47 protein-coding genes, 2 tRNA genes and 1 CRISPR repeat array (1 of these 50 cut by a window edge) are annotated in these 57,142 nt (G+C 66.3%); of the genes, 25 read left to right on the top strand and 24 right to left on the bottom strand.

Annotated features, from left to right (window positions below; genetic code table 11):
- From ACN0WF_RS18510 to ACN0WF_RS18490, 5 genes are all read left to right on the top strand, one after another.
- Positions 1-350, top strand: partial view of a CRISPR-associated endonuclease Cas3'' gene (locus ACN0WF_RS18510; RefSeq protein WP_417774242.1) — the 3' end only. It extends 574 nt beyond the left edge of the window; the window shows 350 of its 924 coding nt (coding positions 575-924); its start codon lies beyond the left edge, outside the window; the stop codon is at positions 348-350.
- Between the two features lie 3 nt (positions 351-353).
- Positions 354-1,406, top strand: a complete 1,053-nt coding sequence (mdtN, locus tag ACN0WF_RS18505) for a multidrug transporter subunit MdtN (RefSeq protein ID WP_417774241.1) — start codon at positions 354-356, stop codon at positions 1,404-1,406.
- Entirely contained in the window at positions 1,393-3,186 is a 1,794-nt protein-coding gene (locus tag ACN0WF_RS18500) for an FUSC family protein (RefSeq protein ID WP_417774240.1), read from the top strand. Before mdtN ends, ACN0WF_RS18500 begins: the two co-directional genes overlap by 14 nt.
- Before the next feature lie 84 nt (positions 3,187-3,270).
- Entirely contained in the window at positions 3,271-4,386 is a 1,116-nt protein-coding gene (locus tag ACN0WF_RS18495; RefSeq protein ID WP_417774239.1) for a linear amide C-N hydrolase, read from the top strand.
- A 113-nt stretch (positions 4,387-4,499) separates the two neighbouring features.
- Positions 4,500-5,315: a hypothetical protein gene (locus ACN0WF_RS18490; protein WP_417774238.1), complete on the top strand. Its 816-nt coding sequence runs from the start codon at positions 4,500-4,502 to the stop codon at positions 5,313-5,315.
- 24 nt (positions 5,316-5,339) lie between these two features.
- On the opposite strand, the gene ACN0WF_RS18485 is transcribed toward ACN0WF_RS18490, so the two are convergent.
- From ACN0WF_RS18485 to ACN0WF_RS18440, 10 genes are all read right to left on the bottom strand, one after another.
- On the bottom strand, positions 5,340-6,788 hold the full coding sequence (locus ACN0WF_RS18485) for a TolC family protein (RefSeq protein WP_417774237.1): 1,449 nt from the start codon (positions 6,786-6,788) through the stop codon (positions 5,340-5,342).
- 415 nt (positions 6,789-7,203) lie between these two features.
- Positions 7,204-7,631: direct repeats of the CRISPR family, unit length 32 nt; unit sequence GTCGCTCCCTTCGCGGGAGCGTGGATCGAAAC.
- Positions 7,632-7,791: 160 nt separating this feature from the next.
- A tRNA-Val gene (locus tag ACN0WF_RS18480) sits at positions 7,792-7,867 on the bottom strand.
- Positions 7,868-8,220: 353 nt separating this feature from the next.
- Complete coding sequence (locus ACN0WF_RS18475) at positions 8,221-8,496, bottom strand: HU family DNA-binding protein (RefSeq protein WP_417774236.1); 276 nt, start codon at positions 8,494-8,496, stop codon at positions 8,221-8,223.
- A 183-nt stretch (positions 8,497-8,679) separates the two neighbouring features.
- Positions 8,680-11,103, bottom strand: a complete 2,424-nt coding sequence (gene lon / locus ACN0WF_RS18470) for an endopeptidase La (RefSeq protein ID WP_417774235.1) — start codon at positions 11,101-11,103, stop codon at positions 8,680-8,682.
- Between the two features lie 485 nt (positions 11,104-11,588).
- Positions 11,589-12,854, bottom strand: a complete 1,266-nt coding sequence (gene clpX / locus ACN0WF_RS18465) for an ATP-dependent Clp protease ATP-binding subunit ClpX (protein WP_417774234.1) — start codon at positions 12,852-12,854, stop codon at positions 11,589-11,591.
- A gap of 235 nt (positions 12,855-13,089) precedes the next feature.
- Positions 13,090-13,728: an ATP-dependent Clp endopeptidase proteolytic subunit ClpP gene (gene clpP, locus ACN0WF_RS18460; RefSeq protein WP_417774233.1), complete on the bottom strand. Its 639-nt coding sequence runs from the start codon at positions 13,726-13,728 to the stop codon at positions 13,090-13,092.
- A gap of 255 nt (positions 13,729-13,983) precedes the next feature.
- Positions 13,984-15,333, bottom strand: coding sequence for a trigger factor (gene tig, locus ACN0WF_RS18455; RefSeq protein WP_417774232.1), 1,350 nt, complete (start codon positions 15,331-15,333; stop codon positions 13,984-13,986).
- Between the two features lie 109 nt (positions 15,334-15,442).
- Positions 15,443-15,527 (bottom strand) — tRNA-Leu (locus ACN0WF_RS18450).
- 126 nt (positions 15,528-15,653) lie between these two features.
- Positions 15,654-17,228 (bottom strand): NAD(P)H-hydrate dehydratase, encoded by a 1,575-nt coding sequence (locus tag ACN0WF_RS18445; RefSeq protein ID WP_417774231.1) that lies wholly within the window; start codon positions 17,226-17,228, stop codon positions 15,654-15,656.
- The gene (locus ACN0WF_RS18440; RefSeq protein WP_417774230.1) at positions 17,225-17,638 is read right to left on the bottom strand and encodes a VOC family protein; all 414 of its coding nucleotides are present in this window, start codon (positions 17,636-17,638) and stop codon (positions 17,225-17,227) included. The genes ACN0WF_RS18445 and ACN0WF_RS18440 overlap by 4 nt, the downstream gene beginning before the upstream one ends.
- A gap of 398 nt (positions 17,639-18,036) precedes the next feature.
- Between ACN0WF_RS18440 and ACN0WF_RS18435 the strand changes: the two genes are divergently transcribed.
- Entirely contained in the window at positions 18,037-18,375 is a 339-nt protein-coding gene (locus ACN0WF_RS18435; protein WP_417774251.1) for a P-II family nitrogen regulator, read from the top strand.
- Positions 18,376-18,463: 88 nt separating this feature from the next.
- The gene (gene glnA, locus ACN0WF_RS18430) at positions 18,464-19,873 is read left to right on the top strand and encodes a type I glutamate--ammonia ligase (protein WP_417774229.1); all 1,410 of its coding nucleotides are present in this window, start codon (positions 18,464-18,466) and stop codon (positions 19,871-19,873) included.
- A gap of 175 nt (positions 19,874-20,048) precedes the next feature.
- Here glnA and ACN0WF_RS18425 read toward each other — a convergent pair whose 3' ends face one another.
- On the bottom strand, positions 20,049-20,576 hold the full coding sequence (locus ACN0WF_RS18425) for an NADPH-dependent FMN reductase (RefSeq protein ID WP_417774228.1): 528 nt from the start codon (positions 20,574-20,576) through the stop codon (positions 20,049-20,051).
- Positions 20,577-20,874: 298 nt separating this feature from the next.
- On the opposite strand from ACN0WF_RS18425, the gene ACN0WF_RS18420 reads away from it, so the two are divergent.
- A complete protein-coding gene (locus ACN0WF_RS18420; protein ID WP_417774227.1) occupies positions 20,875-22,806 on the top strand; it encodes an ABC-F family ATP-binding cassette domain-containing protein in 1,932 nt (643 codons plus the stop codon).
- 89 nt (positions 22,807-22,895) lie between these two features.
- Here the strand turns inward: ACN0WF_RS18420 and ACN0WF_RS18415 are convergent, their stop codons facing one another.
- The 4 genes from ACN0WF_RS18415 to ACN0WF_RS18400 all read right to left on the bottom strand — a co-directional run bounded on the left by ACN0WF_RS18415 (position 22,896) and on the right by ACN0WF_RS18400 (position 26,857).
- Entirely contained in the window at positions 22,896-23,609 is a 714-nt protein-coding gene (locus ACN0WF_RS18415; protein ID WP_417774226.1) for a VIT1/CCC1 transporter family protein, read from the bottom strand.
- 24 nt (positions 23,610-23,633) lie between these two features.
- Entirely contained in the window at positions 23,634-24,338 is a 705-nt protein-coding gene (locus ACN0WF_RS18410) for a class I SAM-dependent methyltransferase (protein WP_417774225.1), read from the bottom strand.
- The gene (locus tag ACN0WF_RS18405; RefSeq protein WP_417774224.1) at positions 24,335-24,784 is read right to left on the bottom strand and encodes a DNA polymerase III subunit chi; all 450 of its coding nucleotides are present in this window, start codon (positions 24,782-24,784) and stop codon (positions 24,335-24,337) included. The genes ACN0WF_RS18410 and ACN0WF_RS18405 overlap by 4 nt, the downstream gene beginning before the upstream one ends.
- 579 nt (positions 24,785-25,363) lie before the next feature.
- The gene (locus tag ACN0WF_RS18400) at positions 25,364-26,857 is read right to left on the bottom strand and encodes a leucyl aminopeptidase (RefSeq protein ID WP_417774223.1); all 1,494 of its coding nucleotides are present in this window, start codon (positions 26,855-26,857) and stop codon (positions 25,364-25,366) included.
- 376 nt (positions 26,858-27,233) lie between these two features.
- Between ACN0WF_RS18400 and lptF the strand changes: the two genes are divergently transcribed.
- The 6 genes from lptF to rsmA all read left to right on the top strand — a co-directional run bounded on the left by lptF (position 27,234) and on the right by rsmA (position 35,092).
- Positions 27,234-28,421 (top strand): LPS export ABC transporter permease LptF, encoded by a 1,188-nt coding sequence (lptF, locus tag ACN0WF_RS18395; protein ID WP_417774222.1) that lies wholly within the window; start codon positions 27,234-27,236, stop codon positions 28,419-28,421.
- A 1-nt stretch (position 28,422) separates the two neighbouring features.
- Positions 28,423-29,532 (top strand): LPS export ABC transporter permease LptG, encoded by a 1,110-nt coding sequence (gene lptG / locus ACN0WF_RS18390; RefSeq protein WP_417774221.1) that lies wholly within the window; start codon positions 28,423-28,425, stop codon positions 29,530-29,532.
- Positions 29,532-31,991 (top strand): LPS-assembly protein LptD, encoded by a 2,460-nt coding sequence (locus tag ACN0WF_RS18385; RefSeq protein WP_417774220.1) that lies wholly within the window; start codon positions 29,532-29,534, stop codon positions 31,989-31,991. Before lptG ends, ACN0WF_RS18385 begins: the two co-directional genes overlap by 1 nt.
- A 307-nt stretch (positions 31,992-32,298) precedes the next feature.
- Positions 32,299-33,225, top strand: coding sequence for a SurA N-terminal domain-containing protein (locus ACN0WF_RS18380; RefSeq protein ID WP_417774219.1), 927 nt, complete (start codon positions 32,299-32,301; stop codon positions 33,223-33,225).
- A gap of 5 nt (positions 33,226-33,230) precedes the next feature.
- Complete coding sequence (gene pdxA / locus ACN0WF_RS18375; RefSeq protein WP_417774218.1) at positions 33,231-34,253, top strand: 4-hydroxythreonine-4-phosphate dehydrogenase PdxA; 1,023 nt, start codon at positions 33,231-33,233, stop codon at positions 34,251-34,253.
- Positions 34,250-35,092: a 16S rRNA (adenine(1518)-N(6)/adenine(1519)-N(6))-dimethyltransferase RsmA gene (gene rsmA / locus ACN0WF_RS18370; protein ID WP_417774217.1), complete on the top strand. Its 843-nt coding sequence runs from the start codon at positions 34,250-34,252 to the stop codon at positions 35,090-35,092. The genes pdxA and rsmA overlap by 4 nt, the downstream gene beginning before the upstream one ends.
- Before the next feature lie 81 nt (positions 35,093-35,173).
- On the opposite strand, the gene gmk is transcribed toward rsmA, so the two are convergent.
- The 7 genes from gmk to fabD all read right to left on the bottom strand — a co-directional run bounded on the left by gmk (position 35,174) and on the right by fabD (position 41,821).
- Complete coding sequence (gene gmk / locus ACN0WF_RS18365) at positions 35,174-35,800, bottom strand: guanylate kinase (protein ID WP_417774250.1); 627 nt, start codon at positions 35,798-35,800, stop codon at positions 35,174-35,176.
- A gap of 84 nt (positions 35,801-35,884) precedes the next feature.
- On the bottom strand, positions 35,885-36,760 hold the full coding sequence (locus ACN0WF_RS18360) for a YicC/YloC family endoribonuclease (protein ID WP_417774216.1): 876 nt from the start codon (positions 36,758-36,760) through the stop codon (positions 35,885-35,887).
- 185 nt (positions 36,761-36,945) lie between these two features.
- The gene (mltG, locus tag ACN0WF_RS18355; protein WP_417774215.1) at positions 36,946-38,130 is read right to left on the bottom strand and encodes an endolytic transglycosylase MltG; all 1,185 of its coding nucleotides are present in this window, start codon (positions 38,128-38,130) and stop codon (positions 36,946-36,948) included.
- Between the two features lie 124 nt (positions 38,131-38,254).
- Positions 38,255-39,520 carry a beta-ketoacyl-ACP synthase II gene (gene fabF, locus ACN0WF_RS18350; RefSeq protein ID WP_417774214.1) on the bottom strand — a complete coding sequence of 422 codons (1,266 nt, stop codon included), beginning with the start codon at positions 39,518-39,520 and terminating at the stop codon, positions 38,255-38,257.
- Positions 39,521-39,583: 63 nt separating this feature from the next.
- Positions 39,584-39,820 carry an acyl carrier protein gene (locus tag ACN0WF_RS18345; protein WP_417774213.1) on the bottom strand — a complete coding sequence of 79 codons (237 nt, stop codon included), beginning with the start codon at positions 39,818-39,820 and terminating at the stop codon, positions 39,584-39,586.
- Positions 39,821-40,099: 279 nt separating this feature from the next.
- Positions 40,100-40,837 carry a 3-oxoacyl-[acyl-carrier-protein] reductase gene (gene fabG / locus ACN0WF_RS18340; protein ID WP_417774212.1) on the bottom strand — a complete coding sequence of 246 codons (738 nt, stop codon included), beginning with the start codon at positions 40,835-40,837 and terminating at the stop codon, positions 40,100-40,102.
- Between the two features lie 36 nt (positions 40,838-40,873).
- Positions 40,874-41,821 (bottom strand): ACP S-malonyltransferase, encoded by a 948-nt coding sequence (fabD, locus tag ACN0WF_RS18335; RefSeq protein ID WP_417774211.1) that lies wholly within the window; start codon positions 41,819-41,821, stop codon positions 40,874-40,876.
- Between the two features lie 379 nt (positions 41,822-42,200).
- Here fabD and rpsF point away from each other — a divergent pair, with 379 nt between their 5' ends.
- From rpsF to rplI, 3 genes are all read left to right on the top strand, one after another.
- Positions 42,201-42,650 (top strand): 30S ribosomal protein S6, encoded by a 450-nt coding sequence (gene rpsF / locus ACN0WF_RS18330; protein ID WP_417774210.1) that lies wholly within the window; start codon positions 42,201-42,203, stop codon positions 42,648-42,650.
- A 15-nt stretch (positions 42,651-42,665) separates the two neighbouring features.
- Positions 42,666-42,914, top strand: a complete 249-nt coding sequence (rpsR, locus tag ACN0WF_RS18325; RefSeq protein ID WP_029057383.1) for a 30S ribosomal protein S18 — start codon at positions 42,666-42,668, stop codon at positions 42,912-42,914.
- Between the two features lie 93 nt (positions 42,915-43,007).
- Positions 43,008-43,610, top strand: coding sequence for a 50S ribosomal protein L9 (gene rplI, locus ACN0WF_RS18320; RefSeq protein WP_417774209.1), 603 nt, complete (start codon positions 43,008-43,010; stop codon positions 43,608-43,610).
- A gap of 108 nt (positions 43,611-43,718) precedes the next feature.
- Here the strand turns inward: rplI and ACN0WF_RS18315 are convergent, their stop codons facing one another.
- Positions 43,719-44,759, bottom strand: coding sequence for a zinc-dependent alcohol dehydrogenase family protein (locus tag ACN0WF_RS18315; protein ID WP_417774208.1), 1,041 nt, complete (start codon positions 44,757-44,759; stop codon positions 43,719-43,721).
- Positions 44,760-44,908: 149 nt separating this feature from the next.
- Here ACN0WF_RS18315 and ACN0WF_RS18310 point away from each other — a divergent pair, with 149 nt between their 5' ends.
- Together ACN0WF_RS18310 and tyrS are read left to right on the top strand one after the other, a co-directional pair.
- Positions 44,909-45,382 carry an Lrp/AsnC family transcriptional regulator gene (locus ACN0WF_RS18310; RefSeq protein WP_417774207.1) on the top strand — a complete coding sequence of 158 codons (474 nt, stop codon included), beginning with the start codon at positions 44,909-44,911 and terminating at the stop codon, positions 45,380-45,382.
- A 300-nt stretch (positions 45,383-45,682) separates the two neighbouring features.
- Positions 45,683-46,936 (top strand): tyrosine--tRNA ligase, encoded by a 1,254-nt coding sequence (tyrS, locus tag ACN0WF_RS18305; protein ID WP_417774206.1) that lies wholly within the window; start codon positions 45,683-45,685, stop codon positions 46,934-46,936.
- 122 nt (positions 46,937-47,058) lie between these two features.
- Here the strand turns inward: tyrS and ACN0WF_RS18300 are convergent, their stop codons facing one another.
- Positions 47,059-50,322: an AsmA-like C-terminal domain-containing protein gene (locus tag ACN0WF_RS18300; protein ID WP_417774205.1), complete on the bottom strand. Its 3,264-nt coding sequence runs from the start codon at positions 50,320-50,322 to the stop codon at positions 47,059-47,061.
- A 192-nt stretch (positions 50,323-50,514) separates the two neighbouring features.
- Here ACN0WF_RS18300 and bcp point away from each other — a divergent pair, with 192 nt between their 5' ends.
- The 6 genes from bcp (at position 50,515) to phnE (ending at position 56,405) form a co-directional block, all read left to right on the top strand.
- Positions 50,515-50,985 (top strand): thioredoxin-dependent thiol peroxidase, encoded by a 471-nt coding sequence (bcp, locus tag ACN0WF_RS18295; RefSeq protein WP_417774204.1) that lies wholly within the window; start codon positions 50,515-50,517, stop codon positions 50,983-50,985.
- Between the two features lie 59 nt (positions 50,986-51,044).
- Positions 51,045-51,896 carry a ferritin-like domain-containing protein gene (locus ACN0WF_RS18290; protein ID WP_417774203.1) on the top strand — a complete coding sequence of 284 codons (852 nt, stop codon included), beginning with the start codon at positions 51,045-51,047 and terminating at the stop codon, positions 51,894-51,896.
- Positions 51,897-52,002: 106 nt separating this feature from the next.
- Positions 52,003-53,394 (top strand): M23 family metallopeptidase, encoded by a 1,392-nt coding sequence (locus ACN0WF_RS18285; protein ID WP_417774202.1) that lies wholly within the window; start codon positions 52,003-52,005, stop codon positions 53,392-53,394.
- A 149-nt stretch (positions 53,395-53,543) separates the two neighbouring features.
- Complete coding sequence (phnC, locus tag ACN0WF_RS18280; RefSeq protein ID WP_417774201.1) at positions 53,544-54,413, top strand: phosphonate ABC transporter ATP-binding protein; 870 nt, start codon at positions 53,544-53,546, stop codon at positions 54,411-54,413.
- Between the two features lie 37 nt (positions 54,414-54,450).
- Positions 54,451-55,458: a phosphonate ABC transporter substrate-binding protein gene (gene phnD, locus ACN0WF_RS18275; protein WP_417774200.1), complete on the top strand. Its 1,008-nt coding sequence runs from the start codon at positions 54,451-54,453 to the stop codon at positions 55,456-55,458.
- Between the two features lie 104 nt (positions 55,459-55,562).
- Positions 55,563-56,405, top strand: a complete 843-nt coding sequence (phnE, locus tag ACN0WF_RS18270; RefSeq protein ID WP_417774199.1) for a phosphonate ABC transporter, permease protein PhnE — start codon at positions 55,563-55,565, stop codon at positions 56,403-56,405.
- The last annotated feature ends 737 nt before the right edge of the window (positions 56,406-57,142 follow it).

Below are 57,142 nucleotides of genomic sequence, written 5' to 3'. Positions count from 1 at the left end.
CACCTTTCCCGCTTTTCGCCTCCTGCCGCTTTGCACCGCGCGCCCGCCTCGTCTACCCTGCAAGGAGTCGGGGCGACGGGTTCGCGCAAAAGGGGAACAGACCGAACATGACGATGTTTCCCATCCTGTCCTTGTCGATGCAGGCGATGGCCCCTTCCGTCCCACTTTTTGGAAGTTTCTTTCCGTCCTGGCTGATCTGCCTCCTCATCGCGGTGATCCTGACGGTCGCAACACGCGTGGTCTTCGTCATAACCGGCGTCGACGACATTCTCCGCTGGCGCGTGCCGACCTACATGAGCATGACGCTCGCGCTGACGTTCCTGATGTCCCTCATGTTCTTCGGTCGCTGACGAATGAGCCCAACAAAGAGAACACGCCTGGCCATCCTCGCGGGCACCGCGATCAGTCTGGCCATCATCGCAACCGCCGCCACGCTGGCCTATCGGGCGCATGTCTTTGCCGAAGCCAACCCGATGTCGGACGATGCCTCGGTGCTGGCCGAGGTGATCAAGGTCGCGACAGGCGTCGCCGGGCGGATCAAGGCGGTGCGCGTCGCCGAGAATGCCTTCGTCCGCAAGGGCGATGTGCTGATCGAGCTGGACGACACCGCGTATCGGCTGGCTGTCGGGCAGACGCGGGCGGATCTCGAGATCGCCCAGGCGGCGGCGAGCGACAAATCGCGCAACATTCGCGCGGAACTGGCCAACGCGGAGGTTGCCGCCGGACAGGTCGAGCGGGCGCGCTCCAACCTGGAACTGGCGTCGCAATCGCTCGAGCGGCTTCTTCCCATGGCCTCCAAGGGATATGTCTCCGCCCAGCAGGTCGACGACGCGCGCACGCTGAAACGCGATGCCGAGGTAAGTCTCAAGGAGGCCTTGCGCCAGCAAGAAGCCGCGGAAGCGCTCGTCGGCGACGAGGTTGGCGCGGAAGCACTCATCGTCGCCCGCCGCGCCGCGCTGGCGATCGCCGAACATGAGCTCGCCGGCACCGTGCTGCGCGCCGCCCATGACGGTCGGGTGGTCGGACTGACGGCCTCGGAAGGGGACTATGTGCTCCCGGCGCAATCGATGTTCACGCTCATCAAGACCGGCGCATGGTACGTCAACGCCAACTACACCGAAACCGTTCTGCCCGGCATCTCCGCCGGCGATTGCGCCACGATCCATGTGCTGGCCGACAGCAGGAGAAAGATAAAGGGCGTCGTGGAAGGCGTCGGCTGGGGGGTAAGCTCCAAGGACCTGGTGAACCTGCCGATCGCGCTTCCGATCGTGCCAAAGTCGCTCGACTGGGTCCGGGTGCAGCAGAGGTTTCCTGTTCGCATCCGCCTCATCGATCCGCCCGCCGACCTGATGAGGGTTGGCGCCTCCGCGGTCTCCACCATCCATCGCAACAATGACGCCTGCTAGTCCTTCGGTTGCGACGCCGCTCGCCCGGATCTGGCGCGACCTTCAGCCGTTTGACGGGAGACTTGCCCTCACCTGGCGCATCGCGCTGCTCTGCGCCCTGGTGACAGGGGTGGCGATGACCTACCGGATCCCGGAAGCCGCGATCAGCTGCTACCTCGTCATCTTCCTGATGAAACCGGATGCGGCCATGAACTGCCTGCTCGGCGTCGGCCTGATCGCCCTCGCCTCGCTGGTCGTGCTGGCGATGATACCGGTGATCAACCTCAGCATCGACAGCCCGCCCGCCCGTCTGGCGATCATCTTCTTCGCCACCTACATCTTCCTGTTCCTCGCCTCGGCGACCCCGCTGGGCGAGCAGGCCGCCATCGTCGGCCTCATCATCGCCTTCATCATGACCCTGGTCACAGACGTGCCCGTCGGCCAGATCGGCGATCAGGGGCTGCTTGCCGCCTGGAAAATGGCCTGCATGCCGATGGCGCTCATGGTGCTTCTCAACCTGGTCGTCGGCACCCCGCCACATGTGCATGTGCGCCGGCGGATCGTGAACCGGCTGCGCACCGCTGCCGACGCGCTCGAGACGCCCGGGCATCGCGCCGACCTCGACGACCTTCTCGCCGCCGGCAACGACGCCTCACTGCAGCAGGTGCTCCTGGCAAGGCTTCTGCACCTCACGCCCCGGCAGCGGACGACCTGGCTCAATGGCGCGGTGGAGACGAGCTACAAGATCCTGCTCGTTGCCGATGCTTCACCGCAGGCGCTGCCGCCGGAGCGGCGGAGTGCGCTCGCCCGCTTGCTTCGCGGTGCAGCCGAACGGATCAGCGCCGGCGAACGGCCCGAGCCCCCGCCCACCGCAGCCGTGCACGACGATACGGCGGAAGGGGCGCTCATGGAGGCGCTGTCGCGCCTGAGCCGGCCCGACGGCGGCGCCTCGCCCGTTCCAGAGAGCCCCCCTCTCCTTGCGGCCGACGCGTTTTCCTCGCCCCGCCATCAGCGTTACGCCCTGAAGACGTCGGTGGCTGCCGTCATCTGCTATCTCGTCTACACGGCGGCAGGCTGGGACGGCATCCACACCGCGCTCATCACCTGCTATGTCGCTGCGCTCGGCACCACCGGCGAGACCCTTTACAAGCTCACGCTGCGTCTGGTCGGATGTCTCATCGGCGCCGCCATGGGGTGCGCCGCCCTGATCTTCGTGATGCCGAGCCTGACGAGCATCGGCGGGCTCATGGTCCTCGTGTTCGCGGCCGTCATGGTCGCCGCCTGGGTCTCGACCGGCAGCGAGCGCATTTCCTACGCCGGCGTGCAGATCGCCCTGGCGTTCCTGCTGACGACGCTCAACGGCTTCGGTCCCAGCTTCGACTTCTCCCAGGCCGGCGACCGGATCATGGGCATCCTGCTCGGGATCTTCGTGATCTACGTGATCTTCACCCAGTTCTGGCCGGCAAGTGTCGTCGACGGGATCCGCACGCGCCTGCAACAGGCGGCCGCGGCTCTCGCCTCGCTTGCCGCAGCCACACCGGGCGAGCGCCAGGCCGACATCCGCACGGCGGCCGAGATCCAGAAGACCTTCGGCGAAACGGGAGACCTTCTCGCCATGGCCTTCTTCGAGCCCCGGCGGCAACGCGCCAGCGACGCGGACCTTCGCCACCTCGCCGCCCTGCGCGCGGAACTGAAGAGCCTTTGTCCGCAAGTCCGCTTCGCCCCCGCCCTCGACGACAGGCTTCACGCCCGGCTGCACCGCCTCGCCGGGGACCAGTCGGGCGGGACGAGAACACCCTGACGAGCGGGCCCGCCGTGGCCCGACAAGCCCCACCGCCTGCTCCGGCCAGGACCGCCGGTCAGTTCGAGAAAGGACATCGAGACAATGTGTACCTCCCTCACCTATCGCGACGCTTCCGGCAAAGTCTATTTCGGCCGGACACTCGAACTGACCATGGACCTCCCCTACCAGGTGGTCTACTTCCCCGCCGGGGTCGCCTATTCCTCCCATATCGAGGGGCACCCGGCGCTGGAATATACCGGCAGCCACGGCGTGCTGGCGGTGACAATGCCGGGCCGGCTACCGAGCGCCGAGGCTCCCCTCGGCTTCGCCGACTTCAAGGTCCTGGAAGGAATGAATGACAAGGGCCTGACCTTCAGCCTGCTTTCCTATCCGGCTGCAGGCGGGCAGCACCAGGCCGTGGCGGCGACACAGGCCGTGCTTTCGGCCTCCGACCTCGGGACCTGGGCGCTGGGCCAGTTCGCAACCGTCGGCGAGGTCAGGGACGCCATGGCGGCTCAACCCGTTCTGCTCGAGGCGCTGGCGCTGCTCGGCGGGGTCGAGTCCCCGTTCCACTACGTCGTCCATGACGCCGGCGGCGCGTCTCTGGTGATCGAGTTCAACAATGGCGCGATGTCGGTGCACGACAACCCGGTCGGCGTGATGACCAACGGTCCGGAATTCCCCTGGCACCTGAGGAACCTGGACAACTACACGTTCCTCAGCAACGTGGACGCCTCGAGCGCGGTCTTCGGCTCCTACAAGGCGGTCCAGCCGGACTCGGGGATCGCCACCGCAGGCCTGCCCTCCTCCAACACCTCCGTCGGGCGTTTTGTCCGCGCGGCCTATTACGCGCAGTTCACGGAGAACGCGAAGACGGCGGACATGGCGGTCCTGACGCTGGCCCATGTCATGAACAATTTCGACCGGCCGCGCGGCGCCACGATCGACTACCCGGGCAAGGAGGGCGGGCACCTGGAAGTGGCGGGGCTTTCCCATCCTAGCGACGAGGCCTACGCAACGGAATACACCTGCTGGACGAACCTCTCCGACCTCGACCGCAAGCGGTTCTACCTGCGCACGTACAAAAGCCTGAACTACGCGAGCTTCAACCTCGACGATCTTGCGGGCGGGACCGGCGTCTGCGTCCTTCCCGTCAGCCATCTTGACGGCTTGAGCGGCGACGCGACCGAAACGCTGAAGCAGGCCGCCGCATCGTAAGGCAGCGGACGCGGGAGACGTCCCGCGTCCATCCTTGAGCCCGGCGCTCCGTCCGGGCATCCGCGGGGACCTGGCGGCGGCCAGGTCCCCGCAGCAGTTGCGGGAATGTCTCCATGGAGCTCGGCGGACCGAAGCCCTTCGTCACGATACGCAGCGTCCTGCGGAACGGTCACAGGATTGTCCTGCGTGCCCGCCAGTACCGCAAAGGCCTGCAGCGCCATCCCGACCAACGGGAAGTCCCGTTCTGGCACCGGCCGGCCTACAACTGGTGGAACGGCCTTCTCTTCGCCGTCGGGTCGCTGCATTTCGTCATCGCCAGCCTGTTGTCGCTGGTGCCCGGCCCGCTCACCGCCTGGCAGATCGCGGTGATCTTCTTCGTCGGATCGATCTTCTTCACGACAGCCGGCTTCATGCAGAACTTCCAGGCGGCCAATGCCACGGAGCTGACTGACGCACCCTCCGCCTTCGTGCCCGCCAGAAGATGGCGGCTGATCGGCTGGAGCCCGTCGAGCCTGGGCTGGCTCAGCACAGTCACACAGTTCGCCGGCACGGTGATGTTCAACTTCAACACGTTCGACGCCATCGACCCGCCCGCGCAATGGTACGTTCAGGACCTGACGATCTGGCTGCCGGGCATGATCGGCTCGGCTCTGTTCCTGGTTTCGGGCTATTTCGCCTACATGGAGGCCGGCCACGCCTACTGGTCGTGGAAGCCGGCGAGCCTCGACTGGCAGATCGTCTTCGCAAACCTGCTCGGCTGCGTCTTCTTCATGACAGCTGGCGTCCTGGCCTATGTCCCCAGAGGCGACGAGCCGTCCTGGATCGCCTTCGTCGCCAATCTGCACCTGTGCCTCGGCGCGACCGGTTTCCTGATTGGCGCGGTCCTGATGATGCGGGAAAGCAAGCAAGGCGAACCGCTGCCGGCCTGAGCCGGAGGCGGCCGGATCGCTGGCCTATCGCAGCGCTTCCGAGGGCGCGGCACTCGACGTCATGTTGCCCAGCGTGAAAGCCAGGGTCGACGCCGCGATGAGGGCGGCCGCGTGAGCGTCCGCCTGGGCTTGCCTCGCGTCAAGAAGGCCGCTCTCGGCGGTCGTGACATCCGTCAGCGTGCCGAGGCCGTTCTGATACGCCTCGAAGGCCGCATCGTAGGTCACGCTTGCCGCGCGACGCAACTCGCTCGCCGCCTCGTAGGATGCCAGCGCCGAGCTCACCGCGTTCGATGTGACCAGGATCTCGCGCACTGCGGCGTCGCGGGTCTGCCGGTGAAGCGCGACGGCCGCGGCGGTGGCGGAGGCGGCCTGGCGTTGCCTGTTCGCCCGGATCTGGCCGTCGAAGATCGGGATGCTCGCTCCGACCATGACGCCGCTCGTCGTGCCCTGCAGGCCGACCCCGGGAAGAGCCCCGGACTGCACCCTGCCGCGATTGGAGGCGGCGACGGCACCGAGATAGACCTTGGGCAGGAACGCCGCCGCGGCGGCCCGCTCGTTCGCCTCGCTCGCCTTGACGGCGGCGTAGCTGGCAAGTACGTCCGGGCGGCGCGACAGCGCCTGCTGGATCACCTTGTCGGCGGGAACGGCGCGCGCCCTTGGCAGGCGGCGCCCGGCCGATGTCGCAACGCGCACCTTCGCCTTGGGATCGAGACCGACGGCGCCGGTCAGGTCCTGATAGGCGTCGTCGACGCCGTCGCGCGCCTGTACCAGCCGGAAATTGGATTGCGCCACCAGTTGCTTCGCCTGCGCGACCTCGATGCTCGTGCCGATGCCGTTGGAAAACCGCGCTTGCGCCGCCGCCAGGACCTTCCCGCTGTTGGCGCGCGTCTGCTCGGCGATTGCAGTCTTCTGCCGGGCGACACCGTAGAGATAATAGGCGCGCGTGATGTTGTGGATCAGCACCTGATGCGATCCGTTGAACGAAACATTGGCCGCGTAGGCCGTTTGCTTGGAGGCCTCCAGCAGGGCCTGGCGTTCACCGAAATCGAAGAGCAGCCATTGCAGGGCGATATTCGGGGTGACGCCGCTGGCCTTCGTGGACACGTAGTCGGTGCCGCCCTTGAGGTCCGGCAGGGGCGTCACGACGTCCTGATATCCCGCGATTACATTGGCGGAAATCATCGGCAGGAACGTGCCCTCGGCTATCCCCACGGCGGCGGCGGCCTGACGGGCCTGCTCCCAGGCAACGCGGGTGGACGGGTGCGAGCGTTGGCCGAGGTCGATCAGTTCGGCAAGGTCATAGGTCTTGCCCGACAGCACCTGGACGGGGGACCGCGACGCCTCTGTCAGCGCCGCGTCGCCAATCGCGCCCTGCACGCCAAAGCCACCGCCTTGACCGCCTGGGTCCCAGGGCCTGTCCGGCGCGGAGGACGTCAGCCCCGACGGATCGGCGATGCAGCCCGCCAGCCCCATGCAAACCCCGAAGGCCGCCGCTCTCTTAGCGTGTCTCGGTCTCATTCAATCCACCACATACGGGGCACATGGCCGGTTGGCCAAACGCGATGCCAGCCGGCAGGATCGCAAACCGACGGCTTCGATGAAAGGCCTCGCCCTCACTTTCCTGTTGCTCACCTGGATCATGGCACGCAACGTGTCCTGCGGGCGCGACCCTGACCGGCTCGCGGTGAACGCCCCCACGCAATGGCGCGGTGCGAACCGCAAGCGTATCGTGAAACCCCGCGGGTTTCGCACCTCCCCTAGACCCTTGAAATATCAGATTAATCCCTCGCAGACCGTCCCCGTGAGGGCCCCGACGAACCGCAAGACCACGAGGTTCGCACAACCGCCTTTGTTTTCTCAGGAAAACGAGTGTGTTACGACACCCCCGGTCGCTCCCTTCGCGGGAGCGCGGATCGAAACCGCGAAAAGACCAGACACGCTTGGAGGTTTCGCCAGTCGCTCCCTTCGCGGGAGCGTGGATCGAAACATCCTCGCCAACCCACCCCGCACCGGCGCCGCCCGTCGCTCCCTTCGCGGGAGCGTGGATCGAAACGGTGGTCGCGCAACACGGCGCGGGCATGAGAAAGTCGCTCCCTTCGCGGGAGCGTGGATCGAAACACGCCGCCCTCGAGCGAGGAGGGGCAGGTGCCCTGTCGCTCCCTTCGCGGGAGCGTGGATCGAAACGCCTATCTGGTCGACCCCATGGTGCGCGTCGCCTCGTCGCTCCCTTCGCGGGAGCGTGGATCGAAACATTCGACACATGCGCATACGCGCTACGCTAGGAGTCGCTCCCTTCGCGGGAGCGTGGATACACCCGAAGTGAGTCAGTGCGGGCGCACCGGAGTGCCCGCACTGACTGCCAGGAGGCGATGGGCGACGCCAGCCGAAGGTTCCACGCAGTCGTTTCTGGCATGCCGACAACCGCTGCCAGCCAGAAAAATCATGCTCTGCAAAAACAAGAAGACCGGGAGAAAAATGGTGGGCGGTGAGAGACTCGAACTCCCGACATCCTCGGTGTAAACGAGGCGCTCTACCAACTGAGCTAACCGCCCGGCGGGCCGAAGGGCCCTGCAGGGAGTGCTGTCGCATCCCTCCCGAGGACTATGGGGAAACTCCCCTCTCCCCGGCGTTTCGGAAACGACCGCATCTTGCCGCGAACCGCGCATTCGCGCGTGCGGCTCGAGCCTTTTAAGCCGCGCCGCCTCGAAGATCAACTGCCGCGCGGGGCGAAATCCAACGTCGGCGCGATGGTCCGGCGCGGTCGCGCGCAAACAGCACGAAAACCGTGCCGCAGGCGCCATGTTTCCCACGATGAACCCGGCTGCCCCCTTCACGCAGCAGACGCAAAACGGCCCCGCAGGGGCTCCTGCAGGGCCGTTCGCATAGTCCGGAAGGGGTCCGCCTATCAGGCGTTGACCGCGTCCTTGAGGCCCTTGCCGGCCTTGAACTTCGGCGTCTTGGACGCCGGGATCTGGATCGTCTCACCCGTGCGCGGGTTGCGTCCCTCGGAAGCGGCGCGCTCGGAGACCGAGAAGTTGCCAAAACCGATGATGCGGACTTCGCCGCCGCTCTTCAGCGTGCCGGTGATCGCGTCCAGCGAAGCATCGACCGCCTCTCCGGCCTGCGCCTTGGTGAGGCCCGTCTTGTCTGCGACAGCGGCGATCAGATCGTTTTTGTTCATGGCAGTCCCTTTCCTGGAAACAGAAAGCCCTAGATTCGAAACAGGCTTCGGGGAGGGACACTCTTGCGATTTCGCGCCCAAGGCAAGACGAAAAGCGCAGAAATCCGCGATTTTTCCGGCTTTTTGCATGACAAAGGGGGGCTGACTTTCGCAAGCCCCCCTTTTTTGTGCAAAACCGTTGGATCAATGGGCCACGGGCTTGGACTGGCCATCATTCTGAATGACGGCCTTGGCGGCAGCTTCCGCAGCGGCTTCGTCCCATTCGATGCGTTCCGGCAGGCGCACGAGCGCCGTCTTGAGCACGTCCTCCATCCGCGAAACCGGGATGATTTCGAGGCCGTTCTTGACGTTGTCCGGGATCTCGGCGAGGTCCTTGGCATTGTCCTGCGGGATCATCACCGTGGTGATGCCGCCGCGCAGCGCCGCCAGCAACTTCTCCTTCAGACCGCCGATCGGCAGGATCCGCCCGCGCAGGGTGATCTCGCCGGTCATGGCCACATGCCGGCGCACCGGAATGCCCGTCATGACCGAAATCACCGCAGTCGCCATGGCGATGCCTGCCGACGGACCATCTTTCGGCGTCGCCCCTTCGGGAACATGGACGTGGATGTCCCGGTTCTCGAAGCGCGGCGGCTCGATGCCGAAGTCGACCGCCCGCGAACGCACGTAGGACGCGGCCGCGGAAATGGACTCCTTCATCACCTCGCGAAGGTTGCCGGTCACGGTCATCTTGCCCTTGCCCGGCATCATCACGCCCTCGATGGTGAGCAACTCGCCCCCCACCTCGGTCCAGGCCAGACCGGTGACCACACCGACCTGATCCTCAAGCTCCGCCTCGCCGTAGCGGTAGCGCGGCACGCCCAGGAACTCCTCGACCCCGTCCTCGTCGACCTTGATGGTCGTCTTGTCGGACATGAGGATCTCCTTGACCGCCTTTCTCGCCAGCGTGGCCAGCTCGCGCTCCAGGTTACGCACACCCGCCTCGCGGGTGTAACGGCGGATCAGCTTGCGCAGAGCCGCGTCGTCGACTTCGAACTCGCCGTCGCGCAGGCCGTGGTCCTTCACCGCCTTGGGCAGAAGGTGCCGGCGCGAGATCTCGACCTTCTCATCCTCGGTGTAGCCGGCAATGCGGATGATCTCCATCCGGTCCATCAGCGGCGCGGGGATGTTGAGCGTGTTCGCCGTGGTCACGAACATCACGTCCGACAGGTCGTATTCGACCTCCAAATAGTGGTCCATGAAGGACGAATTCTGCTCCGGATCGAGCACCTCGAGCAGGGCAGAGGACGGGTCGCCGCGGAAATCCATGCCCATCTTGTCGATCTCGTCGAGCAGGAAGAGCGGGTTGGACTTCTTCGCCTTCTTCATCGACTGGATGACCTTGCCGGGCATCGAGCCGATGTAGGTGCGCCGGTGCCCCCGGATCTCCGCCTCGTCGCGCACGCCGCCCAGCGACATGCGCACGAACTCGCGGCCCGTGGACTTGGCAAGCGACTTGCCGAGCGAGGTCTTGCCGACGCCCGGAGGGCCGACGAGGCACAGGATCGGGCCCTTCAGCTTGTTCGCCCGCTTCTGCACGGCCAGATACTCGACGATGCGCTCCTTGACCTTCTCCAGGCCATAGTGATCCGCGTCGAGGACCTGCTGGGCATGCTCCAGGTCATGCTTGACCTTGCCCTTCTTGCCCCAGGGAATGCCGAGCAGCCAGTCCAGGTAGTTGCGCACGACCGTGGCTTCGGCCGACATCGGGCTCATCTGCTTGAGCTTCCTGAGCTCCGCCGTGGCCTTCTCGCGCGCTTCCTTGGAAAGCTTGGTCTTGGCGATCCGCTCCTCGAGCTCGGCGACCTCGTCGCGGCCTTCCTCGCCGTCGCCGAGTTCCTTCTGGATCGCCTTCATCTGCTCGTTGAGATAGTACTCGCGCTGGGTCTTCTCCATCTGGCGCTTGACGCGCGAGCGGATGCGCTTTTCCACCTGCAGGACGGAAATCTCGCTCTCCATCAGGCCCAGCACCCGCTCCAGACGCCCGGCGACGGAGGTGATCGCCAGGATCTCCTGCTTCTCCGGGATCTTCACGGCCAGATGCGAGGCGATGGTGTCGGCAAGCTTCGAGGCATCCTCGATCTGACCGACGGCGCCGAGCACCTCCGGCGAGACCTTCTTGTTGAGCTTGACGTAGTTCTCGAATTCCGAAACCACGGAACGCGACAGCGCCTCGGCCTCGACCGTGTCACCCTCCTCCTCGGGAAGGATCTCGGCATGAGCCTCGAACAGGTCGCTGCGCTCGGTGAAGGACGTGATGCGCGCGCGCGATCCGCCCTCGACCAGCACCTTCACGGTGTTGTCGGGCAGCTTCAGCAGCTGCAGGACAGTCGCCAGCGTGCCGACCTCATAGATGTCGTCGGTGTCGGGCTCGTCGTCGGAGGCGTTCTTCTGCGTGGCAAGCAGGATCTGCTTGTCTGCGCCGAGCACCTCCTCAAGCGCGCGGATGGACTTCTCGCGGCCGACGAAGAGCGGCACGATCATGTGCGGGAAGACGACGATATCGCGCAAGGGCAATACGGGATAGAGAGTTCCCTCGCCCTCGGGCTGCGCGTCGAAATCAGTCATGGGCTGTCCTTTCCTTGCGAACCCGCCGCCCCGGTGAGTGGCAGACACGGACGGGCGCATTGGCGGCAACGGTGACGGACGGGAGAACTTATCCCCCGCGCCAGGCCGACGACCGACGCCCCGTTTCCTGGGCACGGCGACCGTCGCCCCGCTTGCCTCTTGTGACAATAGGTGGAGACCGCCACCGCTGGTGTCAAGGCACGCCGGCAACCGCTTGCCCGCAGTCCCCGAAGACTACGCCCAATCCGGCCTGATTCGCCTAAAAATGCACCGCCCGCGCCAAGCAAATGGTGGAAATCCTCGCGCCGCGGGTCGGTTTACCGTTGCCGGCAAGCCATTGCGTCAAGACGGCGCATTCCGCTGCGTCCGCCGCTCCACCCCGGCACGCCGCCCATAAACGCGAAACGGCCCCGGACGGAAACCGTCCGGGGCCGAATGGCTTTTGCCTGTCGGGCAACACTGGCTGCCCGTCGCACAAGGAATGCTCAGGCGCTCGTTGCCGAAGTTTCCGCGCGGTCCTCGTAGATGTAGAGCGGACGCGCCTCGCCGGTCACGACCTCGGCAGAGATCACCACTTCCTTGACCTCCTTGAGGCCGGGAAGCTCGTACATCGTGTCGAGCAGGATCGCTTCCAGGATCGAGCGCAGGCCACGGGCACCGGTCTTGCGCTCGATGGCCTTGCGGGCGATCGCCTTGAGCGCCTCCTCATGGAAGGTCAGCTCGACGCTCTCCATCTCGAACAGACGCTGGTACTGCTTCACGAGCGCGTTCTTCGGCTCGGTCAGGATCTGCACCAGCGCGTCCTCGTCGAGGTCGACGAGCGTGGCGATCACCGGCAAACGTCCGACGAACTCGGGGATCAGGCCGAACTTCAGCAGATCCTCGGGCTCCAGCGACAAGAACAGCTCGCCCGTGCGCCGATCCTCCGGCGCCTCGACAACCGCCTTGAAGCCGATCGACGTCTTGCGGCCGCGCTCGGAGATGATCTTCTCCAGCCCCGCGAAGGCGCCGCCACAGATGAACAGGATGTTCGTCGTGTCGACCTGCAGGAACTCCTGCTGCGGATGCTTGCGCCCGCCCTGCGGCGGAACGCTGGCGACCGTGCCTTCCATGATCTTCAGCAGGGCCTGCTGAACGCCCTCGCCCGATACATCGCGCGTGATCGACGGGTTGTCGGCCTTGCGGCTGATCTTGTCGACCTCATCGATGTAGACGATGCCGCGCTGCGCCCGCTCGACGTTGTAGTCGGCCGACTGCAGCAGCTTGAGGATGATGTTCTCGACATCCTCGCCGACGTAACCGGCCTCGGTCAGGGTGGTCGCGTCGGCCATGGTGAAGGGCACATCGAGAATGCGCGCCAGCGTCTGGGCAAGCAGTGTCTTGCCGCAGCCGGTCGGGCCGACGAGCAGGATGTTCGACTTCGCCAGCTCCACGTCATTGCTCTTCGAGGCGTGGTTCAACCGCTTGTAGTGGTTGTGTACCGCGACCGACAGAACCTTCTTGGCAGCGCCCTGGCCAATCACGTAGTCGTCAAGAACGGCCCGAATTTCCTGCGGCGTCGGAATGCCGTCGCGCGACTTCACCAGCGAGGACTTGTTCTCCTCGCGGATGATGTCCATGCACAGCTCGACGCACTCGTCGCAGATAAAGACGGTCGGGCCGGCGATCAACTTCCGCACTTCGTGCTGGCTTTTGCCGCAAAAAGAGCAGTACAGCGTGTTTTTCGAATCGCCGCCGCTGGCCTTGGTCATCAGGTTATCCCCGCGTGGTTCGGAAGTGCAGAAGCCTTCCGGTCTGTCTTTTCAAGAAGAAAGCCGCAGCGTTCCCCTTCGGTCCGGGCGCCGGGCAGACAGGTCTCCCCCGACTGCCCAGTAAATGTCACCATGCTTCCACCGCAAAAATCAATATAGGTTTAAGGCAGCGGCATGGCGCCGGTCATCACATGTTGTCGACCCGAGGTCGAAACAGGCATGGCCGGCGATTTTTTTACTTCGACTTGTCGCTGTTCGCGAAGCCGGAACGATCGGCGATCACCTCATCGATAAGCCCGAACTCCTTGGCCCGCTCGGCGGTCATGAAGTTGTCGCGCTCCAGCGCCGCCTCGACCTGATCCAGCGTCTGGCCGGTGTGGTGCACGTAGATATCGTTCAGCCGCTTCTTCAGCTTCAGGATCTCCTGAGCGTGCAGCATGATGTCCGCCGCCTGACCGCGGAACCCGCCCGAGGGCTGGTGAACCATGACACGCGCGTTCGGCAGAGCAAACCGGCTCCCCTTGGCGCCAGCCGCCAGCAGCAACGAGCCCATCGAGGCCGCCTGGCCGATGCACAGCGTCGCGACTTCCGGCCGGATGAACTGCATCGTATCGTAGATCGCAAGACCGGATGTGACCAGTCCGCCGGGCGAATTGATGTAGAGCGAGATCTCCTTGGCGGGGTTTTCCGCCTCGAGATAGAGCAACTGGGCGCAAATCAGCGTCGCCAGGTGGTCCTCGATCGGGCCCGTCAGGAAGATGATGCGTTCCTTGAGGAGCCGCGAGTAAATGTCATAAGCGCGTTCCCCACGGTTCGTCTGCTCGACGACCATCGGAACGAGGGAATTGACGGCGAAATCGACTGGATCCTTCATGCCTCGTCCATGCTTTGGAGGATCGTCCTCCGATTGCGGGTCCGGACGGTATCGCGTCCAGTCGGCTGCGTGATCGGAAGTGGACGGTCTCTGTCTGGGTCTCTGAGTCGAAAAAAGCGACACCCATTCATAAGGGATGTCGCCTCTTTCCGAAAGATAGGCACATGGCCGCGTCGAACAAGGGGGAAAAGCGGGCGAGGGTTAAGGGTGTGTTCGCCCCCTGCCCCGCCCACGGCATTCCCGAACGATGCGGCCTCAGACGGCCGCGCCGTCCTCCTCGTCCTCTGCCATCAGCTCTTCCTTGGTCACCGACTTGTCGGTCACCTTGGCGAGCTCGAGGATGTAGTCGACGACCTTCTCCTCGTAGATCGGAGCCTGGAGGCTGGCCAGCGCGTTCGGGTTGTTGCGGTAGAAGTCGAAGACTTCCTTTTCCTGACCCGGGAACTGACGGATGCGCTCGTAGAGGGCCTTCTGGACCTCGTCGTCGGTGACCTTGATCTCGTTCTTCTCGCCGACCTCGGACAGCACCAGCCCCAGACGCACGCGGCGCTCGGCGATCTTGCGGTACTCCGCGCGCGCCTCGTCCTCGTTCGTCTCCTCGTCGGCGAACGTCTTGCCGGCGTTGGCGAGATCCTGCTCGACCTGGCGCCACACGCCATCGAACTCGGAGTCGACCAGACGTGCCGGCAGATCGAACTGGTAGACCTCGTCCAGCTTGTCGAGAAGCTGGCGCTTGACCTTCTGACGCGTCATCGCGCCGAACCGGCTCTCGATCTGACCGCGAACGATCTCCTTGAGCTTGTCGAGTCCCTCGAGGCCGAGCCCCTTGGCGAACTCGTCATCGATCGTCACCGCGCCCGCAGACTGGACTTCCTTGATGACGATGTCGAAGGTCACCGGCTTGCCGGCCAGATGCTTCGCCGGATAGTCCTCGGGGAACGAAACCTCGACGACCTTCTCGTCGCCGGCCTTGAGACCGACGAGCTGCTCCTCGAAGCCGGGAATGAACGACTTCGAGCCGATCACCAACTGGCCGTCCTCGTCGGCACCGCCCTCGAAAGGCTCGCCGTCGAGCTTGCCGAGATAGCTCATGAGGACGCGATCGCCCTCCTCGACAGCGCCGTCCTTGGCTTCGAACGGCTTGTTGTTGTCGGCAATCTGCTGGATCTGCTCGTCAACTTCAGCGTCCGCGATCTCAACGACCGGGCGCTCGATCTCGATCGACTTGAAGTCGACGATCTCGAACTCCGGCAGCAGATCGTAGCTCATGGTGAAGGCCAGATCGGCCGCGCCGTCGAGAATGCGCTCGGCATCACCCTCCGCCAGGTCGATCTCGGGCTGCAGCGCCGGCTTCTCGTTCCGCTCCTCAACCACCTTTCGGGTGGTTTCGTTGAGCATCTCGTTGAGGATCTCGGCGGTCGCCTGGCGACCGTAGAGGCGCTTCAAATGCGCCGCCGGCACCTTGCCGGGTCGGAAGCCCTTGATGTTCACCTTATGCTTGAGGTCATCAAGATAGGTGTCGAGGCGGTTGGCAAGCTCAGACGCCGGAATGACGACTTTCAGTTCGCGTTTCAGCCCCTCGGCCAGCGTTTCGGTTACCTGCATGGTCGTGTGCTTCGTCCTAGATCGAGAACGTCTTTCCGACAGCTCGTGTGAATAGGGTATCCGCTCAAAAAAGCGATTGCCTGGGCCGCTCTGTGGGCCTGTCCGGATGTGGTGCGGGCGGAGGGACTTGAACCCCCACGGCGTGCGCCACCAGAACCTAAATCTGGCGTGTCTACCAGTTCCACCACGCCCGCGACATGCGAAGGCGCCCAAAGCCAAGGCGCGGCTTCTATAGCACCCCGCATGACGCGGTCAAAGGAAAATCCGGTTAGAAAACCATCGTAAAATCGCATTCCCGGCCTCTTCGCGCGCGTTCAGGGTCACTGTTTCCGCCCGCCCTCGCCTCCCGTTTCGGCGAGCATGGTTTCGATAGCCGACTTCAGCGCGGCCGGCAGGTCTTCCGAGGTCAGCGCCACACCGCAGGTTCGCCCCGCCTCGCCGTGCAGCCACACCCCCATCGCGGCCGCCTCGAAAGCCGCCATCCCCTGCGCGCCCAGTCCGGCGATCGTCCCCGCCAGCACGTCGCCGGACCCGGCCGTGGCGAGCCAGGCTGGCGCATTGGCGTTGATTGCCGCGCGCCGGTCGGGCGCGGCAATGACGGTGTCCGCCCCCTTGAGCACGACGACCGCGCCGCTGCGCCGCGCTGCCGCGCGCGCCTTTTCCACCTTGGAAAGGTCGGAGGCGGCCGCCAGATCGGGGAAGAGCCTGGCAAACTCCCCCGCATGCGGCGTCATCGCCACCCGCGCCCGCCGCTCCTTGATCGCCGCGAAAAGCTGCTCCGGCATTTCCACGAAGGAGGTCAGGGCGTCCGCATCCAGCACGACGAGACCGCCACGCGCGCCCACCGTGTCGAGCATCGCCCGCACGGAATCGGCGGTCGCAGGCCCGACGCCGGCGCCGGGTCCGGCAAGCACCGAGACGACGCGCGGATCGCCCAGGAACTCCGCCAGCGCCGCAGCATCGCGGACGGAGCGCAACATTACGGCGGTCAGATGCGCGGCGTTGACCAAGGCCGCCGAGGGCGGCGTCGCCACCGTAACCAGCCCCGCCCCGCTCCGCAGCGCGGCAGCTGCCGCAAGCCGCGCCGCGCCCGTCGCCAGCGCCGGACCGGAAAGCACCACCGCGTGGCCGCGGGTGAACTTGTGCCCCTCGGCCCCGGGGAGCCGGTAGGCGTCGGACCACAATGCCGGCGCATTGCGATAGAGGCAGGGAGGCCCTTCTCCCTCGCCGCCGATGCGCGAGAGCACGCTGGCGGCAATGCCGATGTCCGCGATTTCAAGCTTCCCCGAAAGCGTGCGGCCCGGCATCAGCAGATGCCCTGGCTTGGCGCGAAAGAAGCTGACCGTGCGCGCCGCCCGGATCGCCACCTCTTCCTCGCCCCCGGTCACCTGCCCGCTTGCACCGCTGACGCCGGAGGGCAGGTCCACCGACAGCACCGGAACGCCGGACGCATTGACCGCCTCGACGGCCTCCCGCACCGCGCCCGAAAGCGGCCGGTCGAGCCCCGCACCGAACAGCGCGTCGATCACGAGAGCCGCCGCCTGTAGGACGTCGCGCGGCGGCGCGCCCGTTGCCGGCTCCGCCGCGACACCCGCCGTCTCCATGTCGGCAAGAGCAAGCGCCGCATCCCCGCCGATCCGGTCGGCATCACCGTAAAGCAGGACGCGCACCCGGTTTCCACGCTGGCGCAACAGGCGCGCGGCGACAAACCCGTCACCGCCATTGTTGCCGGGCCCCGCGAGAACCAGAACCGCGGCCCCCGGCCCGGCCATCCGGCAGGCGACGTCGGCAACCGCACGTCCGGCCGTCTTCATGAGTTCGAGACCCAAAACACCACCGGCGATCGTCAGGCGGTCGGCCTCACCCATTTCCGTCGGCGTCAGCAGTTCGATCATGCAGTGTCTCCAGGACGGCCGGCCAGGACCACGGCCTGCGGCTCGGAAAGTTCGACCAGGTTGCCGTCGGGATCGCGGATGTAGACAGACCTCAGCGGCGAGTTGGCGCCTGTGCGCGTCGCCGGCCCCTCGACAATGGGAACCTCCGCGTCCGACAGCCTGTCGAGCACGTCCTGAAGCGAGGCGACCAGAAAGCACAGGTCGGCGGAGCCCGGGGTCGGACGCCCCGCCGCCGGCAGGACCTCGGCCCCGGCGCTGTGCAGATTGATCTTCTGATCGCCGAACCGCAGGGCACGTCGCCCGCCACCGAAGACCACCTCCTCCATGCCGAGGAGAGAGCCGTAGAAGGCAACGGTCGCGTCGATGTCGGCAACCGTCAGCACAAGGTGATCAATCGAAAGGATCTTCATGGCAGTCTCGCCTCCCCGGCCAGCACCTGTGTCGCCCCGGTTCCAGCCACTTTCGGCCGAACGGGCAGGAAGCCGCGCCGCCACTCGGGAGACACCGCTTCGGTTCCTTGCCACGATTGCGCAGCCCGCCCCCCACCGCAAGCCGCGTGCACCCTGCGGGCCTTGTTCGCGTGGTCGACTGCCCACGATTCGTGCCGCATTTATAGGCGAAATGCCTACAAAATTTGCATACCATTCCACCCGATCCGTGATCCCTTTGGTCAGGCAGGCGGAAAATGCCCTATTTGCAGGCTGTTTTTTCGGCAGGCACGGTTGGCACGCCGCGTGCTACTGAACGGATAACGCTGATCTTCACCGGTCGGCGCAACGAAACTGAACGAGGCGAAGTGGCGGAGGCGATGAAAAAGATCGAGGCAATTATCAAGCCCTTCAAGCTCGACGAGGTCAAAGAGGCCCTCCAGGAAGTCGGTCTGCAGGGCATTACCGTGACCGAGGCCAAGGGCTTCGGCCGGCAGAAGGGCCACACAGAGCTCTATCGCGGAGCCGAGTATGTGGTCGACTTTCTGCCGAAGGTGAAAGTCGAGATCGTCCTCCCCGACGAACTCGTCGACAAGGCCGTCGAGGCCATTCGCAATGCCGCCCAGACAGGGCGCATCGGTGACGGCAAGATCTTTGTGTCCACCGTCGAGGAAGCCGTGCGCATCCGCACCGGCGAGACCGGCAACGACGCGATCTGACCAACCGTTTCAATCGCGGAGACGACCGGAAGCCGGCGCTCCGCTCTTGCCAACCCACAGAACACTCCGTGATACAGGGAAGCTATAGATGACGACTCCCAGCGAAATCCTGAAGGACATCAAGGACAAGGACATCAAGTTCGTCGACCTGCGGTTCACCGATCCGCGCGGCAAGATGCAGCACGTCACGATGGACGCCAGCCTTGTCGACGAAGACATGTTCGCAGAGGGTGTTGCGTTCGACGGCTCGTCGATCGCCGGCTGGAAGGCCATCAACGAGTCCGACATGATGCTCGTGCTCGACCCCGAGACCGTCCACGTCGACCCGTTCTTCGCCCAGTCGACCATCGCCATCATGTGCGACGTCGTCGACCCGGTCTCCGGCGAAGCCTACAGCCGCGACCCGCGCACCACGGCCAAGAAGGCCGAGGCCTACGTCAAGTCGCTCGGTATCGGCGACACCGTCTTCGTCGGCCCGGAAGCCGAATTCTTCATCTTCGACGACGTGCGCTTTGCGACCGAACCGTACAACACCGGCTTCAAGATCGACAGCGGCGAGCTGCCGTCGAACATGGACACCGAGTACGAGATGGGCAACATGGGCCACCGTCCGCGCACGAAGGGCGGCTACTTCCCGGTTCCCCCGATCGACAGCGCCCAGGACATGCGCTCCGAGATGCTGACGGTCCTCACCGAGATGGGCGTCACCGTCGAGAAGCATCACCACGAGGTGGCTGCCGCTCAGCATGAGCTCGGCATCATGTTCGACACGATGACCCGCAACGCCGACAAGATGCAGATCTACAAGTACGTCGTGCATCAGGTCGCCCATGCCTATGGCAAGACGGCCACCTTCATGCCGAAGCCGATCTTCGGCGACAACGGCACGGGCATGCACGTCCACCAGTCGATCTGGAAGGACGGCAAGCCGGTCTTCGCCGGCAACCAGTACGCGGATCTCTCCGAGACCTGCCTCTACTACATCGGCGGCATCCTGAAGCACGCCAAGGCGCTCAACGCCTTCACCAACCCGTCGACCAACTCCTACAAGCGTCTGGTCCCGGGCTACGAGGCTCCGGTTCTTCTGGCCTACTCCTCGCGCAACCGTTCGGCCTCCTGCCGTATCCCGTTCGCGACCTCGCCGAAGGCCAAGCGCGTCGAGGTCCGCTTCCCGGATCCGTCCGCGAACCCGTACCTGTGCTTCGCCGCCATGCTGATGGCCGGCCTCGACGGCATCAAGAACAAGATCCATCCCGGCGACGCGATGGACAAGAACCTCTACGACCTGCCGCCGGAAGAGCTGAAGGACATCCCGACCGTCTGCGGCTCGCTGCGTGAGGCGCTTGAGTCGCTCGATGCCGACCGCGAGTTCCTGAAGGCCGGTGGCGTCATGGACGACGATCAGATCGATGCCTACATCGAGCTGAAGATGGAAGAGAACATGAAGTACGAGATGACCCCGCATCCGGTCGAGTTCGACCTGTACTACTCGGTCTGATACCGCGCGGAACTCTCCCACTTCGGGACCTTCATGAAGAAAACCCCCGGGCCACCCGCCCGGGGGTTTTCGCGTTCAGGGTCCCGGCGCGGCAGCAGCTCTGGCCTTGCGCGCATCGACACGCCTGCCGACGCGCTCCGCCGGAGGTCGCTTGTACCAGCCGACAGGGCGGGCGCTATCGGCGGCAGAACTCCGAGAAGGCTTGCAGGAAATCGCTCACCGCAGCACGGTTCGAGGGCAGTTCCAGCACGCGCGCGATTTCGTCCGGAGACAGCTTCATCAGTTCGAACCTCAAGAACAGATCTTGAGAAAACCGCTGACTGACGGTCGCCAGGACCAGTCGAAGCTGCGAAAGCATGTCGTCCCCACGATGCGAGGCATGCATCAGTGCAATCGGCTTTTGGACGATTTCTTCCCGGGAAACGAGCCAGTCTATGGCGTTTTTCAAGCCGCCGGGGATTGCCCGGACATACTCGGGGCTCGAAATGAGCACGCCATCGCTTTCACCGACCCTGTCGGCGAAGACCTGTACACTTTCCGGCAGAGGCCCGGCCTCGCTGTCGGGCGAAAAGACCGGCAGGTCCGCAATCGCGGAGAACACCGTTACGTCGTGGCCAGGCGACGCGGTCTGCGCCACGGCTCTCAGCATCGCGGTGTTTGTCGAGTTTGCGCGGGCGCTGCCGGAGATGGCGAGTATTTTCATGGGCACGATCTACTCCACCCCGGAGCCGAGGACAACGACAGCCTCCTGCCGCCAAGACAATCGCTCAAGGCGCGTTTCCTTGCTGCGAAGCACGCCGGCCGAGCCGGGCGGCGGACCGGTTCACGCCACTGCAAAGGCGCATCTCGCGACCTTCCGATTGGCGTTTGCAAGCGGAAATCCCAGGCCTTGCCGCTCATGCGAGACAATTGCCGCGACCGCAGGCCGTCGTGCGGAATTCCGCCCCCAACCTGCCCTTGCCCCCCTTGCGCAGCCTCGCATTTCCGGCCATTGATCCGCCATGCTTCAGATCACAGACCTCACCTTCAGAATTGCCGGACGCACCCTGCTCGAGCGGGCGAGCGTCACCCTTCCCTCCGGCGCCAAGACGGGCTTCGTCGGGCGCAACGGCACGGGCAAGTCGACCCTCTTTCGGCTGATCACCGGCGACGCCTCGCCGGAAAGCGGCGAGATCCGCGTCCCCAAGGGCATCCGCATCGGCCAGGTCGCGCAGGAAGCCCCGGGCACGGAGGAAACGCTGCTCGAGGTCGTGCTCGCCGCCGACAAGGAGCGCGCCAGCCTGATGGCCGAAGCCGAAACCGCCAGCGACCCGCATCGCATCGCCGAGATCCACATGCGGCTGGCGGATATCGACGCCCATTCGGCCGAGGCGCGCGCCGGACGCATTCTCTCCGGCCTGGGTTTCGACACCGAGGCGCAGAACCGACCCTGCTCCGCCTTTTCCGGCGGCTGGCGGATGCGCGTCGCGCTTGCCGCCGTGCTGTTTTCCGAGCCTGACCTGCTGCTCCTCGACGAGCCGACCAACTACCTCGATCTCGAGGGCACCATGTGGCTGGAGAACTATGTTGCGCGCTATCCGCATCAGGTTGTCCTCATCAGCCATGACCGCGACCTGCTGAACAAGGCCGTCGACAGCATCGTCCACCTCGACCAGCTGAAGCTCACCTTCTATCGGGGCGGGTTCGACAGCTTCGACCGCCAGCGGCGCGAGGCGATGATGCTGCAGGAGAAGTCGCGCGAGAAGCAGGAAGCCCAGCGCAAGCACATGCAGGCCTTCGTCGACCGCTTCCGCGCCAAGGCGTCCAAGGCGCGCCAGGCACAGTCGCGGCTGAAGATGCTGGAGCGGATGGAGCCGATCGCTGCGGCCGCCGGCAGCGACGCCATGCCTATCTCCTTCCCCGATCCGGACGGGCGTCTCGCCCCGCCGATCATCCGTCTCGACGATGTCGCTGTCGGATACGGCGACCGCACGGTGCTTTCGAAGCTCTCGCTCAACATCGACAACGACGACCGCATCGCGCTGCTGGGCTCCAACGGCAATGGCAAGTCGACCTTCGCCAAGCTGATCGCCGGCCGGCTCGAGCGCGCCTCCGGCGGCATCGTCACCGCTTCCAAGCTCAAGGTGGCGTTCTTCGCCCAGCACCAGATGGACGATCTGGTGCCCGCCGACAGCCCCGTCGCCCATGTGCGCAAGCTGATGCCGGACGCGCCCGAGGCCAAGGTACGCGCCCGCGTCGCCCGCTTCGGCCTGCCGACCAGTCGCATGGACACCCCCGCCAAGGATCTGTCCGGCGGCGAGAAGGCGCGCCTCCTGCTCGGCCTCGCCACCTTCGAGGGGCCGCACCTGCTCATCCTCGACGAGCCGACCAACCACCTCGACATCGACAGCCGCGAAGCCTTGATGCAGGCGATCAACGCCTTTGACGGCGCGGTCATCCTGATCTCGCATGACCGGCATCTGGTCGAGGCCTGCGCCGACCGGCTATGGCTGGTCGCCGATGGGCGGGTGACCGCCTTCGAGGGCGACATGGAGGACTATCGAAAGCTCATCCTGAAGCGCGACCGGGGCGAGAAGGCCGAAAAGCCGGCCCATGGCGCGACGGCCGCTGTCGCGGAGCCCGTCGCGACCCCGGCGACCGTGGAGGATCCCCGCCCCGCACAGGAAAAGCGCCGCGAGGCGGCGGAGCGCCGCGCCCGGCTCGCGCCCTTGCGCAAGGAGGTGCAGGCGGCCGAAAAGGAGATGGCCCGCATCACCGAAAAGATCGGCCGTCTCGACGCGGCGCTCGCCGATCCCAACTTCTTCGCCAAGGATCCGGAGCGGGCCACCAAGTTCGCCAAGGAACGCGCCCATCTGGAAAAGAAGCTGGTGCGCACCGAGGAGCAATGGCTGGAGCTTTCCGCCGAGCTGGAAGGAACGAAAACGCCCGGCTGACGGCGATCCGCGTCTCGCGCTCCAGAGGAGCATCCGCGCGTTTCAGCCGTCAATTGCCGCCAGGCGTCCTGCGCCGGAAGCGCTTTTCCTCACACGCTCGCGCCGAAGAGCGCGCCGGCCGCCGCGGTGATCGCCAGGGCGGCGGCGCCCCAGATCGTCACGCGAACCGCGCCCTTGAGCGGGGGAGCACCACCAGCGCGCGCGCCAAGCGCACCGAGAAGCGCCAGGAACACCAGCGTGGAGACCGCGACAACCGGCAGCAGGGCGGATGCCGGGGCCAGAACCACCACAGCGAGCGGCAATGCCGCCCCCACCGCAAAGGTGATCGCCGAGGTCACCGCCGCCTGTAGCGGCCGCGCCGTCGAGACCTCGGTAATGCCGAGTTCCTCGCGCGCGTGGGCGGCGAGTGCATCGGCCGCGGTCAGCTCGCGGGCAACCGCAAGTGCCGTCTCCCGCGACACGCCACGGGCGGCAAAGGTCTCGGCCAGTTCCTCCAGCTCGAACTCCGGCTGCTCGGCAAGCTCACGGCTCTCGCGTTCCAGGTCCGCCTTTTCCGTATCCGACTGCGAGCTGACCGAGACATATTCGCCGGCGGCCATCGACATCGCCCCGGCGATAAGTCCGGCCGCGCCGGCGATCAGGATCTGCGAGGTCGGCGCCTGCGACGCGGCGACGCCCGTGATCAGGCTCGCCGTTGAGACAAGCCCGTCGTTCGCCCCCAGCACAGCCGCGCGCAGCCAGCCGATTCGCTGCACGCTGTGTTCTTCCACATGGGCCATCGCCCGCCCCTTCGAGATCGCCATTGCCAGCCCTTTCGTGGTGTCGTCTCAATCCTTGCGGTAAAGCGCGCGCACATGCGCGATGACGCGCGCGCCTTTCCGGATCTCATAGGGCTCGAAGGTGACACGCGTCAGACCGAGCGTTTCGAACCTGTGGAGCTCGCCCGGCGTCAGAGGCCAGGGCGGCCCGTCGGCCGGCATTCCCTCCCCCCGCGTGCGGGTGAGCACCAGAAGTCGCCCTCCCGGGGCAAGAAGGCGGGCAAGAGCGGGGAAGGCCGCCTCCCGGAGATCACCATCCAGCGCCTGCAGCGTGTAGCACTCGTGCACGAGGTCGAAGCCGCCTACCCAGTCCGTCGGCGGATCGAGGAGATCGGCGACACGGTAATCCACCGTCCCTTGAGGGAAACGCTCTCCTGCCCAGCGGATCGCTTCGGGAGCGAGATCGAAGGCCGTCGTCCGGTATCCGGCAGCAGCCAGCGCCTCGGCGTTGTCGCCAAGCCCGCAGGCGACATCGAGCGCCCGACGCCCTTCGCCCGGATGCTCCTTCAGCCAATCGACCAGCTCGGGTTTCGGAGCAAGGTCCGCCCATGGCACGGCGGCCGGATCGCGCCCCGCCGTCTCGTAAACGGCATGGAACCACGACGCGCGATCCCCGCGCGCGCCGCCCTTCGCGCCGAACAGGTCATCGAGACGGGTCCGCGCCGCGTCGCGACGTCCCGAGAAGTCTCCGTCCCCACCCTTGGTCCCGCTCATGCCTTGCGCTCCCAGCGCCCCGCATTCGACTGCTGCCAGTAGGTGAGATCGTGGCCGGCCGCCTTCAGCGTCTTCCAGTACTGCCGGGCCTCGGCCACGGCCTCCGGATCGTTGCCGTCGAAGAGGAAGACGCCACGTTCGAACGGCGACAGGTCGGGAGGCGCGGCCCGGTCGACCATGAAACGCACGGTCGCGCCATTCGGCGTTTCCGCGCCAGCGGTCAGATAGACCGGCTGGGCGGAGGCATGGCCGTCGGCGGAGGTGCCATGGGGCAGAAAGCCGTCCTCGCGGTAGGTCCAAAGGTGCGAATCAAGTGCGGCGCAACGTTCGGGCGAGCCGGCCTGCACAACGACCTTCCACGACCGCTGGAGGCAGGTCTCGAGGAGACCGGGCAACACATCTTCCAGCGGGCGCTGGGTCAGATGGTAGAAGAGAACTTCCGTCATTCCGCGTGTTTTCCCAGTTTCCCAAAGCACTTGGCGGACGCGCCGATCGGCGTCGCGCCCGCCGGTGCGGCAGGCCTGCAACAGGGAGACCGGGAAACGACAGCGCCCCGCTCTCCGGCTTTGCGTTACGACGTTTTCACCATTAACGGTTTTCCAACTTCGTCCGGGCAGTTTCAGTCCGGTTCGATCCGACCCTTCCACCCGCAAGCCTGTGCCTGTCGTCACAGTGCATCGCGGGCGACGGTAGTAGCCTTGTCGGGTCGGGGCAACGGGAGAACGTTTTTATGGCTGTGCGAATTGCGCTGTTCTTCGGGCTGGTGCTCGGCCTCGCGGGCGTGACCACCGCGATGGGTATGGTCGTCAGCGAGCCGGCCGGCTCCTGCGCTGCCTACAAGACCTGCTGAGAGCGGCCGTCGACCGGCGGCAAGGCTCCATCATACGACACGTAAAACCCGCCTTTCCGGCGGGTTTTTCTTTGCCTTGCCCCCGCGAGGTCCCGCCTGGTTCCCGGCAGGCAAAAAGGGCGACAGGTTCCCCCGCCGCCCTCGATGCGTCACGTATTCGCCAGCGCGGTCCGCCTCAGCTCTCGTAGCTATCGCGCACCAGCCGGTCGAGCAGCCGCACGCCGAACCCGGAGGCCCAGGTCTTGCTGATCTCGGTCTTCGGGCTGCCCATCGCCGTGCCGGCCACATCGATGTGGACCCACGGCACATCGTTGACGAAGCGCTGCAGGAACTGCGCGGCGGTGATCGAGCCGGCGGCGCGCCCGCCGGTGTTCTTCATGTCGGCGTTGGGCGTGTCGATGAGCTTGTCATAGTCCTTCGACAGCGGCAGGCGCCACACCTTCTCGTTGGCGGCAAGACCGGCGGCCGTCAGCTTCCCGGACAACTCGTCGTTGTTGGAGAAGATGCCCGCATGATGATTGCCGAGAGCGATGATGATCGCACCGGTCAGCGTCGCAAGGTTGATCATGAAGGCCGGCTTGAAGCGGTCCTGCGTGTACCAGAGCGCATCGGCCAGAACGAGACGGCCCTCCGCGTCGGTGTTGATCACCTCGATGGTCGCGCCCGACATCGCCGTGACGATGTCGCCGGGGCGCTGCGCCTTGCCGTCCGGCATGTTCTCGACGAGACCGATGACACCGATGGCGTTGACCTTGGCCTTGCGGGCGGCGAGCGCGTGCATCAGGCCGGTCACGGCGGCCGCGCCACCCATGTCGCCCTTCATGTCTTCCATGCCGCCGGCCGGCTTGATCGAGATGCCGCCGGTGTCAAAGACGACGCCCTTGCCGACGAAGGCGAGCGGGGCTGCGTCCTTCTTGCCGCCGTTCCAGCGCATGATGACGAGCCGCGGCGGCATCTCCGACCCCTGGGAGACGCCGAGAAGCGCATTCATCTTGAGCTTCTTCATCGCCTTTTCGTCGAGCACCTCGACCTCGACACCGAGCTTGGAAAGCGCCTCGGCGCGCGCCGCGAACTCGAGCGTGGTCAGCACATTGGCCGGCTCGTTGACGAGATCGCGGGCCAGCAGCGTGCCATCGCTCACCGCGTCGGCGTCGGCCCAGGCCTTCTTGGCGGCCTTGGTGTCCTCAAGCGAGAGGTCGACCTTGACGGCGGATGTCGGCTGGTCGTCGTCCTTCTTGGACTTGTAGCGGTCGAAGGTGTAGCCGCGCAGCTTCAGGCCGGCGGCGAAGGCGGCCGCCTCGACCGGGGCGATTTCGCCCGCCGGCGTCTCAAGGCACACATGGACGGATCCGGCACGACCGATTGCGCCCATCACGACGCCGCCAAGGTCCGTCCAGCCGGTTTCACCGAGGTCCGCGATCTCCCCCGCCTTGCCGAGACCGACGACCACGATCCTGTCGAGCTCGAGCCCGGCCGGCGCCAGGATATCGAGGACGCTGCGCGCCTTGCCGGTGAAATTCCCGGCCGCGGCCGCGCGGGCGAGAAGCCCTCCGGCGCCCTCGAGAAGCGCGCTTGCCTGCGCGCCGAGCGCGAGCGTGTCGTCGACAAATAGGACGACAACGCCCTTGGCCGGCTTCGAGACCTTGGTGAAGCTGATTTTCGGGAGCAAGATGAATCCTCGCGGTTGGAAATGACGATTGCGATTCGGCGCGCCCGGCCGGGAGGCCGGTTGCAGCGGCAGGGCGATACATCGGCTGGTCGCCCGCGCTTGCGCTTTCCGCCTAACAATGGTGCCAGAAACGCGCCCCGGCAAGCCGCCGAGCGGGCAATTGTTTGTTAACCCTTTTTCTTGGGCAAGTATTTACCTAAACTCGCGCTTAATCGGGTCAGCGCCCGGTGACCCGGTCCCGCCCGCCTCCCTGGCCGGGTCCGGAAGTGCCTGGCGCCCGCTCGTGGCAAGGCTGCGGCATCTGGCCGGGACCTGCCGCAACCGACCAGAACAACGAAACGCCGGACGGCCATGCGGCCGGGACGAACGCGAGCTTATGACCACTTTCGAGCGCTATGTCCTGCGACGCTTGTCGACGGCGTTTCTGATGACCCTGACGGCCCTGGCCGGCATCGTCTGGGCCACTCAGGCCCTGCGCCAGCTCGACCTCGTCACGGCCAAGGGCCAGACCATTGCCCAGTTCATCGGCATGACTCTGCTCGCCATGCCGTTCCTGATGCTGACGATCGCGCCCTTCGCGCTGCTGATCGCCACCATCCTGGTGCTCAACACCCTGTCCAACGACAGCGAGCTGATCGTCATCAACGCCTCCGGCGCCTCGCGCACCGTGCTGGTGCGCCCGGTGCTGGTGTTCTCGCTTTCCGTCAGCCTGTTCTGTGCCTCGCTGTCGCTGGTCTTCGCCCCCATGGGGCTTGCCTCGCTGCGCGACGAGATCACCAAGGTGCGCGTCGACCTCGTCGCCAACATCGTGCGTCCGGGACGTTTCATCGGCATCGAGGACGGGCTTACCTTCCACATCCGCAACCGTGGCGGCGACGGCCAGCTCGACGGCCTGCTGCTCCACGACGAGCGCGCTGAGGACACGATCTTCACCTATGAGGCGGCACGCGGGAACATCGTCGAGGCGGCCGGTCGCACGTTGCTGGTCATGCAGGACGGCACCATCCAGCGCCGCACCCGCCGCACGGGAAGCATCTCCATCGTCCGCTTTCAGTCCTATGCCTTCGACCTGTCGAGCATGGTGCCCTCCGGGACGGTTGCGACCTACAAGGCGAGCGAACGTTCGACCGCAGAGCTTCTTTCGCCCGCACCCGGCGACGTCTACGCGGCGGAAAACCGCTCGCGCCTTGTCGCCGAGTTCCACGATCGGCTGAGCCAGCCGCTCTATCCGCTCGTCTTCGGCCTGATCGTCTTTCTCTTCGTCGGCCAACCGAAGACGACGCGGCAGAACCGAACGCTCGCCATCGGTGCCGCATTGATGCTCGCGCTCGTGCTGCGCGCCGCCGGCTTCGGCGTGCTGACCGTCGTTTCGGGACTTCCCGCCGCCTGGCCGCTGCTCTACGCGCTCCCCCTCGCCGGCATCGCGCTGGCGGGATGGTCGATCGTCTCCGGCCGCCGGCCGCGCTGGGTGCTCGCGCTTGCCCAGGCTGGCGAAACACTGCATGAACGCGTCGAGGCGCTTATCGCGCGCTTCCAGAATCGCCAGCACGGAGGCGTCTCCTGACATGATCGGCTCCGTTTCCCGTTCGGGCACCACGCTTGCCGTCTATCTGGCTCTGCGCTTTCTCGGCTCGATCCTTGGCCTCTTCCTCCTGGCCGCCGTGCTGATCTATATCTTCGACCTGCTGGAACTGCTGCGCCGCACCGGCGGCGAGGACGGCGCAAGCCTGCTGCGCGTCGCCCTGATCTCGCTGTTACGGGTGCCGCAGCTCATGGAACAGGTGCTGCCCTTCGCCGTGCTCTTTGGCGCCATCGCCGCGTTCCTGAGCCTCAGCCGCAAGCTTGAGCTTGTCGTCGCCCGCGCCGCCGGCGTTTCGGTGTGGCAGTTCACGGCGCCCGCGCTGATCGTCGGGCTGGTCGTCGGCATCGCCGCCGTCTCGGTGTACAATCCGCTTGCCGTTCTGCTGCGCGACCAGTCGGACAAGATTGCAGCCGGCCTGTTCGGCCGCGAGCAGAACTTCCTGATGCAGACCACCGGCGAGATCTGGCTGCGCCAGGACGGCGCGGACGGAGAATCGGTCGTCCACGCCAAGCAGATCCTCGACAATGGCGAGCGCCTTCTTGGCGTGACCATTTTCACCTTCGACCGAAACGGCAGCTTCGCCGAGCGCATCGAGGCGCATGAGGCGCGCTTTTCCGACCGCTCCTGGAAACTTTCGCAGGCGACCGTCTACACAACCACGGGCGATCCGCAGACCTATCCGACCTATCAGGTCTCCACCTACCTCACCGCGACAGAGGTTCGCGAGAGCATCGCCGCACCGGAATCCATCGGCTTCTGGGACCTGCCCCGCGTGATCGAGCTGTCCCAGCGCGCCGGATTGCCCGCCTATCGGTATTCGCTTCAGTATCAGACACTTCTGGCACGACCTGTGTTGCTTGTGGCAATGATCCTGATCGCCGCCTGCGTTTCCCTGAGGGTTTCGAGGATGGGGGGTATCGGCAAGCTGATTCTGGGTGGAATCCTCGCCGGGTTCGTGCTTTACGTTCTCTCGGAGCTCGGCAAGGATCTTGGCGGCGCGGGAATCGTTCCCCCCGTCCTCGCCGCATGGGCGCCGGGAGTATTTGGAGTTTTGATGGGGATCACGATCCTCCTGCACCTGGAGGACGGCTGATGGCCTCGGGCAAGACCGGGAACATGGCCGTATCCGGGCATACGGAAAGCATGGCGCGGCGCGACCGCGACAGTGCGACCGCGTGCGCCCGCAGGCCCCGTCTTGGCGGCCGGACGGCGCTCCTTCGCACCACCGCGCTCGCCGGCATCGCGGCCGCGTTCGTTGCCGCCGCTCCCTTCGCGTTCGCTCCCGTGGCCCTTGCCCAGCCCAGCCTTCCCGATTCGCTCTCCAAGCGTGCCGACCCGGCCGAGCCGCTGCTTCTTGAGGCCAACGAACTCCGCTACGATTTCGACCGCGACATCATCTCCGCGATCGGCAATGTTCAGATCTATTACGCCGACAATACTGTCGAGGCAGACCAGGTCGTTTTCGACCGACGCGCCAACCGGCTTCGCGCGCGCGGCAACGTCCGTCTGACCGAGCCGGGCGGCAATGTCGTGCAGGCAAGCGAGATGGAGCTGTCGGAGGACCTGCGCGACGGGTTCGCCGCCCAGCTCCAGCTCGACACGCCGGAGCGCACCCGCTTCCTGGCCGACCGCGCCACGCGTGAAGAGGGCAAGCGCACCACCTTCGAGAATGGCGTCTATACCGTCTACACGAAGCCGACCACACCGCCGGACAAGCCGCCGCTGTGGCGCATCCGCGCGCAGACAATCGTTCACAACCAGGAAGAAAAGACGATCGAGTTCGAGCAGGCCTCGCTTGAGTTTTTCGGCCGCTCGCTCGCCTATCTTCCCTATCTGTCGATGCCCGATCCGAGCGTGCGCCGCAAAACCGGCCTTCTCGTGCCGTCCGCCATCTATGGCGACCGCGTCGGCGTCGGCGTCACCATTCCCTATTACATCGCCCTTGATCCGAGCAGTGACCTGCTGCTGAAGGCGACGGGGCTATCGAAGCAGGGCGTGCTGGCTCAGGCCGACTGGCGACAGCGCCTGATCGACGGCTCCTATTCGATTCATGTCGGCGGGCTGGTCCAGGCCAAGCCGGGCGAATACGCCACCTCGAGCGGCAACCGCCGGTTCCGCGGCGTCGTCGCCTCCGAAGGCGAGTTCAACATCAACGAGCGCTGGAAATGGGGCTGGGACGTTTCCTACCGCAGCGACCGCGCCTTCCTGAACGACTACAGCTTCGCCAAATTCGGCAATGCCAGCGATGTGTCCCAGCTCTACCTGACCGGGCAGAGCGAGCGGAACCGCTTCGACATGCGCGCCTATGCCTTCCGCATCTCGCAGGAGGACTATACGGCTGCGGCCGGGCTGAACTCGCCCAACAACTTCCTGCCTGTCGGCAGCCAGCTTCAGGACAAGCAGCCCTTCGTCCACCCGGTCGTTGACTGGAACTACATCTTCGAGAACCCGATTGCCGGTGGCGAGCTGTCCTTCACCGGCAACATGACCAGTCTGACGCGCGACAAGACCGACGCCATCAGCATCGGCGGCGTCGACCGGTTCCGCGGCATCGAGGGCACCTTCACCCGCACGTCCCTGAGCGCCGACTGGCGTTCGACGCTGACGGACCCGCTTGGCCAGGTCTTCACGCCCTTTGCCTACGTGAAGGGCGACCTGTATTTCCTCGCCTCGCAGGACAAGAACGTGACGGCGCTCACGGGCGAGTCGGTTGTCGGGCGCGTGATGCCCGCCGTCGGCCTCGACTATCGCTTTCCGTTCATCGGCACCTTCGACGGCGGCAACCAGATCATCGAGCCGGTGGCGCAGATCATCGTGCGCCCGAACGAGGGACGCATCGGCGAGTTGCCGAACGAGGACGCCCAAAGCATCGTCTTCGATTCCACGACGCTGTTCGAATACGACAAGTTCTCCGGCTTCGACCGCTCCGAGGGCGGCACGCGGGCCAACGTCGGCCTGAAGTACAGCCTCCAGATCGATGAGCTGTTCAACGTCTCCGCGCTGTTCGGCCGCTCCTATCATCTTGGGGGAACCAACTCGTTCAAGACAGCCGACATTCTCGGCGCGACCACGAGTTCGGGCCTCGAGACCAGTGGTAGCGACTATGTCGGCAGCCTGTATTTCGACACCCGGCAGGGCCTGCGCGTCGGTGCCCAGGCGCGCTTCGACAGCAAGTCCTTCGCCGTTCGCCGCGGCCAGGTCGAGGCGACAGGCATCTACGGGCCTGTTACCGGCAACCTCGCCTATGCCTATCTCTCGGAGCAGCCGAGCCTGGGCATCACCACGCCGCGCGAGGAAGTCATCGGCTCGGCGAGCCTTCGCCTTCAGGAGAACTGGCGGGTGTTCGGCTCCATGCGGTACGACCTGCAGCGCAAGAACACCGTGCGCGACAGCCTCGGCATCGGCTACGACGACGAAGGCTTCTCGATGTCCTTCGCCTATGCCGAGGATCGCAGCCGCAACAACGGCCAGACAACCGACCGCCTGTTCTTCTTCCGCTTCGGCCTGAGGACCATCGGCGACACGGAGTTCTCCAGTTCCGCAGGCGATTGAGGCGCGACGGGGCTGCGCGGCAAAGCCCGCGCGCCCGGGGTCATCGATTTTTGGCCGCTTTCTGGTGCCACAGGGAAGACCATGCGGGTTGACGCGGGATGCCGGAACGTCAACCCTTGCGCAGTTGGCAAGCGCGCCTGACGCGCGCCGCAGCGAATGACGCACACAGTGGGCCTTCTGGCCCGAACAAGGATCAGGGATGACCGCCGGCATTGCGCGCGCCGGTCATTGCGACCGAACAAGGAACTGCGCCGGTGACACGGACCGCGACGAAATGCGCCGGCCCGGCCAGGACAGGGGGAAGCGAATGATTGCGAGGCGCTGGATTTCGATCGCCGTGGCCGCGATCCTGATGGTCGGCGCGTCGGGCGGTCCCCTGATGGCCCAAACGGCGATCAAGGTGGTCGTCAACGGCAAGCCGATCACCACCTATGACATCAGCCAGCGTGCCAAGCTGCTGCGCCTGACGACCGGCAAGGGCGGCAGTGCCGCGAGCCGCGCGGCCCAGGAAGAGCTGATCGACGAGCAGCTCAAGAAGGCGGAGGCCGCCCGCCTCGGCATCACTGTGTCGAAGTCCGATGTCGACAACGCATTCGGCAACATCGCGCAGCGCGTCAAGCTCTCGCCCAAGCAGCTCGTCCAGGCCCTGCGCCAGTCCGGCATCACGCCCGACACGCTGCGCAACAGGCTTGAGGCCGAGATCGGCTGGACCCAGATCCTGCGCGCCCGTTTCCAGTCGGAAGTGAGCATTCCCGAGGCGGACATCATCGCCGCCTTGCAGCGCAAGGTCGGCAAGGAAACCGACAAGAGCAAGGAATACTCCGTTCGCTCGGTGATCTTCGTGGTGCCGGGCAAGTCCTCCGCCGGCCAGAAGGCCGCGCGCAAGCGCGAGGCCGAGCAGTTCCGCTCCCGTCTCAACGGCTGCGAACAGGCCGACGACCTGTCCAAGAACTACCGCGAGGTCGTGGTCATGCCGATGCGCACCCGGCTTGAGACCGAGGTGCCGCAGCAGATCCGCGATCTGCTCGACAAGACCCCCGTCGGCAAGGCCACCTCGCCGCAGGCGTCCGACAAGGGCTACGAGATGTTCGCCGTCTGCGAAAAGCGCGAGATCGCCAGCAACGCCGCTGCGCGTATGGAGATCGAGGACGAGCTGCGTGCCAAGGAAGGCCAGCAGATGAGCCGCCGCCTGATGCGCGAGATGCGCTCGCGCGCGATCATCGACTACCGTTGAGTTCCATGCGCGCAAGCCACCTTCCCCTCGCCGTGACGCTCGGCGAGCCCGGCGGCATCGGACCCGACGTCGCGCTCACCGCCTGGGCGGAGCGCGTCGACCGCAAGCTGCCGGCGTTTCACGTCCATGGCGATGCCGCCTTCCTTGCCGCCCGCGCGAGACGGCTCGGCCTTGATGTGCCGATTGTCGAGGGACCACCTGACGACACGCTCGCCGTCTTCGCCGATGCCCTGCCCGTGGTGCCGCTGCCCCTTGCCGCCATCGAGGACCGACCAGGTATTGCCGACGCGGCGACCGCCGGTCATGTCATCGCCTCCATCGAGCGCGCCGTCTCCGACGCGCAGGAAGGCCGGGCCAGTGCCGTCGTCACCAGCCCGATCAACAAGAAGGCGCTCTACGACGCCGGTTTCGCCCATCCCGGCCACACCGAGTTCCTTGGCGAGCTTGCCGCGCGCCACGGCGCCGGTTCGCTGCGGCCGGTCATGCTTCTCGCCGGCCCTCACCTTCTGGTCGTTCCGGTCACAATCCACGTGCCGCTTGCCGCCGTGCCGGAGTTGCTGACGAGCGATCTCATCGTCGAGACCGCCCGCATCGTCCACAAGGACATGCGCGAGCGGTTCCGCATCGGCGAGCCGAGGCTGGCTCTGTGCGGGCTCAACCCGCATGCGGGCGAGGAAGGCGCGCTCGGGCGGGAGGACATCGACGTCATCGTCCCGGCCGTCGCGCGGCTGCGCGCCGAGGGCATCGATGCTTTCGGCCCCCTGCCCGCTGACACCATGTTCCACGCCGAGGCACGCGCGGGCTATGACTGCGCCCTTGCCATGTATCACGACCAGGCGCTGATCCCGGCCAAGACCCTGGCTTTCCACGAGGCGGTGAACGCCACGCTCGGCCTTCCCTTCGTGCGCACATCGCCCGACCATGGCACCGCGCTGGAGATCGCCGGCAGCGGCCAGGCGCGCGCCGACAGCTTTTCCGCTGCAGTCCGGCTTGCCGCCGTGCTTGCCGAGCCCGGCCTGGTCGCATGACGCAGATCGACACGCTTCCCCCGCTGCGCGAGGTCATCCGCGCCCACGACCTTCAGGCCCGCAAGTCGCTGGGCCAGAACTTTCTCCTCGACTTGAACCTGACGCTGCGCATCGCCCGCACCGCCGGCGACATCTCCGACACCACCGTGCTCGAGGTCGGCCCCGGCCCCGGCGGCCTGACCCGCGCGCTGCTGGCCGCAGGTGCCAAGCGCGTCGTCGCGGTGGAGAAGGATCCTCGCTGCATGCCGGCGCTAGCCGAAATCGCCGCGCACTATCCTGGCCGCCTCGAGGTGATCGAGGCTGACGCGCTGACGCTCGACCTGCGCGAGGTGGCGGCCGGCGGACCGCTCAAGATCGTCTCCAACCTGCCCTACAATGTCGGCACCCAGCTTCTGCTCGGCTGGATCACCCGCGATATCTGGCCGCCTGAATGGCAGTCGCTGACACTGATGTTCCAGAAGGAAGTGGCGGAGCGGATTGTCGCCAGACCGGGCAGCAAGGCCTTCGGCCGTCTCGGCGTGCTCGCCGGCTGGCGCTGCCATTCCACCATCGCCTTCGACGTCAGTCCGAAGGCCTTCACGCCGCCGCCAAAGGTCACCTCGGCCATCGTCCATCTGACGCCGCGCAAGGAACCGCTGCCGGTCGAGCTGAAGGCGCTGGAGCGCGTCACGGCCGCCGCTTTCGGCCAACGGCGCAAGATGCTGCGGGCAAGCCTCAAGGCGCTCGACGCAGACGCGGAGACGATCCTCTCGGGCATCGGCATCGAGCCGACCCGCCGCGCCGAGGAACTTGATGTCGCCGAGTTCGTGCGCCTCGCCAACGCCTTCGCAAGAGGCTGATCCGGCGAACGCCGACTTCGCCCTCGCGATCCCTGTCCGGCGCCCCGGGAACCGGACGGTTCGCCGGGGGCCGGCAAGACCTCAGCCCTCGCCGGTCTCGCGCTTCAGATCGTCGACCATGCCCTCGATGAACGGGCCGATGGCGGGGCAGCGCTCGCGGCGCAGCCGTTCGGCGCGCAGGACCGAGCGCGCACCGTCGAAGGCAAGCTGCAGATCGTCATTGACGATCACATAATCGTATTTCGACCAGTGCTTCATCTCGCCCACCGCCGTCTTCAGGCGCCGACGGATAACCTCGTCCGTGTCCTCGGCACGCCGGTGCAGGCGCGATTTCATTTCGGCGATGGAGGGCGGAAGGATGAAGATCGACACCACGTCCTGGCGCACCGCGTCATAGAGCTGGAAGGTGCCCTGGATGTCGATGTCGAAGAGCACGTCCCGCCCCGTCGCCAGCGCCTCTTCCACCGGATCGCGCGGCGTGCCGTAGTAGTTGCCGTGCACCTCGGCCCATTCAAGCAGTTCGTCGCGCTCGCGCATTTGCTCGAAGCGCTCGCGGGAGATGAAATGATAGTGCACGCCCTCGATCTCGCTCGAGCGGCGCGGCCGCGTCGTCACCGAGATGGAGAGCTTGAGGTTGCTTTCCTGTTCAAGAAGCTGGCGCGCGATGGTGGACTTTCCCGCGCCCGACGGCGAGGAAAGCACCAGCATCAGGCCTCGGCGGCTTGCCTCGGCAACTTCGGCGGTCACGACGGTGCCCCCCGTCTTCTCCGCAGTCGTGTCACTCGCCATCGTCTACTCCAGGTTCTGGATCTGCTCACGCATCTGGTCGATCACCGTCTTGAGCTCCAGCCCGATGGCGGTGAGGTCTGTACCGTTCGATTTGGAACAGAGCGTGTTGGCCTCGCGGTTGAACTCCTGCGCGAGGAAATCGAGTTTGCGGCCCACCGGACCGGCGCCGTCGAGAAGCGCGACCGCCGCCGCCACATGGGCCACCAGCCGGTCGAGTTCCTCGCGAATGTCGACCTTGGTGGCAAGCAGCGCCGCTTCCTGATGAAGGCGCGCCGGATCGAGCGCCGCCCCCGTTTCCATCAGCGCGCCGACCTGCTGGGCGAGCTTTGCACGGATCGCCTCCGGGCTGCGACAGGGCGCAGCCTCGGCTTCGGCCGTCAGCCGGGCGATCTGGCGCAGATGGCCGCGCAGAACCTCCTCGAGGGTCGCCCCTTCGGCCTCACGCATGGCAACAAGCGCGTCGGCCGCCTGTGCGAGGCTGGCCAGCAGCGCCGCGTCGAGCGCGCTGCGTTCGGTCTCGTCCTCCTCCGGCTCCTTCCACTCGATCACGCCCTTCTGGGCGAGAATGCCATCGAGTGCGATCGGAGCGGCGTCCGGCACCCGGCGGCGCACGGTCTCCAGCGCGGAAAGAACCGCATTGAGCGCCGCCTCGTTGATCTGCGGAGCGAACTCGCCCTGCGAGCGCTGGTAGCTCAGCCCTGCCGTGACATTGCCGCGCGACAGGCGCTTCGACAGCACCTCGCGGGTCGGCGCCTCCAGCGCCTCAAGCCCCGCCGGCAAGCGCAGGCGCAGGTCGAGCCCCTTGCCGTTCACCGAACGCAGCTCCCAGGTCCAGCGGGCGGCCCCGATACCGCCTTCCGCCCGGCCGAAACCGGTCATGCTGCGCAGCTTCGCTCCGTCTTGCGTTTCCCCAGCCATTGCCCCTGCCTCAGCCTGTCATCGCGGTCCAACACCCCGGCCCGCAAATGCAAAAGCCGGCGCATGACCGCCGGCCTTCGCCTGAATGTCGTCCGTCCGGCACGGCCCGCGAAACCGCGCCGCTCCGGTGATGGCGCCTACCGCCGTCAGTTCGTCTTGTCGTCCGCGGCAGCAGGAGCTTCCGGCGCAGCCTCCGCCGCACGGCGCTCGCGCTCGATCCGCCGCCATTTGGCGACATTGCGCTGATGCTGCTCGTAGGTCTCCGCGAACACGTGACCGCCCGTGCCGTCCGCGACGAAATAGAGGTCCTTGGTGCGCGACGGATTGGCCACCGCCTCCATCGCCGCACGGCCCGGATTGCCGATCGGCCCGGGCGGCAGCCCGTCGATCTGATAGGTGTTGTAGGGGTTCGGCTTGTCGAGGTCGGAGCGCGTGATCGCCGAGCGGTCGCTGGTCCACGCCGCGCCGCCATGCAGGCCATAGAGGATGGTCGGATCCGACTGCAGCCGCATGTTCTTGCGCAACCGGTTGACGAAGACGCCGGCAACCCGGGGACGCTCGTCGGCCCGCGCCGTCTCCTTCTCCACCACGGACGCGAGAATCACCAGCTGCTCCGGCGTCTCGACCGGCAGGCCCTCCGTCCGGCGGCCCCAGATCTCGGCAAGCGCCTTGGTCTGGTGCTCCTTCATTTCCTCGACAATCTGCTTGCGCGACAGGCCTCGGGTGAACGTGTAGGTCTCCGGCAGCAGCGAGCCCTCCGCCGGGATCTCGTCAATCGGGCCAGTGAGCACGGGATGCTCGCGCACGCGCTCGATGATCTGCGCGCTGGTCCAGCCCTCGGGAATGGTCAGCGTGTGGTAGACGGCCTTGCCGGAGACGAGGTCGTCCATGACCTCGCGCATCGAGCTGCCAGGCTCGAAGGCATATTCTCCAGCCTTCAGCTTCGCCGCGTTCTTGTAGGCGCGCACGCCCGCCCAGAACACCATGCCGTTGGAGATAACGCCTTCGTTTTCCAGCGTATCGGCAATCGCCTGCAGGCCGGATCCGGAAGAGATCACGACCGTCTTCGGCTGGGTCAGCGGACCGGTCGAATCGAACTCGCCCTTGCCCCAGTAGAGCAGCCCGCCAGTGGCGAGCACGCCGAGGACGGCAAGTGTCAGCAGCGCGTTGATGACAATGACGAAGGGATTGCGCACATGGCGCGAGCGCACCGGCGGCGGCGGGCCCGGCTCGGGCTGGATCGCCTCGCGCGGGCTTTTGGGCTGCGGTCGGAACGGAGCCTGCTCCGTATCGTCGCCGTTCTCGGAATCTGTGTTGCGCGTCTCGGTCATGGGTCCCACGGGTCAGCTTGATCGAGGAAAGGTTGTCGCCAATTGCCGCGCAATTGTGGCCAAACCGCGAAGACATGGGGCCCGTGGCGCCCGGGCTCTGCCCGGGCGCCACGAAAGACTTGCGTCAGGCCGCGACCTTGCGGAACACCAGCGACGCGTTGGTTCCGCCGAAGCCGAAGGAATTCGAAAGCGCCGTGTCGATGGTCATCTTCTTGGCCGTGTTCGGAACCAGGTCGATGGCCGTCTCGACTGACGGATTCTGCAGGTTGATCGTCGGCGGCGCGATGCTGTCGCGCATCGCCAGCAGCGAGAAGATCGCCTCGATCGCACCGGCGGCACCCAGCAGGTGACCGGTGGACGACTTGGTCGAGGACATCGTCAGCCCGGCGGCGGCATCGCCGGCAAGCCGCTGCACGGCACCCAGCTCGATCTCGTCGCCGAGCGGCGTCGAGGTGCCATGAGCGTTGACGTAATCGATCTCCGACGCCGTGAGGCCGGCGCGCTTCAGCGCGGCCTGCATGCAGCGGAACGCTCCGTCGCCGTCGGCAGCCGGCGCGGTGATGTGATAGGCATCGCCCGACAGGCCGTAACCGATGATCTCGCCGTAGATCTTGGCGCCGCGGGCCTTGGCGCGCTCGTATTCCTCGAGCACGACAACACCGGCGCCCTCACCCATGACGAACCCGTCGCGGGCGGCATCATAGGGGCGCGAGGCCTCCTCGGCGCGGTCGTTGAAACCTGTGGAAAGCGCACGCGCGGCGGCGAAGCCGGCCAGCGCGAGACGGCAAACGGGCGATTCCGCACCGCCGGCAACCATCACGTCGGCATCGTCCAGCGCGATCAGGCGCGCGGCATCGCCGATGGCATGGGCGCCGGTCGAGCAAGCGGTGACGACCGCTGTGTTCGGCCCCTTGAGCCCGTGACGGATCGACACGTAGCCACCCGCCAGGTTGATCAGGCGACCGGGGATGAAGAAGGGAGAGATCCGGCGCGGGCCCTTGTCGCGCAGGATATGGGCCGTCGTCTCGATACCCTGGAGCCCGCCGATGCCGGAGCCGATCAGCACGCCTGCGCGATACTGCTCGTCCGGGGTCTTCGGCGACCAGCCGCAATCGCGGATGGCCTGCTCCGCGGCAGCCATGGCGAAGACGATGAATTCATCGACCTTGCGCTGCTCCTTGGGGTCCATCCAGTCATCCGGATTGAACGTCCCGTTGGAGCCATCGCCGCGCGGAATCTGGCAGGCGATCTGACAAGCGAGGTCTTCAACCTCGAAACTGCTGATCCGGGACGCACCGCTCTCGCCGTTGAGAATCCGGGTCCAGCTCTCCTCGACACCGCACGCCATCGGCGTGACCATGCCAAGGCCGGTTACGACAACTCGCCTCATCACAAACCTGCATTTGGGCGCGCCGGGCGGGACGAAGGGCCCCGCCCGGCGGCGACAACTGGATTAACCGGCGTTCTGTTCCAGGAACTTCACAGCATCGCCGACCGTCAGAATGGTCTCGGCGGCGTCATCCGGAATCTCAACGCCAAACTCTTCTTCGAAAGCCATGACCAGCTCGACGGTGTCCAGGCTGTCAGCGCCCAGGTCGTCGATGAAGCTGGCCTCAATCACCACCTTCTCGGCGTCGACGCCGAGGTGCTCGATGACGATCTTCTTTACCCGATCCGCGATGTCGCTCATGTGTATTTCCTCGATTGATAACAACGGTATTCTGCTTGTTCAGCGCTTGGCGCCGTACCTCGTATCCGATCTTCGGAACGTGGTGAATGGGGTTCCAGCCCACGCCGACCGGACAAGGCGCGTATTGCCCGCAAGGTCGGCCATGCCCGAGCGCCGAACATTCGTGAACGGGTGTGCTGGCCGGCGGGTTCGTAACATACTTTACCAGCCTTGACCAGCGGGCGCGAACCCTGCTCCGGCGTCACCGGACTGCCTGTGAGCGACGCCGGAATTCCCAAATCAAATCATGGCCATGCCGCCGTTTACATGAAGCGTGTCGCCATTCACATAAGCCGCCTCGTCGCTCGCCAGATAGACAGCGGCGGCCGCGATTTCGCCCGCGCGGCCGAGACGATTGGCCGGCACGCTGGCAAGGATCGATTCCTTCTGCTTGTCGTTGAGCGCGTCCGTCATCGGCGTTTCGATGAAACCGGGTGCGATGGTGTTGACCGTCACGTTGCGCGAGGCGACCTCGCGGGCCAGCGACTTGGCCATGCCGATCATGCCGGCCTTGGCGGCTGCATAATTGGCCTGCCCCGGGTTGCCGGTGACGCCCACGACGGAGGCAATGCCGATGATGCGGCCGGAGCGGCGACGCATCATGCCCTTCACGGCGGCGCGGCAGAGCCGGAAGCCGGCGGTCAGGTTGACCTCGATCACATCGTCCCACTCTTCATCCTTCATGCGCATGAAGAGATTGTCGCGGGTGATGCCGGCGTTGTTGACGAGAATGTCGAGCTGGCCCATGGCCGCCTCGGCCGCCGGCACCAGCGCATCGACGGCGGTGCGGTCGGAGAGATTGGCCGGCAGCACGTGGACGCGCTCACCGAGTTCGGCGGCCAGCGCCTCCAGCTTCTCGGCGCGCGTGCCCGAAAGCGCCACGGTCGCGCCCTGCGCATGGAAAGCGCGGGCGATCTCGGCGCCGATGCCGCCGGTGGCACCCGTCACGAGGGCGGTCTTGGAAGTGAGGTCGAACATGCGTTTCCTCTCGCTCGTTCCTGCTTCGAATGCCTATCAGGCCGAAGCGATATGGTCCATCAGGGCATCGATATCTGCAGGGGTGGACACGGCAATACCGGTCACGCCCGGGGCGATCCGCTTGATCATGCCGGTCAGCACCTTGCCGGTGCCGATCTCGAATGCGGTGGTGACGCCGGCATCGGCCATGTAGGTCACGGATTCGCGCCAGCGCACGGTTCCGGTCACCTGCTCGACGAGCCGCTTGCGAATCTCGTCCGGGTCGGTGATCGCCGAGGCCAGCACATTGGCGACCAGCGGCACAGCCGGGGCCCGCAGGTCCACCTCGGCGAGCGCCGCGGCCATCGCCTCGGCGGCCGGCTGCATCAGGCCACAATGGAACGGCGCGCTGACCGGCAGCAGCACCGCGCGCCGCGCGCCGCGCCCCTTGGCGATCTCGATGGCGCGCTCCACAGCGGCCTTGTGGCCGGAGACGACCACCTGCCCGGGCGCATTGTCATTGGCCGCCTGGCAGACCTGATCGGCGGCCGCTTCGGCGGCCACTTCTGCGGCGGCGTCGAAATCGAGGCCGAGACGCGCCGCCATGGCGCCCTCGCCCACCGGCACCGCCTGCTGCATCGCGGCACCGCGAATCCGCAGCAGCCGCGCGGTGTCGCCAACACTCAGAGAGCCGGCGGCGGCGAGCGCGGAATATTCGCCGAGCGAATGGCCGGCGACGAAGGCGACCGAGGCGGCAAGGTCGAGGCCGCGTGCCTCCGCCACCCGCATGGCGGCAAGGCTCACGGCCATCAGCGCCGGCTGGGCGTTGGCGGTCAGGATCAGGTCGTCGGCCGGACCATTCCACATGACGTCGCTGAGCTTCTGGCCGAGCGCCTCGTCCACCTCCTCGAACACGGCGCGGGCCTCGGCGAACTGGTCGGCAAGGTCCTTGCCCATGCCGACGGCCTGGCTGCCCTGACCGGGGAATGTGAAAGCAATGCTCATGACAAGATCTCCACCTTTCGTTCGCCGAACCTTCGCGCCGGCGTGCGTCATGCTATGAGACTGGGGCGCAATGACACGGGCGACCGCCGCCCTGTCAAGGTCCCGTGGCCGAAAAAACGCCGCTGCGCCAGCGCCGGGCCTTGCGCGCGGGGCGAACTGGTGTATAAGCGCGACTTCGTTCGGAACTCAGGCCGGGGGCTGAACGGAAGGTCGGAATGTGGCGCGCCGAATGCGCGTCGCGGTCTGACAGGACGGCGCACATGCCGCCCGACTTCCCGTGTCTCCGCCTTCGAAGTAGCTTCGATTTGCCTTTCCTGAAGGCTCGAAGAGGCTTGGCGCCGGGTTCCGGAAATTTGAACCACTGGAAAGGCAAAGAACCATGCCGCTTTACGAGCATGTCTTCATGGCGCGCCAGGATGTTTCGGCCCAGCAGGTCGAGCAGATGGTCGAGCAGTACAAGACCCTTCTGGCCGAGAATGGCGGATCCGTCGGCAAGGTCGAGGCCTGGGGCCTTCGCACCCTCGCCTACCGGGTCAACAAGAACCGCAAGGCTCACTACACGCTGATGAACATCGAGGCATCGCCCGCGGCGGTCGCCGAGATGGAGCGTCAGATGCGCCTCAACGAGGACGTCCTCCGCTTCATGACCCTCAAGGTCGATGCACACGAGGAAGAGCAGTCCGCGATGATGCAGAAGCGCGACCGTGACGACCGTCGCGGCGGACGTGGTGGCCGTGGCGACCGTGACCGTGGCGAGCGCGGCGATCGTGGTGGTGACCGCGGCGATCGCGGTGGCGACCGTGGTGGCCGCCGGTTCGACGAAGCATAAGAAGGAGACACAACCATGGTCGATATCGCACAGCTTCCGACGCGCCGTCCCTTCTTCCGTCGTCGCAAGACCTGCCCGTTCTCCGGCGCCAACGCTCCGAAGATCGATTACAAGGACATCCGCCTCCTGCAGCGCTACATCTCCGAGCGTGGCAAGATCGTGCCGAGCCGTATCACGGCCGTGTCCGCCAAGAAGCAGCGTGAGCTGGCCCGCGCCATCAAGCGCGCCCGCTTCCTGGGCCTGCTGCCCTTCGTGATCAAGTAAGATCGCGACACCAAATCGGCTGAGGCCGCCGCCTGGCGCGCGGCCTCTAACCGCGCGTTAAACCGCGCGGGACAGACGAAAAGGACAATACACATGCAGATCATTCTTCTTGAGCGCGTCGCCAAGCTCGGCCAGATGGGCGAAGTGGTGAAGGTGCGCGACGGTTTCGCGCGCAACTACCTCCTCCCGCAGGGCAAGGCGCTTCGTGCCAACAAGGCCAACCTGGCCCGCTTCGAGACCGAGCGTGCCCAGCTTGAGGCCCGCAACCTCGAGCGCAAGGGTGAGGCCGAGAACGTCGCCAAGACCCTCGACGGCCAGACCTTCATGGTCATCCGTCAGGCTGGCGAGACCGGTCAGCTCTACGGCTCCGTGTCCACCCGTGACATCGCCGACACGCTGACCGACGGCGGCTTCTCCGCGTCACGTTCGCAGGTTCGCCTCGACAAGCCGCTGAAGACCATCGGCCTGCACGAGGTCATCGTTCTTCTGCACCCGGAAGTCGAAGTCTCGGTCACGCTCAACATCGCCCGCTCCGCGGACGAAGCCGAGCGTCAGGCACGCGGTGAGGACCTCACCGGCCGCGAAGTCGACACGTTCGAGTTCGAGGAAGACGACGAGGACCTCGAGGGCGAGGACGAGGATGGCGAGGCCACCGAGACCGACGCCGACGAAGAGGCTTCCGAGGAAGAGCTCTGATCTGATTTCTCTCCGCTTGCGCGGTTGAAGACATCAGTCTCGAAAAATCAGGCCCCGCCCGGCATCGCCCGGCGGGGCCTTTTCGTTTCGCAAACAGGGTTCCGTGGGTCAGAAGCGCGTCACGATCGTCGCCCCGACGGACTGGAAACGATCCATCTCCATCAGCGCCGGGATCGACTCTTCCAGACTGATCTCCTTGCCCACCAGCCGCTGCGGCGCGAGTTTCCCTGACAGCACCATGGACAGCATCGCGTCATAGCGATGCGCCTGCATGCCGTGGCTGCCGAGGATCTCCAGTTCGTCGGAAACGACCTTGCTCATCGGCACGGCCGGCGTGCTCTGTTCGCCCAGCATCAGCCCCACCTGCACATGCTTGCCGCGCTTGCGCAGATTGAGCACCGAGTTGAAGCAGGTGGTCGGATGGCCGAGCGAATCGAGCGACACATGCGCGCCGCCGCCGGTCAGCTCGATCACCGCCGCCGGCACATCGCCGACGCTCGCCCCATTGACCGTGTGGACGGCGCCCAGGGCGCGCGCCAGTGCCAGCTTTTCCTCCGAAATATCGATGGCGACGACATTCGCACCCACCGCATTGGCGATCATGACCGCCGACAGGCCGACACCGCCGCAGCCGTGCACCGCCACCCACTGGCCGGCCGACACCTTGCCCTGATCGATCACTGCGCGGAAGGAGGTCGCGAAGCGGCAACCGAAGCTTGCGGCGGTGGCGAAATCAACGCTCTCGGGAAGCGCGACGACATTGAGATCCGCCTGGTGGATGGCGACGAACTCAGCGAAGGAGCCCCAATGGGTGAAGCCCGGCTGGGTCTGGTTGTGGCAGACCTGCTGGTGGCCGGCGTTGCACTCCGGGCAGGTGCCGCAGCCGCTGATGAAGGGCACCGTCACCCGGTCCCCCACCTTCCAGCGCGTCACGTCGCGGCCCACCGCCTCGATCACGCCGGCAAGCTCGTGGCCCGGCACATGCGGCAGCTCGATATCCGGATCATGGCCCATCCAGCCATGCCAGTCGCTGCGGCACACGCCGGTGGCGCGCACGCCAATGACGACGCCGTTCCGATCCGGCGCGGGGTCCGGCAGCGTGACGAGTTTCGGGGCCTGCGAGAAGGCTTCATAGAGGACGGCTTTCATCGGTTCTCCCTGCCGGACCGGGTTGCTTGGATCAAGTGGCGGCATCCTAGTCGGCGGCTGCGAGGTTTGTCTTTCCAACTTCACGGTTGGGTCGTAAATTTCGGCAGACTCTTCCTCACATCGCCAAACAAGGACAAGAATCCCCTCAAATGACCCGGATCGATAGGCTGGATGCCGACATTCTCGACCGTCTGCAACGAAACGGGCGTCTTTCGAACGCCCGGTTGGCGGAGTCGCTTTCGCTCAGCGAGACGCCCTGCTGGCGGCGGTTGAAACGGCTGGAGGAAACCGGCGTGATCGAAGGTTATCAGGCGGTGCTCAACCGACGCGCCCTCGGGCTCGGGGTGATGGCCTTCGTGCAACTCACCTGCTCCCGGCATGGCGAGCGCGACACGGCCGAGTTCCAGCGCATCATCGCCGCGAGCCCCAATGTTCTGTCCTGCCACAACACCACGGGCGACGCCGACTATCTGCTGCAGGTGGTTGCCCGCGACCTCGACGCCTACAGCGCCTTTGTCGAGGCGGTCCTGCGCAAGCTGCCGGGCGTCACCGGGATACGATCCAGCCTGTCGCTGCGCGAGTTGAAGGCCTCGAACCTGCTGCCCGTGGCCGAGCGCGACTGAGCAGGCGCCGTCACCGCGCCGTCATGCACCGGTGCTAGTGAAGTCCCGGTGCCGACAGATCGACATTGCCGTCGATCCTTGCCCGTCGGCTTCGACCCGCAAACTCCTTGGCGGCCGGTTCGTCCGGTCGCCTTTTCTTTTGCGCGCGGAGCCTGTCCCCTGGTGAGGCAGACCGGGATGCGGTGTGGCAACAGCTGCCGGATTCCGCGTATTTCCTCCGTGATCTTGGCAGCCACATCGGGTATGAGGTGCAGGCCCGCGACGGGCACAATCGACCAACTCAATGGACAATCAGGCACAATGACCGCTTTCAAATCGGATTTCCTGAAGACCCTGAGCGAACGGGGCTTCATCCATCAGATCTCGAACCCGACCGGGCTCGACGAGCTGTATGCGTCCGAGACGGTCACGGCCTATATCGGCTTCGACTGCACGGCCAGGAGCCTGCATGTCGGTTCGCTCGTTCAGATCATGATGCTGCACTGGATGCAGAAGACCGGCCATCGCCCGATCGCGCTGATGGGCGGCGGCACCACACGCATCGGCGATCCCTCGTTCCGCGACGACGCGCGCCCGCTCCTGTCGGAGGAGCAGATCGAGGACAACAAGTCCGGCATCCGCAAGGTGTTCGACCATTTCCTCGACTTCGGCGACGGGCCGAAGGACGCGCTCATGCTCGACAATGCCGACTGGCTGATGCAGCTGAACTATGTCGATTTCCTGCGCGATGTCGGTCGGCATTTCTCGATCAACCAGATGATCCAGCGCGACGCCGTTCGCCTGCGTCTGGAGCGCGAGCAGCATCTCTCCTTCCTGGAGTTCAACTACATGCTGCTCCAGGGGTACGACTTCGTCGAGATCTACCGGCGTACCGGCTGCCGCGTGCAGATGGGCGGCTCCGACCAGTGGGGCAACATCCTCTCCGGCGTCGACCTCGGCCGCCGCATGGCCGAGGTCGAGCTGTTCGCACTGACAACGCCGCTGCTCACCACCGCCTCGGGCGCCAAGATGGGCAAGACGGCCGCCGGTGCGGTCTGGCTCAACCCGGACATGCTGTCGCCCTATGACTACTGGCAGTTCTGGCGCAACACCGAGGACGGCGACGTGGAGCGCTTCCTGAAGCTCTTCACCACGCTGCCGCTGGACGAGGTGGCGCGCCTTGCCGCGCTCGGCGGCTCGGAGATCAACGAGGCCAAGAAGATCCTCGCCACCGAGGCGACCGCCATGGCCCATGGCCGGCTCGCCGCGGACGAGGCGGCGGAAACCGCGCGCCGCGCCTTCGAGGAAGGCGCGATGGCGGATGGTCTTCCCACGGTCGACATTGCCACCTCCGAGCTCGAGAACGGCATCGGCCTTCTGGCCGCCTTCGTCACCGCCGGCCTGTGCGCCTCCAACGGCGAGGCCCGCCGTCAGGTCAAGGGCGGCGGCATCCGCGTCAACGACGCGGTTGAGCAGGACGAGAAGCGCGTGCTGACGACGGCCGATCTCAAGACGGACGGCGTCCTCAAGCTCTCCCTCGGCAAGAAGCGCCATGTGCTGCTGAAGGCGGTCTGACCACCGGCGCAAGCCGCCGCAACAACAAACGACGACGGGCGGCCCCTGGGGCCGCCCGTTTTGCGTTCACGGCCGGAATGGTGAGCGGTCGCGGGCGCAGGCGGGCTCGCCCCCTTGCCGGCTCAGCGGTACTCGAACAGCTTGCGGAAAATGCCCGGCGCGATGGCCGAGGCCGGATTGACCGTGAGTACCGGCTCGCCGATGGCGCCGGAAAGCTTGTAGGTCACGCCGATCAGCCCCTCGTCGGAGCCCCCGCCCAGAGCGAAGCCCAGGATCGGGATCTTGGCGAAAAGATTGTTGAGCGCGAAGATCGGCACGAAGGTGCCGGTCAGATCCAGCGTCCGGTTGGCGAGATTGACGTTGCCGGAGACGGTGCCGCCGATGGTCGCGCCCTCCAGCGTCCCCTCGGTGATCGTCAGCCGGTCGCCACGCCGTTCGAAGAACAGGTCGAGAGCGCTGAACGACGCTTCTCCGTTGCGCTCCGAGCCGGCGAGGATCTGCTTGCGGCGCGAGCCCGCGTCGATGACCTGATTGGAGCGCGCCAGAGCCCGGATCGCCGGATCCTCGGTAATGGCCAGCCGCTTCACCTTGAACCGGCCGCTCCAGTTCTCCTGCGACGGCATGGAGACGGAGAGGATGCCACGACCGCCGCGCATCCGCTCATAGAGGTTGGCGAAGCGCAGCAGCGCGCCTGTGTCCTCGATGGAGCCGGTGAGCTTGCGGCCGCCCCCTTCCTCCGAAAGCGAGAACTGGAACTGCCCGCGCGCGCTCGACACGCCGTTGAGGGAGAGCGCGCGAATGCCGTCCTTGCCCATCGACATGCGCAGCGTGACATTGGCGAGGCTGACGCCGTTGAAGCCGGTGAGCTGGTCGATGTCGGCGCTGACACGGTAGGCAGGCTTCTTCGCGGCGCCCTTGCCGCTCTCGCCCGGGCTGGCGAGGCTCGCGATCAGACCGCGCCCGTCGAACCGCGCGGCGCGGAAGTCGGCGACAGTCTGTCCGCCCTCGCGGCCGATCCTGAGCGTCGCCTCGTCGTTCGGCCGCAGAGCGAAACGGTTGAACTGGGCGCTGACGAGATCGCCGGCGCCGTCGAGCGTGATCGAACCGGCGATCTCGACGCCTTCCGATGTCAGCCGGAAGCCCCGGATCTCGCGCCGCCCACCGGTCTCCGTCATGGTGAAGCGCGCCGTCGCCGGCACGCCGGAGCTCTTCGTCCAGCCAACCTGTGCAAGATCGATGCGGGCGCGCGCGAGGTCGATCTCGAAGCTCTGCCCAGTCTCCGTCTCCTCGCTGGAGAGCCGAAGCTGGCCGTTGACGAACTCGCGCAGATCGATGCCGCGCCCGGCGAGCTGATCCGCCGACACATCCAGCACCACGCCCTGGCGCGCGGCCACCGCCGCGCCCTCGCCATTGCCGAGGGGAATGACCAGATCGAGATTGGCAGGCAGCCCGTCGAGCCGCCCCTTGCCCTTGAGCTCGAGCCGGCGGTCGTCCACGTCGAAGGCGAGATCGGCGCGCGACAGCCGCTGCCCCTCGATCGGCTTTGCGTTGGCGAAGTTGCGCAAGCTGCCGGAGACCTGCCAGTCGACGGTGTCGATGTCGATATCCTTGATCAGGGGAAACCGCGCGGACAGAACCATCTTGGCGGAGCCGGAAACATCCGCCGGCGTGATCCCCTTCTGCTTGAGGACGTGGAAGGGCTCCGCGTCCAGCACCGTGGCGACGGAGGCCACCGGCCCGTCAAGCGTCAGCTTGAGCACGCCGGTCTTGTCGCCGCTCTCGCGAATGTCGGGGATGGAAAAATCGATACCATCCACCGCGATCTGCTCTCCGGCACGCGCGACCATGATGCCGTCCGAGGCAGCTACCGTCAGCACTTCGTTGGAGACCGTCAGCTTGCCGTCGAGCCCTTGTGCCACAGGCACCGTGCCGACGGTCTTGAGGCTGAGGTCGGAGAAGCTGATCTCGACGGTCACATCGTCGCCCGACCAGCCGGGAGCTGGATCGGACACGTCGAAGGCGGGCGGCTGCAGCGCGATGGTGGCACGGCCGCCGTCGATCCGCCCGTCGATCATGTGCTCGATCACCCAGTCGCGCGCCGGCGGGATCGTGGTCACCGGCCAGATGCGCTTGAGCGTCGCCACCGCCATCGGCCCGCTCTCCATCGCCAGCGCCAGATAGGGACCGTCGTCGCGCAGCGTCAGAGATCCCGCGCCGTCGAGATTGGCCGAGCCGGAGCGCAGCGCGATCCGGTTGAAGGCGATCTCGCGCGCCATCGGGTCGGCCTGCCCCTCGACGAGCAGTGTTTCCATCGCATAGGGCGGCCCGGGCACGTCGTCGGGCGCAATCGAGGCATCGTGGGAAACGATGCGGTAGGACCATTGCGTCTCCCAGTCGCGTGGCGGCTGCACCACCCCCTCGAAGGGAATGACGGTGTTGCCGCGCACATAGACGGAAGGCGCGATCTGGAAGCCGGGCGTCCCCGCCAGCCAGGCGAACTGCATGTCGATCTTGTCGAAGGCGACCACGGAACGGCCGGTGTTGATCCAGCCGGGCGAGACCACCGCGCTAAGCCGCGTCGAGACGAAGGCGCCGTCCTTGTCGAGGGTGGAATCAAGGCGGATGTCGACCGGCACGCCAAGCCCTTTGCCCGTGCTGATGTTGCTTTCCAGCGGCATGAACTCGCCGAGCGTCACATCGTCGACGTCGATACGCACCAGCCGCGCGCCGCTGCCGGGATCGACGCTGTGGCGAAGCCCGACGCGCCAGCGCCCGAGGCGGCCGGCCACTTCCGCATCGACCTTCAGCTCGGCATCTCCCTCGCGCGTCAGCACCGCGTCTATACCGCGCATGCGGTAGGTCGCCGCACCTTCCGCCACGACTTCCGCCGACACCAGTTCAATGCGCTCGATGGCGCGGCGCGCGAGCTGGTCGAGCGCCAGCCGCGCGGCGCTGTCGGCGGCGAGCGAAAGGGTTTCCATCGCCGGAATATCGGTGTTGTCGCTCTCCGGCCGCTGGATCGAGAGCTTCGGCTGTTCCAGGGTGATCGTGGAGACCTCGAAGCGGCCCGACAGGGCAGCGAGCAGGTCGACAGGCGCGGAAATGCGCGGCACCACGACGGAGAGCGGCACATCGCCCTCGACCTCGATGGCGATATTGGCAAGCTCGATGCGCGCCGGCAGACCGGAGGACAGGTCGATGGTCGCCGAGCCGACGGTGACATGGGCGCGGTCCGAGGAGGCCCGCGCCTCCACCGCGCGCGCCAGATAGCCGATGGAGACCGGCCCCTGCAGCAGGATCGCCAGCATCGCGCCGACGACGAGCACCAGCACGAGGAGCAGCCCGCAACCCCAGACGAGAAGGCGCGGCCTGCGGGGCTTGCGCAAGGTATCCCGCAAAGGCTTGTTGCGGTGGGTCAGCCGATTTAACAGTGTTCCAGTCCTCGGGACAAACAGGGCCAGCCAACATCGATTCGACGCGAGGAACAGTATGCCCCTCGCGGATCGCTTGCGCTCACATCAATAGCAGAGACTCACGTCTCCCTATCTTCCCCTCTCCAGTGTCGAAAGGATGGCAGAATGAGCGAACTCACCAGTGGAACCGCCGCCCCCGGCTTCGAGCTTGCCACCGACGGTGGCGGCTCGGTCAGCCTCGCCGGGCTCAAGGGACGCAAGGTCGTCCTGTATTTCTACCCGAAGGACGACACCTCCGGCTGCACGAAGGAAGCCATCGCCTTTTCCGCGCTGCGTGCGGAATTCGAGGCCGCCGGCGCGACGATCATCGGCGTCTCGCCGGACACCGCTCAGAAGCACGACAAGTTCAAGGCCAAGCACGAGCTCACCGTGACGCTCGCCGCCGACACGGAAAAGACCGTTGCCGAGGCCTATGGCGTCTGGGTGGAGAAATCCATGTACGGCCGCAAGTACATGGGCATCGAGCGCTCGACCTTCCTCATCGATGGCGAGGGCCGGATTGCCAAGGTCTGGAGCAAGGTCAAGGTGCCCGGCCATGCCGAGGCCGTTCTGGAGGCGGTGAAGGCGCTCGGCTGAGCGGGCCGTCTCTCCCCTCTCGTCTTCCCGATGATCGCAAGCACACGCAGGACCCTTCCGTGGCCGTATCCCCGACCCGTGCCGACCTGACCGGCTACATCCCCGCATCCCTTGCCGATGGCGCCAGGCGCGTGGTGGAGACCCCGGACCTGGAGGAGAAGATCCTCGTCGCCCATGCGACGGCGCGAGCGTGGTTCGGCCGCGGACTTTCGCTCCGCCGCCGCACCGGCGCGACGCCGATGCCGGATCAGCCCGGCCGGCCGGCCGCGCCGGTGCTGCTGCCGCCGCGCGAGATGCCCAGGCGCGCCGTCGGCGGCACCGCCGGGCGCGTCGCGCTGCTGCACTCGCTTGCCCACATCGAGCTCAATGCCGTCGACCTTACCTGGGACATGGTCGGCCGCTTCGCCCACCTGCAACTGCCGCGCTCCTTCTTCGAGGACTGGGTGCGCGTCGGTCTGGAGGAGGCCAAGCACTTCTCGCTGCTGCGCCACCGGCTCGCCGCCCTCGACTCGTTCTATGGCGCCCTGCCCGCACATCACGGCCTGTGGGAGGCGGCGGAAAGCGCTGGCGACGATCTCGCCGGCCGACTCGCCGTGATTCCCCTGGTGCTGGAGGCACGCGGCCTCGACATTTCCCCGCCGATGATCGAGAAGGCACGCGCCGTCGGCGACGAGGACACAGCAGCCATCCTCGAGATCATCTACCGCGACGAGAAGCGCCACGTCGCGTTCGGCGCCAAGTGGTTCAGATTCCTGTGCGACCGCGAGCGCACCGACCCCGAGGCCCGTTTCCAGGACCTCGTCCGCCGGCATTTCCGCGGCGGCCTGAAGCCGCCCTTCAACGACCGCGCCCGTTCCGAGGCCGGCCTCACTCCCGGCTTCTACCGCCCCCTCGTCCGCCTCATCGGCTGACCCATTTTGCGATCATTAGCATTTGTTAACCTTAATGCTTTTAACTTCCGCCCTGAAGGTCGCGAAGCGTTCGTGCGCGGCAACCAGAAGACGGGTCCGGAGAGTAATGACGGGACACGGGGGCTATTCCCAGCAGGAGTTCGGCAAGCGCAAGGAGCCGCATCGGGTGATCATTGCCCGCGGCGACAACGTGCGCAGCTTCACGATTTCTCCCTGGGTCGCGGGACTTGGCACGGCCATCGGCATCTGCCTCGGCCTCGGTTACATCGGCGCGACCGCCTATCTGGTGCTGCGCGACGACATCATCCAGGCCTCGGCGGAACGCCAGGCCGAGATGCAGCTTTCCTACGAAGACAGGATCTCCTCGCTGCGTGCGCGCATCGACCAGTTGACGAGCCGCCGCGTGCTTGAGCGCCGCAGCATCGCCGAGCAGCTCGAGGACGTCGTTACCCGCCAGCAGGATCTGGGCAGCCGCCAGGAGCATGTCGCCCGCGTGCTGGCCCGTGCCGCGCAAAGCGGCATCCGTGTCGCCCTCGGCGGCCCCCTGCCGCCGTCCAAGCCCGACATCGACGCCATCAAGCCGTCGCTCTCGACCGCAGCGCTCGACGCGCCGTCAATCCGCGATCCGCGCGCCAACATCGGCGGCACACCCGAGCCCATCGAGATTTCGCCCGTCCTCAGCCTGCGCGGCAGCCAGGGTGACTATGGTGGGGCCGCGGCCGCCGCCGCCGCCCAGGCCGCCGGCATGCCGTCGAAGCGCCTGCGCGACATCGCTCCCGAGACGCCCGCCGGAAAGCCCGACGAGCGTGCCGAACTGCTCGAGGGCGTCAGCAGCGCGCTGGAGCGCATGGACGGCGAGACCAATGCGGCGCTGGAAGTCATTGCAGCGACGGCAGAACGCAACACCCGCACCATCACCGAGGCGGCGGACAAGCTCGGCCTGAAGCTCGCCGGAAAGGCAACCGCCAGCATGGGCGGCCCGTTCGTCGCCCTGGGCGACGTCGACTTCGACACCCGCCTCGCCCGCGCGGAGGCCGCTCTCGAAACGCTCGCCACCGTCAAGACCGCGGCCCGCGGCATTCCGCTCGAGAAGCCGGTTCCCAGCGCCGCGATCACCTCCTCCTACGGGCCCCGCCTCGACCCCTTCCTGGGGCGCATGGCGATGCACACCGGCATCGACTTTCGTGCCGTCACCGGTACGCCGGTGCACGCCCCCGCTCCCGGCAAGGTCACCTTCGCCGGTCGCAACGGCGGCTACGGCAACTCGGTCGAGATCACCCATCCCAGTGGGGTCACCACCCGTTTCGCCCACATGAGCCGCATCGCGGTCAAGGAGGGCGACGAGGTCGCCCTGAACGACACGCTCGGCTATGTCGGCACCACCGGCCGCTCCACCGGCCCGCATCTCCACTACGAGGTGCGCCTCGACGACCGCCCGCTCGACCCGATGCCTTTCGTGCGCGCCGGCACCCGGCTGAACCCGCTGCTCGAGCATTGAGCCGCCTCGGCCGCCGGACTTCGGCGGTCGACGCGCGCGCCTGACGCCCCCTGACAAAATTCACAGGCCGTTACGGCACGCAAAGCCGAGCGCTGTCATGTCGCTGAAACACTCCTGCCCTACGCCACGGGGCAAGGAGATTTCAGCTCATGCCAGCCATCGAGACGCGCGCTGTTTCCAAGGCGTTCGAACGCAACAAACCTGTCCTCAAGCGTGTTTCGCTTTCCATCGAGGAAGGCGAGATGGTGGCGCTGATCGGCGCCTCGGGATCGGGAAAATCGACCCTGCTGCGCCTGCTCTGCGGGCTTGAGACGGTCGACCGCGGCACCGGCGGGACCATCGCACTGTTCGGCAGCGACGTGCAGGTCGACGGCCGGCGCACGGCACAGGCGCGCCGGATCCGCCGCGACGTTGGCGTCGTCTTCCAGCAGTTCAACCTCGTCAACCGGCTCAGTGTTCTCAAGAACGTTCTGGCGGGACGGCTCGGCAAGACCGCCTCCTGGCGCGGCACGCTCGGCCTCTTCGCCCACGGCGACAAGCTGCGCGCGCTCAAGGCGCTCGAGCGCGTCGGGATCGTCTCCTTTGCCCACCGCCGTGCCTCCCGTCTTTCCGGCGGCCAGCAGCAGCGCGCCGCGATCGCCCGCACACTCACCCAGGAAGCGCGACTGATCCTCGCCGACGAGCCCATCGCCTCGCTCGACCCCGCCTCGGCGGAATCGGTGATGGAGACCCTGTCGCGGATCAACCGGGAGGACGGCGTCACGGTCGTCGTCTCGCTTCACCAGATCGACCATGCCTTTCGACATTGCAAGCGGATAGTCGCGCTGAAGAACGGCGAGCTCGTCTTCGACGGGCCCGCCGCCGACGTCGACCGCGCCGCCCTCGCCGCCCTTTATGACAGCGACGTGCTGTCGGACCGAGACATGCCCGCCCCGGCCGAACCACCGGTCCCCGGGCATGGCGACGCGCCCCTGGCCGTCGTTTCCAGGGAGACTGCCCCGGAGGCGATGAGGGCCTGAAGCCCTCTTCCGCCACTTTCCCAACCAGGAGCCTGCCATGATGAAGAACGTTCTCGCGGCCGCGACGCTCGCCGTGACCCTGACCTCCGGCCCGGCCTTCGCCGAAGACGCCGGCAAGCTGCCGGAAGTGATCAACTTCGGCATCATCTCGACCGAGAGCGCCTCGGTCCTGGAAGAGAACTTCAAGCCCTTCCTTGACGACATGGCCGCCTCGCTCGGCGTCAAGGTGAAGCCGTTCTTCGCCTCCGACTACGCCGGTGTCATCGCCGGCATGGGCGCCAAGCAGGTGGACGTGGCGTGGTTCGGCAACAAGTCGGCCATCCAGGCGGTCGACAAGGCCGGTGGCGAGGTCTTCGCCCAGACCATCAAGGACGACGGCGAGCGCGGCTACTACTCGCTTCTGATCACCCAGAAGGACAGCCCGCTGAACTCGCTCGACGACGTTCTGAAGTGCGACAAGACGCTGACCTTCGGCAACGGCGATCCCAACTCCACCTCCGGCTACGCGATCCCGGGCTATTACGTCTGGGCTCTGAACGGCAAGACGCCGGAAGAGTGCTTCGCCCGCGTCACCGCCTCCAACCATGAGGGCAACGCGCTCGCCGTCGCCGCCGGCCAGGTCGACGTCGCCACCAACAACACCGAGTCGCTCTACGCCCGCCTTGCCAAGTCGAACCCGGAAGCCGCCGGCCAGATCAAGGAAATCTGGCGTTCGCCGCTGATCCCGTCCGACCCGATGGTCTGGCGTGCCGACCTGCCGAAGGCCGCCAAGGAGAAGATCTACTACTTCTTCATGCAGTACGGCCGCTTCGGCGACATGGAGAAGGTCAAGCGCGAGCGCGAGAACCTCGCCAAGCTCTCCGACGGCTGGGGCCCGTTCCTCGCCTCCTCCAACGCCCAGCTTCTCGACGTGCGCCAGATCGAGGCCTTCAAGGCCAAGCTGAAGGCCGAGGCGTCGGGCGACGCGAAGGCCATCAAGGCCGCCGACGCGCAGCTCGCCGAACTCGCCGCGCAGGCCAAGGTCGTCGGCAAGGGCGGCTACTGATCGCAGTCCCGGGCGCGGCCCTCGCGGCCGCGCCCGCATGATCGATCCGGCGGGCCGCGAGACCACTCGCGGCCCGCCGCGCTGATGAACGGACGGATGAGAGAATGAACGACATGACCGCCGGGAACGATGCGGCCGCAAGGCAGGACGAACTTTCAGACGCGATCCGCGCGCAGCTTCGCCCGCAGTGGGCGAACATCGCACGCAGCGCCGCCATCCTGTCGGTGATCGTTCTGCTGCTCGCCCTCTCCTACTATCCGACCGAGATGAACAACTGGACGCGGCTGCTGACGGGCAACGCCTTTCTCGACAGTATGATCTCCCAGTTCCTCAATCCCGACTTCACGAGCCTGTCGCTCTACATCCGCAAGATGGTCGAGACCGTGCAGATCGCGCTCTGGGGGACCGTGCTCGCCATCATCTTCGGCGCACCGCTGGCGCTTCTCGCCTCCAGCAACATCGCCCCCGCCTGGGTCGTCTTCCCGATGCGCCGGCTGATGGACGCAAGCCGGGCGATCAACGACCTGGTCTTCGCCGTGCTCTTCGTCGCCGTCGTCGGTCTCGGCCCGCTGCCCGGTGTGCTCGCCATTTTCGTGCACAATCTCGGCATCGTCTCCAAGCTGTTCTCGGAAGCGGTGGAGGCAATCGACGCGCGCCCGGTCGAGGGCATCCGCACCACCGGCGCCACCCGCGTGCAGGAGATCCTCTACGGCGTCATCCCGCAGGTCATTCCGCTGTGGTCGAGCTTCTCGCTCTATCGCTTCGAGACCAACGTCCGCTCCGCCACCGTGCTCGGCATCGTCGGCGCCGGCGGCATCGGCTTCACCTTCAACGAGGCCTTCAAGGGCTTCCGCTTCGAGGAAGCAAGCGCCATCATCATCGTCATGGTCGTCACCGTCTCGCTGATCGACATGATCTCCTCGCGCCTGCGCAAGATGCTGGTCTAGCACCAGCCCCCGACGCCGAGGCGGGCAGGCGAGACCCCACGGGCGCAACTGCGGGCATGCCGGAGCGGGTGCTGGCGGACGCGGGAGAGTGCGCAGGCGCGGATGCGAGCGTGGAAGCAGACGCGCCCCCCCGCATCGTCGCCCCCGCACACGGCTCGCCCGCACCACCGACCGCCCACATCGCCGACCGCCCACATCGCCGGTTGCCACATCGCCGGCCACCGTCCTCATCGCTGCCCCCACATCGCCGGCCATCGCATCGCCGACCCGCGCGCCCCGCACCACCGTCACCCCGGGCTTGACCCGGGGCCTATTGGTTCCCGCAGCGCCCGCAGTACGGGCTCCGCATCCTGCGGAACGCCCCAGGCAGACCAGCCGCCGCATCGCCCGCAGCAAAGTGGATTGGGTCCCGGGTCAAGCCCGGGATGACGTCTGTGAGATCGGCCACCGCCCACCGCGCCGCAGCCCCCCGTGCGACTGTAAACGGCTCGCCCGCATCGCCTTCACCACCGTCACTGCCCACATCGCTGACCGCCACATCGCCGGCCACCGTCCTCATCTCTGCTCCCACATCGCTGCCCCCCGCATCGCCGACCGCGCGCCCCTCACCACCGTCACCCCGGGCTTGACCCGGGGCCTATTGGTTCCCGTAGCGCCCGTAGTACGGGCTCCGCATCCTGCGGAACGCCCCAGGCAGACCAGCCGCCGCATCGCCCGCAGCAAAGTGGATTGGGTCC

This window comes from Stappia sp., assembly GCF_048268045.1.
GTDB lineage: Bacteria > Pseudomonadota > Alphaproteobacteria > Rhizobiales > Stappiaceae > Stappia.
Note: the sequence above shows the minus strand (reverse complement) of the source record. Positions and strands in the feature narration are given on the sequence as shown.

What these genes read in the sequence shown, in the direction of transcription:
- mdtN (WP_417774241.1), top strand. Translation starts at nt 354, where the DNA reads ATGAGCCCAACAAAGAGAACACGCCTGGCCATCCTCGCGGGCACCGCG.
- ACN0WF_RS18500 (WP_417774240.1), top strand. Translation starts at nt 1,393, where the DNA reads ATGACGCCTGCTAGTCCTTCGGTTGCGACGCCGCTCGCCCGGATCTGG.
- ACN0WF_RS18495 (WP_417774239.1), top strand. Translation starts at nt 3,271, where the DNA reads ATGTGTACCTCCCTCACCTATCGCGACGCTTCCGGCAAAGTCTATTTC.
- ACN0WF_RS18490 (WP_417774238.1), top strand. Translation starts at nt 4,500, where the DNA reads ATGGAGCTCGGCGGACCGAAGCCCTTCGTCACGATACGCAGCGTCCTG.
- ACN0WF_RS18485 (WP_417774237.1), bottom strand. Translation starts at nt 6,788, where the DNA reads ATGGGGCTGGCGGGCTGCATCGCCGATCCGTCGGGGCTGACGTCCTCC.
- ACN0WF_RS18475 (WP_417774236.1), bottom strand. Translation starts at nt 8,496, where the DNA reads ATGAACAAAAACGATCTGATCGCCGCTGTCGCAGACAAGACGGGCCTC.
- lon (WP_417774235.1), bottom strand. Translation starts at nt 11,103, where the DNA reads ATGACTGATTTCGACGCGCAGCCCGAGGGCGAGGGAACTCTCTATCCC.
- clpX (WP_417774234.1), bottom strand. Translation starts at nt 12,854, where the DNA reads ATGACCAAGGCCAGCGGCGGCGATTCGAAAAACACGCTGTACTGCTCT.
- clpP (WP_417774233.1), bottom strand. Translation starts at nt 13,728, where the DNA reads ATGAAGGATCCAGTCGATTTCGCCGTCAATTCCCTCGTTCCGATGGTC.
- tig (WP_417774232.1), bottom strand. Translation starts at nt 15,333, where the DNA reads ATGCAGGTAACCGAAACGCTGGCCGAGGGGCTGAAACGCGAACTGAAA.
- ACN0WF_RS18445 (WP_417774231.1), bottom strand. Translation starts at nt 17,228, where the DNA reads ATGATCGAACTGCTGACGCCGACGGAAATGGGTGAGGCCGACCGCCTG.
- ACN0WF_RS18440 (WP_417774230.1), bottom strand. Translation starts at nt 17,638, where the DNA reads ATGAAGATCCTTTCGATTGATCACCTTGTGCTGACGGTTGCCGACATC.
- ACN0WF_RS18435 (WP_417774251.1), top strand. Translation starts at nt 18,037, where the DNA reads ATGAAAAAGATCGAGGCAATTATCAAGCCCTTCAAGCTCGACGAGGTC.
- glnA (WP_417774229.1), top strand. Translation starts at nt 18,464, where the DNA reads ATGACGACTCCCAGCGAAATCCTGAAGGACATCAAGGACAAGGACATC.
- ACN0WF_RS18425 (WP_417774228.1), bottom strand. Translation starts at nt 20,576, where the DNA reads ATGAAAATACTCGCCATCTCCGGCAGCGCCCGCGCAAACTCGACAAAC.
- ACN0WF_RS18420 (WP_417774227.1), top strand. Translation starts at nt 20,875, where the DNA reads ATGCTTCAGATCACAGACCTCACCTTCAGAATTGCCGGACGCACCCTG.
- ACN0WF_RS18415 (WP_417774226.1), bottom strand. Translation starts at nt 23,609, where the DNA reads ATGGCGATCTCGAAGGGGCGGGCGATGGCCCATGTGGAAGAACACAGC.
- ACN0WF_RS18410 (WP_417774225.1), bottom strand. Translation starts at nt 24,338, where the DNA reads ATGAGCGGGACCAAGGGTGGGGACGGAGACTTCTCGGGACGTCGCGAC.
- ACN0WF_RS18405 (WP_417774224.1), bottom strand. Translation starts at nt 24,784, where the DNA reads ATGACGGAAGTTCTCTTCTACCATCTGACCCAGCGCCCGCTGGAAGAT.
- lptF (WP_417774222.1), top strand. Translation starts at nt 27,234, where the DNA reads ATGACCACTTTCGAGCGCTATGTCCTGCGACGCTTGTCGACGGCGTTT.
- lptG (WP_417774221.1), top strand. Translation starts at nt 28,423, where the DNA reads ATGATCGGCTCCGTTTCCCGTTCGGGCACCACGCTTGCCGTCTATCTG.
- ACN0WF_RS18385 (WP_417774220.1), top strand. Translation starts at nt 29,532, where the DNA reads ATGGCCTCGGGCAAGACCGGGAACATGGCCGTATCCGGGCATACGGAA.
- ACN0WF_RS18380 (WP_417774219.1), top strand. Translation starts at nt 32,299, where the DNA reads ATGATTGCGAGGCGCTGGATTTCGATCGCCGTGGCCGCGATCCTGATG.
- pdxA (WP_417774218.1), top strand. Translation starts at nt 33,231, where the DNA reads ATGCGCGCAAGCCACCTTCCCCTCGCCGTGACGCTCGGCGAGCCCGGC.
- rsmA (WP_417774217.1), top strand. Translation starts at nt 34,250, where the DNA reads ATGACGCAGATCGACACGCTTCCCCCGCTGCGCGAGGTCATCCGCGCC.
- gmk (WP_417774250.1), bottom strand. Translation starts at nt 35,800, where the DNA reads ATGCTGGTGCTTTCCTCGCCGTCGGGCGCGGGAAAGTCCACCATCGCG.
- ACN0WF_RS18360 (WP_417774216.1), bottom strand. Translation starts at nt 36,760, where the DNA reads ATGACCGGTTTCGGCCGGGCGGAAGGCGGTATCGGGGCCGCCCGCTGG.
- mltG (WP_417774215.1), bottom strand. Translation starts at nt 38,130, where the DNA reads ATGACCGAGACGCGCAACACAGATTCCGAGAACGGCGACGATACGGAG.
- fabF (WP_417774214.1), bottom strand. Translation starts at nt 39,520, where the DNA reads ATGAGGCGAGTTGTCGTAACCGGCCTTGGCATGGTCACGCCGATGGCG.
- ACN0WF_RS18345 (WP_417774213.1), bottom strand. Translation starts at nt 39,820, where the DNA reads ATGAGCGACATCGCGGATCGGGTAAAGAAGATCGTCATCGAGCACCTC.
- fabG (WP_417774212.1), bottom strand. Translation starts at nt 40,837, where the DNA reads ATGTTCGACCTCACTTCCAAGACCGCCCTCGTGACGGGTGCCACCGGC.
- fabD (WP_417774211.1), bottom strand. Translation starts at nt 41,821, where the DNA reads ATGAGCATTGCTTTCACATTCCCCGGTCAGGGCAGCCAGGCCGTCGGC.
- rpsF (WP_417774210.1), top strand. Translation starts at nt 42,201, where the DNA reads ATGCCGCTTTACGAGCATGTCTTCATGGCGCGCCAGGATGTTTCGGCC.
- rpsR (WP_029057383.1), top strand. Translation starts at nt 42,666, where the DNA reads ATGGTCGATATCGCACAGCTTCCGACGCGCCGTCCCTTCTTCCGTCGT.
- rplI (WP_417774209.1), top strand. Translation starts at nt 43,008, where the DNA reads ATGCAGATCATTCTTCTTGAGCGCGTCGCCAAGCTCGGCCAGATGGGC.
- ACN0WF_RS18315 (WP_417774208.1), bottom strand. Translation starts at nt 44,759, where the DNA reads ATGAAAGCCGTCCTCTATGAAGCCTTCTCGCAGGCCCCGAAACTCGTC.
- ACN0WF_RS18310 (WP_417774207.1), top strand. Translation starts at nt 44,909, where the DNA reads ATGACCCGGATCGATAGGCTGGATGCCGACATTCTCGACCGTCTGCAA.
- tyrS (WP_417774206.1), top strand. Translation starts at nt 45,683, where the DNA reads ATGACCGCTTTCAAATCGGATTTCCTGAAGACCCTGAGCGAACGGGGC.
- bcp (WP_417774204.1), top strand. Translation starts at nt 50,515, where the DNA reads ATGAGCGAACTCACCAGTGGAACCGCCGCCCCCGGCTTCGAGCTTGCC.
- ACN0WF_RS18285 (WP_417774202.1), top strand. Translation starts at nt 52,003, where the DNA reads ATGACGGGACACGGGGGCTATTCCCAGCAGGAGTTCGGCAAGCGCAAG.
- phnC (WP_417774201.1), top strand. Translation starts at nt 53,544, where the DNA reads ATGCCAGCCATCGAGACGCGCGCTGTTTCCAAGGCGTTCGAACGCAAC.
- phnD (WP_417774200.1), top strand. Translation starts at nt 54,451, where the DNA reads ATGATGAAGAACGTTCTCGCGGCCGCGACGCTCGCCGTGACCCTGACC.
- phnE (WP_417774199.1), top strand. Translation starts at nt 55,563, where the DNA reads ATGAACGACATGACCGCCGGGAACGATGCGGCCGCAAGGCAGGACGAA.